Here is a 56,821-nt window from a genome sequence, read left to right as displayed (position 1 = left end):
AGGCGGCCTGTTCTCTGCAACAAGATGGTTCATTGAGAGACAGGGGCGTTCGCCGGAAGGCGGACTGAGAAGTACCCTTGGAACCTGAACCAGATAATGCTGGCGGAGGGAGTCGCTCGGGACTTTTCCGCAATCTTGCGTTTTGTCCCTGCGTCTTGCCCCGCGTGAAAGGGCAATATGCAAGATATGACCTCGCCGGGTGCGGCTCTCATTGCGATGCGCAAACAGACGCCGCTCGTGCAATGCATTACCAATTTTGTCGCGATGAACATTGCCGCCAATGTGCTGCTGGCTGCCGGCGCCTCCCCTGCCATGGTGCATGCCGAGGAAGAGGCCGGCGAATTTGCCCGCATTGCCGGGGCGCTGACGATCAACATTGGCACCATTTCGTCGGCTTGGATGAAGGGAATGCGCGCTGCTGCGGAAGCGGCCAACGAGAGCGGCGCGCCCTGGGTTCTCGATCCGGTTGCCCACTACGCGACCGGCTTCCGGCGGAAGGCGGTTGCGGCGCTCCTCGAACTGCGTCCCACGATCATTCGCGGAAACGCCTCCGAAATCATTGCCCTTTCTGGCGGAGCCAGCCGCGGCCAGGGCGTTGACAGTCGGGACGCTGTCGAGCAAGCGGAAACCTCTGCCCGCTACCTTGCGAGCACGCATGAGACGGTTGTTGCCGTCACGGGGGTGACTGACTTCGTCACCGATGGTGAAAGAGCCGTTCGAATCGAAGGCGGGTCGCCGCTGATGCCGCAGATAACGGCGCTCGGATGCTCACTCACCTGCCTTGTCGGCGCCTTCGCCGCGACGAATGCTCCTTTCGATGCAACTGTTGCAGCGCTTGCCACCTTCGCCGTTGCCGGCGAAGAAGCGGCTCGAAAGGCGGATGGTCCCGGTTCGTTTTCATGGCGATTCCTCGATTGCCTTGCAGCGGTCGACGGCGCTTTCCTGGATCGTCATTCAAGGATCCTTGCAGCATGACGCACCTCGATCTGTCGCTCTATCTCGTCCTTGACCCGGATCTCTGCGCCGACGTCGGCATGATCAAGACCGCTCGCGCGGCCGTTGCCGGCGGTGCGACCGTGGTGCAGCTGCGCGACAAGCATGCGGACACGGGGCGGATGATAGAGACGGGCAAGGCTCTGAAGGCAGCGCTTGCGGGCACGGGCGCGCTTGTCATCATCAACGATGACGTGGAGGCGGCCATCGCCATCGGCGCCGACGGGCTCCACATTGGCCAGGACGATACGGACGCATATGCTGCAAGGCAACGGATCGGGCCAAAGATGATCCTTGGTCTCTCTGTCGAGACGCAGAGGCTGGCGGCGGCAGTCGATCCGGCGCTCGTCAACTATGCAGGCATCGGGCCGGTATTCTCGACCCCGACCAAGCTCGACCACAAGCAGCCGATCGGCTTTGCCGGTCTGGCGCGCCTCATCGAGGCCTGCCCCGTGCCGGCCGTCGCGATCGGCGGTCTCAAAAACACGCATGTCCGGGACGTTTTCGCAGCCGGGGCCGACGGGCTGGCTGTCGTTTCGGCTATCTGCGGCACGCCCGATCCGGAAGTTGCGGCACGCAGCTTCGTCAACGCCATCCGAAAGGCAGCAAGATGATCCGCAATGTCCTCGCGATCGCAGGATCCGACCCATCTGGAGGTGCCGGCATCCAGGCCGACCTCAAGACATTCTCGGCCGGGGGCGTCTACGGCATGGCAGTGCTGACGGCACTGACGGCGCAGAACACGCAGGGTGTTTCAGGCGTGCATCTCGTTCCCGCTGCCTTCGTCGCCGACCAGATCCGAGCGGTCTTTGCCGATGTGCGTGTCGATGCCGTCAAGATCGGCATGATTGCCAACGCCGAGATCGCCAATGCGGTGGCGGACGCACTCCAGCAGCACAGCGGCGTTCCGGTCGTGCTCGATCCCGTCATGGTCGCCAAGGGCGGCGCCAACCTCCTGGATCCCGCAGCCGTCGACATCCTGACCCGCCGGCTTTTGCCATTGGCAACGGTGTTGACGCCGAACCTGCCGGAAGCCGCGGCACTTCTTCATGGGACCGCAGCGGAAAGCCGCGAAGAGATGGCGGATCACGCGCAGCGTCTGCGCGCACTTGGGCCGGCGGCTGTCCTCGTTAAGGGCGGCCACCTCGCCGGTGACGAGAGCCCCGATGTGCTCGCAACATCCGCTGGGTTGAGTTGGTTCGAGGCTGCGCGGATTAAGACCGCGAACACCCACGGGACGGGCTGCACGCTGTCGAGCGCGCTGGCTGCCGAACTGGCAAGAGGCGCAACTCTGTTTCAAGCGGTTGCCGCCGCAAAATCCTATCTCGCCGGTGCCGTCGCACAGGCCGACACGCTCGAGGTAGGTTCCGGGCACGGTCCCGTCCAGCATTTCCATGAGCTTTGGCAGACGAATGAAGGATACGCGAAATGACAACGACGCTCAGCCAACAGACGGTTATCGTCACCGGTGCCGCCCGCGGCCTGGGAGCGGCCATCGCCACCGCATTTGCCCGCGAAGGGGCGAAGGTCGCGATCAATTATCGGGCGAGCAGCCAAGAGGCCGAGGCGCTCGCTGCCGCACTTGGTGACCGCACGGGAGCGTTCAAGGCGGATGTCCGTGACGCGGAGGCCGTTAGGAAGATGGTCGCAGAGGTGACGCACATCTTCGGTGCGCCGACCACCGTCGTTCACAACGCGCTCGCCGATTTCAGCTTCAACGGCGATGCCCGTCCAAAACTCGACCGGCTGACCTGGGAGGAGATGGCCTCGCAACTCGACACTGCGGTCAAAGGCGCGCTGAACCTCATCCAGGCCGTTCGCCCGGCCATGGCATCGGTGGGCTTCGGACGGATCGTGACCATCGGTACCAATCTGTTTCAGAATCCGGTCGTGCCGTATCACGACTATACGGCGGCCAAGGGTGCCCTGCTGTCCTTGACTCGCACGGCAGCGGCTGAACTCGGCCCTCTCGGGATTACCGTGAACATGGTTTCGGGCGGTCTGCTGCGAACCACGCAGGCCAGCAGCGCTACCCCGGAAGCCGTGTTCGATCTGATAGCGGCAAGCACGCCGCTTCGCCGGGTAACGACACCGGAGGAAGCGGCCGACGCGGTTCTCTTCTTCGCGAGCCCGTGGGCGCGCGCCGTCACCGGCCAGAACCTCATCGTCGATGGCGGCCTTGTCTTCGGCTGAGCTTCGGACCGGCATCGATCACGACTTGACCGCGCCTGCGGTCAAACCGGCGATGATATGCTTTTGCGCCAGGAAGAACACGATGATCGTCGGAAGGATGGTGAGGGTAATGAAGGCCAGCACCAGCTGCCAGGCGGTGCCGAATTCGCCGCGATAGACCATGACGCCGAGCGGCCAGGGATACATCGCCTCCGAGTTCAGCATGATCAGCGGCAGGATGTAGCTGTTCCAGCTGCCCACGAACGAGATGATGCTGACGGTGGCGATGATCGGACGTGAGAGCGGCAGCGAGATATGCCAGAAGAAGCGCATATAGCCGCAGCCATCGACGATTGCCGCCTGGAACAATTCTTCCGGAAGGTTGCGAAAATAATTCCTGAACAGCAGGATACTCATCCCAAGGCCGAAAGCGACCTGTGGCAACACCACGCCCCAGTAGGAATTCAACAATCCCAGATCACGGATGCGGATGAACAGCGGCAGAATTGCCGTGGCGGCTGGGAACATCAGGCCGATCAGGAAATAGTTGAGCAGGAAGCCCGAGCCGAAGAATTTGACATGGGCGAACGTAAAGGCTGCCATCGCCGACACCGAAACCGTCAGGAAGACCGTGAGGACGGCGATGATCAGCGAATTCATCATCTGTCGCCAATAGCGGTCACCGAACAGGATGTCGGTGTAGTTCTCGAAATGCCACTCGATCGGCAGGCCGAAGGGATTGGTGCGCAGATCGCCGAGTTCCTTGAAGCCGCCCAAGGCTGTCGTCAACAGCGGTATCAGGACGATGGCGGCGATGATCGTCAGCGACGCGTAGAGATAGATTTTCGTGCCGGCGGGCAGCCGGGCGGGTGAAACCACATCAGTCATGGCGCATGAATATCCGTTTGTAGCCGAAGGCGAGCGTGATGCAGATCACGAAGAGGACAACGCCGACTGCGCTGCCGAGGCCGACCTGCATGCGGGTGACCCCGAAGTTGAACAGGAAGGTGACCATCGTCTGCGTCGCGTTGAACGGCCCGCCGCCTGTGAGCGGCATGATCAGGTCGAACAGCTGCAGCGAGCCGACAACGGCAAAGAACACCGAAAGCCGCACGGTCGAACCCAGCAGCGGAAGGGTGATATACCGGAAGCGCTGCCAGCCGCTGGCGCCGTCGATCTCGGCGGCCTCCAGCACGCTCTTGTCAAGCGACTGCAGGCCCGCGATGAACAGCATCATGTGGAAGCCGAAGTATTTCCACACGATCACCGCCAGCACCGCGTACATGGCCAGATCCTTGTCAGCCAGCACATAGGGGGTCTCGACGCCGACGAGATGCGCTATCGACGCAAACAGGCCGTAGTCGCCATCATAGACGAAGCGCCAGATGAGGCCTGCTGCCACCTCGGCCAGGACGTAGGGCAGAAAAAAGATCAGACGAAACAGCACGACGCCCGCGATGCGATGGGCCAGCATCATCGACAGCCAGATCGCCAGCGGTATCTGGATCGCGATAGAGACGACGATGATGAGCCCGTTGTTCTTCAGGGCTGTAAGAAAGGCGCTGTTCTTGAACAGAACCTCGAAATTCCTCATACCGACGAATTGCGTAGGCAGGCCGTATCCATCCCATTTGTAGAGACTGTACCAGGCGGCTTCCCCCATGGGCAGAATGACGAAGATCGTGAAGAGCAGCAGCGCCGGCGGGAGGAACAAAACCAACAGGGGCAGTCGTCCGGAGACAGCCGGATCCTTGTGCCGAACCGATCGCGCGGTCGTCGTACGCGGGCGAACAGGGGTCGCTACGCTGATATGGGTCATGGCATGCCAGCCTCGCTGGAAATGAAAATAGCGGCGCGGGCCGGGCCCGCGCCGCGATGATCTTCGTTAAAGCTGGTCCTGCTCGAAAGCATCCTGGATCTGTTGTGCGCCGTCCGCAGGGCTCATCTGCCCGGACACAACAGCAACAGACACGTCGTTGACGACGCGACCGACGGATGGTCCCAGATCCTGGTCGAAGAAATTCTGGTGCCACGTGGATTGCGCCAGCTGTTCCGCGGACTCGTGCAGCAGCGGGTTCGTTACACCATCCAGCGCTTTGACCGCGACAGGTATGATCATGCCGGCTTTCGCCATCTCGCGCTCGTTTTCCGCGTTGGTCAGATAGGCGAGGAAGTCGAGCGTTTCGGGCGGCGCCTTCTTCGTCACCGCCCAGCCGTTCAATCCGCCGAGCGTGTCGGTCGCCGCACCTGCGCCCCCGGTCACGGCCGGGAAGGCAAAGCGGCCAATATTGTCGGGATCCAGCCCTTTGCCGTCGCCGGCATTGGTGCGCTGGTTGGCCGCGGTGTTTTCGAACGCCAGGATCATCGCAGCCTTGCCGTCGCCGAAGACGCCGAGCGTTTGCGGCCAGGTCGCGCCGAGATAGCCCGGCTGGAACGGCTCCAACTTGCCGAGCTCGGCCAGCTGTTCTCCGGCCTTAATGATCGCCGGGTCGTTGAAACCTTCCCCTTCGCCGGTCTTGGCTGCATCGAAGACCTTCTGGCCGCCGTTGCGCATCACCAGGTAGCTCCAGTAGAAATGGATCGGCCACTTCTCGCCACCACCCCCGGCAATCGGTACGATGCCGGCACCCTTGAGTTTCTTCACGGCCCCGAGATAATCGTCCCAGGACTTGATGCTGGCGGCGTCGACGCCGGCCTTGGCGAACAGCGCCTTGTTGTAGAAGAAGGAGACGGTGCCCATCTTGAACGGAACGGCGCCAACCTTTCCGTCATAGGAAAGCCCCTTGATCGCGGCCGGGTTATAGGTCTTGACCCAGGCGCCGTCCTTGGCATTCATCGCTTCGGTCAGGTCCATGAGCGTGCCGGTCGCAAGCTGCTGCTTCAGCACGCCGCCGCCCCAGCTGTAGAAAAAGTCCGGCGCGTCGCTCGACTGGAGCAACGTCGGAAGCTTCGCCTTGAACGCCTCGTTTTCCAGGAACTGCATCTCGACCTTCACGCCGGGATGTTCGGCCTGGTATTTGTCGGCAATCTTGCGCCAAATCGCCACATAGTTGGGATCGAGCTCAAGATGCAGCCACTTGATGGTGGTGTCGGCAGCGGCGCCGCCTGCCGCGATCAGAAGTGCCAGTCCGGTGGCCGCGGAACGGGCGATGAAACGTCTGCGAAGCTGGGCTTTCGCCCTCAGATGATCAAACATGGATTCTCCTCCTCAAGGGAAAAAGCGTCCTCTTCAATTTTTCCCTTATGCGGATTAAATCATCGGGAGGTTTGGCGGAAAGTCAACTCCCCTCATTGAAAATGGTAGATTTGCCTTGACAGCGCACCGCTGACTCGCGCTATTTAATTCGCATACCGATGAAATTAATTGCCTGTTTCGGCAGACGCAGGACGAGCACGGTCAGACCATATGAAGACTGCAGATCCGGAATTGATGCGTGCGATCAATCGCTTGAACGTGCTGGACACGATCCGTCGCCATGGGCCGATAGCGCGTGTTGAGATAAGCGAGCGCACCCAGCTATCGACGACCACAGTGTCGGCCATTACCGCCTCGCTGCTCGACGACGGGCTGATCCTGCCGCGCCATGAGGGCGATATTCGCAACGAGGCCGCCCGCGGCCGACCGCGGGTCATGCTGGAACTCAATCCGGACGCGGCGCGTGTCGTCGGTGCCAAGATCGCGGCCAACCGGCTGGTATTCGTGGTCACCGATTTTCGCGGCGACGTGCTGTCGAAGCTGGCACTGCCGATCCGCATCGATCGCCAGCCTATCGGCGTCATTGCCGATCTTGTCGAGGACGGCGTGCGACGCTGCGTCGTTGACGCGGGTCTCTCACTTGAGGACGTCGACACCGTCTGCCTCGGCCTTCCGGGCGTCATCGAACATCGCACGGGTCACGTCCGCAGTAGCCCCATCTTTCGTGACACCAATGTTAATTTCGCAGGCGAGATGACGGCCCGGCTCCACACGCCGACCATCGTGGAAAGCGATGCGCATGCCATCACGCTCGCGCACCACTGGTTCGGCAAGGCGCGGGACCTCGAGGACATGGTGCTGATTTCACTGGAGCAGACGCTGGGTCTGGGTGTCCTCCACGGCAATGAGCTTTTCCGTGGTGCAGGCGGTCTGAGCCACAATCTCGGTGACCTCGTTCTCGGCATGGGGCCTCGCGGCATCGTGAGGCTGTCCAGCCAGGCCGGCGAAAGCGAGATCCTCGGTGACCAGCCGGCCGGCGGCCGTTTCGCCGAGGCAATTCGTCTCGGCCGCGGCATGACGCACGCTCAAGCGCTCATCAAGGCAGAAGACAATATGCTGATCGCCGCCGCCATCCGCGCAGGCGAAGCGGTTGGCGTCGCGGTTGCCAACATCGTTACTATTTTCGCACCGCCCCGCGTCATTCTGGTCGGCTCCAGCCTCGCGCTTGGCGAGCCCTTCCTGGAAAGCCTGCGCAACGCATACGCGCTCGCCGTTCCACCATCGCTGAAAGGCGTCGCCGAACTAGTCTTCGACGATTCGACGGACGATTTCTGGGCCCAGGGCGCCGCCGCCGTCGCCCTCTACGAACTCTACGAGTCGCCCTGGAACACCACCGGACCGGCGCTCTGACACTAGCATCACAAAATACATCGGGAGGAAATCATGGAGAAAGTCGGCATAGGCATCATCGGGTGCGGTAATATTTCCGGTGCCTATCTGAAGGCGATGGCCTCTTTCCCCATTCTCGACGTCAGGGGCGTGGCAGATCTCAATCAGGCGCTCGCGGATGCGAAGGCCGCCGAATTCAATGTGCCTGCCAAGACCATCGATCAGCTCCTTTCCGATCCGGCGATCGAGATCATCGTCAATCTGACGGTGCCAAAGGCACATGTGACTGTGGGCCTGCAGGCGCTCGCTGCGGGAAAGCATACCTATTCGGAAAAGCCGCTCGGCATCAATTTTTCGGAAGGCAAGACGCTTGCGGATGCCGCCAAGGCGAAGGGCTTGCGCATCGGGGCAGCGCCCGACACGTTCCTCGGCGGTGGCCACCAGACGGCGCGCACGCTCATAGACCAGGGCATCATAGGCCAGGCGGTCGGTGGCACAGCGACCTTCATGTGCCCTGGCCACGAGCGGTGGCATCCCAATCCTGCATTCTACTATGAGGTCGGCGGTGGTCCGATGCTCGACATGGGGCCTTACTACATCACCGACCTTGTCAACCTGTTCGGCCCCGTTTCGCAGGTCGCAGGTTTCGCGATCACGCCGCGCACCGAGCGTGTCATCACAAGCGAGCCCCGAAACGGCGAGCGCATCCCGGTTCATGTACCAACGCATGTTTCGGGCCTCATGGCCTTTGCCAACGGAGCCGTCGTGCAGATCGGAATGAGCTTCGACGTCGCCGGCCACAAACATGTACCGCTGGAGATCTACGGAACCGAAGGCACGCTCATCGTGCCGGATCCAAATCATTTCGGCGGCGAGGTGGAGCTCTTGAAGAAGGGTGGCGCGTTCGAACCGCAACCGCTGACAGCGCCTTATGCGGACGGAAACTACCGCTCGATCGGCGTAGCGGATCTCGCGCACGCCATCCGCTCCAACCGGAAGCACCGGGCAAACGGCAGCCTCGCACTGCACGTCCTCGAAGTCATGGAGGCGTTCCACACCGCATCCGAAACAGGCCGGACGGTTGCCATCACCACTCAGACGGAACGGCCGGCGCCGCTCTCGGATTCCCTCGTCGACGGACGGTTGGGCAAGTAATTATCAGGAGGAATGAATATGCGTGAAGCACTGATCGTCTGGGGCGGATGGAGCGGCCACGAACCGCAGGAATGCGCGGCAATCGTCAAGGACATTCTCGAAGAGGATGGCTTCAAGGTCTATGTCGAGCATACGACGGAAGCGTTTGCCGATCCGTCCGTGCATGATCTGTCGCTTGTGGTGCCGATCGTGACGATGTCGAAGATCGAAAAGGAAGAAATCAAGAACCTCGCCGAGGCGATCGAAGGCGGGGTCGGGCTCGCTGGATATCATGGCGGCGCGGGGGACAGTTTTCGCGAATGCGTCGAATACCAGTTCATCGTCGGCGGCCAATGGGTCGCTCATCCCGGCAACATCATAGACTACAAGGTCAACATCACCCGGCCGGACGATCCCATCATGGAGGGAATTGCCGATTTCCCCTATACGTCCGAGCAATACTACATGCACGTCGATCCTTCGAACGAAGTGCTGGCAACGACGACCTTCACGGGCGACCATGCCGACTGGATCGATGGCGTCGTCATGCCGGTTGCCTGGAAACGCAAATACGGCAAGGGCCGCGTTTTCTATTCTTCCCTCGGACACCAGGCAAATGAATTTTCCGTGCCTGAAATGAAGACCATCTTCCGTCGTGGCGCCAACTGGGCGGCGCGTTGAAATCTACCAAATAGGTACCGCGCACGTCTGGAACAAACCGGGCGAGCGCGCTATCTTCTCAGGTGTTCCAACACGGAAGGAATTTCGATCATGTACAGGCTTATCGCAATGACCTCCATCGTTATCCTCGGCTTTGCAGGAAGTGTGTTTGCACAGGCCAGCATGGGCATGGACAGCAGCGGCCGCTTCGATGGTTCGGCCCCGCTTGGAACGGGCCGTTCTGACCAGGCGCCGAGCGGCGGTTTTTCCATCCCGTTTGATTCGTTCGAGACCAGCAGTACCACCTCCGGATCCATCCAGTGGAAGTGCCCGCCGAATCAGCGCCTCTCGGCCCGCACGACGAACCCGGTGTGTGTGGACAACTAACAAACGGCGCAGGCGGCCGAACGAACCCGCGATCCTCGTTTCAGGTTCGCGGGCGCGGTCTTTTGTGCTACGAGGCCCGCTCAACGTGAGGCCCGGTTTACAATGCTCCCTTGGATCCAGCTCGATTCCGCTCCCATCCCCGGTGAAGCCGGCGAACTGCGCCTGAAGCAGCGCGGGAGCGAGTTTTCGATCATGCTGGGATCCAACGAACTGATGAACAGTCGCTTGAGTGGTTCCGAAGAGGCGCTCGCGACGCTATCCTACGAGAAGATCAAGGGTCGCCCCCGGCCTGCTATCCTGATCGGTGGGCTCGGCATGGGCTTTACCCTGCGCGCTGCCCTTGCCGCTGTCCCTAAGGATGCCCGGGTGGTCGTCGCGGAACTGGTGCCCGCTGTCGTCAACTGGGCGAAAGGGCCGATGGCGGAGGTGTTCAAGGGATGCCTCGACGATCCGCGCGTGGCTGTTCACCAGTGCGACGTCGGCGAACTCATCGGCGTGAGCAGGGCCGCGTATGACGCAATCCTGCTCGACGTCGACAACGGCCCCGATGGCCTGACCCGCCAGTCAAACGACGGTCTCTACGATCTCAAGGGTTTGCGCGCGGCCCGCGATGCGCTGCGGCCGGGCGGCGTATTGGCGGTCTGGTCGTCCGGCCCGGATACGAGCTTCACCCGGCGCGTGCGCGACAGCGGTTTTTCGGTCGAGGCAATCAACATGCGGGCAAATGGCAAACGTGGCGGCGCGCGCCACGTCATCTGGCTCGCCGTGAGATAGGTTCAGCCGGCCTGCACCTTGCGGGCCGCGGCAATGGCGCTCGCAGCACCGAGACGCAGCTGTTGCGTATCTGCCCCCGCGATCACGAAATCGAAGCCCATTTTCAGGAGCTCTCCTGCCCGCTCTCCATTGCTGCCGAAGACGCAGGCAAACTTGCCATGCGCGCGGCAACGGGCAACGAGGTGCTTCAGAACGCCATCGATCTCGGGAGTATCGGGAGCAAGCCTTGCGCCATTCGAAAGCGCGATCGAGAGGTCGGCAGGCCCGACGAAAATGCCGTCGATGCCTGCGACGCGCAGGATTTCATCGGCAGCGTCCAGTGCTGCACGCGTCTCGATCATGGCGATGGCAACCGTCTGCTCGTTGGCTGTCGCAAGATAGTCGCCGGCCGACTGCCCTCTGTGGTTGATCGCAAGCGTCGGTCCCCAGCTGCGTTCGCCGAGCGGCGGATATTTTGTCGCCCTGGCAAAAGCCTCGGCGTCGGCGGCGGAATTGATCATCGGGGCGATAACCCCCGAGGCGCCGGCATCGAGCAAACGGGACGCGAGGGCGAAATCGCCAACCGGAATGCGCGCTACCACCGGCTTGCCGGCCAGTCTCCCCTGGCCGATGCCGTTGGCTGCCGATGCCATGTCCCAGACGCCATGCTGCATATCGAGCACGACCGCGTCGAACGCTTCCTGGGCCAGATGGTTGACGAACAGCGGATCGGGAATTCCGATCCATGCCGAAATGATCCCGCCGCCCTCGCCGCTTCTGATGCGCTTTGCAAAGCCATCGATCGTGGTTGAACCGCTCATGCCAGTCTCCTCTTGCAGCTCAGCCCGCGGCGCGCTGCTTTTCCTGATAAAATTCCTCGATGAAAGCCTTCTGCAGCAGGATGCCGTCCCACTCGTCGGCAAAGAAGTGCGAATCGTAGATCAGCGTATAGGGTCCGCCGTAGCCTGCCTGCCGACACGCCTCGAGCGACTTGCGATAGTCGTCGGCGTCGATACCGGATGCCGTGTAGTTTGCCTTGGCGTGGCAAATCTCGGCGCGGCTCATGATATCAGCCAGACCGGCATATTTCTCGGGCGCCGCCCAATTGCCGAGATCGCCGTTAAGACCGATTTTTCCGTCCATCCGGTCGAGCAGCCAGTTCGTCTCCTTCGGCGACGGCAGCAGATCGAACCAGTTTTCGGTGACGACGCGCACGCCGCTTCCTTCAGCCCGATCCGCCAGCCAAGAAAGATGTCCGGCCGAGCGTGCCAGGTTTTCCTCGGTCGGCTGCTGCTTTCCTGCGATGACGCGCATGTTTCTGGCGCCGAGTGCCGCGGCAATCTCCACCCAGCCGGCGATCCAGTGGGTGTCGCGCTCGGCGTTCGGCTGATGGCTCGGATCGCCGTCCTCGACAAGCAGCGTCTGGAGCATGATGCCTGCAGTGTCGAGCGCCAAACGCAGCTCCGCGAGGTATCCGCGATCGAGCTCAGGCAGGTGGAACGAGCAGATTTCGAGGCGGCCGATACCGCGATCGCAGAGCTGCGCCGGAACCTCGAGAAGTGCGGCGCTGCCCTTGCCGTAGGGCTCCTTGCGCTCGGCGCTTTTGTCGGGATCGGGACTATAGGGATAGGTCGCGCCCAGAAGCCGGTGCAACGACCACGTCGAGACAGCGAACCGTCCGTTTTCCAAAATCTCAGTCATGCCAGACTCCTCCTCGCGGCGCAGCTATCTAGGCAACAACGCCTTGGAACTTCAAACGAAATCTCCCCGAATGGTGGCCTCTGTCGAAAGCGCCGCACTGAGCAGCGCTTCGTCGCGCCCCCGCGAGGCCGAAAGCAGGAAGCCGACCGGCATATCCGCGTCACCCGTACCGCAAGGGATCGACACCCCGCACCAATCGAGAAAATTGCCGAGCATCGTATTGCGCAGCGTCTTGCCGTTGGTCGCGAAGAAGAGCTCGTCGTCAGCCTCAAGCGGCGCGATCGGCGGCGCCACATGGGCAACCGACGGAAAGGCGACGAAACTGTCTCCGACAATGCGCTCGACGTCTGCGGTCAGTCGCTCGCGCGCGTCGAGAATTGCGAGGTAGTCGGACAGGGTGATCTTTTCGCCGAGCCGTGTCCGGACCACGACCCGACGGTCCATTTCTGCAGCCTCGGGTCCCGCCAGCCGTTCGCGATGCAGGGCGAAGGCCTCTGCGGTCACCAGTGAGCCGTGCTTCGCCATCAATGCGAGAATCTCGTCGAAGGCGGGCATGGTGACGCGGCTCACGGAGACGCCTTCGGCGATCAGCCATTCGACCGCCGTCTCGAAGGCCGCAACGACGCCGGCCTCCGCACCGTCGAATACGACGTTGTCAGGGATCACAACGTCGAGCCCACTGATGGTGCCACGCGCAATGCTCGGAGCCGTCAATCCGCGCATCGCGGCATCGATCCAGACGGCATCCTGAACTGTCCGGCAGAGCGGACCGAGCGAATCGAGGCTTTTTGCGAGCGGATAGACACCTCCCATGGGGTAACGTCCACGCGTCGCCTTGTAGCCGATGATACCGTTGAAGGCGGCAGGAATGCGCACGGAACCGCCGGTATCCGTCCCCATGGCCACCGGCACCAGGCCCGCTGCGACAGCGGCGCCTGCGCCGGAGGACGAGCCGCCGGGAATGCGAGGCGCGTCCGTGCCGTGCGGATTATGCGGCGTGCCGTAGTGTGGGTTTATCCCGAGACCTGAAAAGGCGAATTCGCTCATGCTGGTGCAGCCGATGGAGACCATCCCGGCCTGCTGCAGGGCAGCGACGACATCCGCATCCGCCTTTGCCGGCGGGTCTTTGACGAGCACTGTGGAGCCGGCCGTCGTGGCGCGCCCTTCGATATCGAAAAGGTCCTTCCAGGCGATCGGAATACCGTCCAGCATGCCGCGTGAACGGCCCGCTTTCAGCCGGGCGGAGGATGCTTTCGCCTCTTCGATCGCCCGCTCCTTGAAGAGTGCGGTGAAGACGGTCTGGTCGGCATAGGCTTCGATCCCGCCGAGAACGTCTTCGACCACATCAACAGGATCGACGGCTGCAGTCTGGATGAGGACGGAAAGTTGCGCGACGGACATCACGCCGAATGATTTTTTCATGGGGTAACCGCGATCTGGATGGTGTTCGACCTAAGCCGAATTTTATCGAAGAGCCAAGCCCTTAAAGTCACATCAAACCGATTGGTTCGATTTTATGAACACTGCGTTTGCGCATCCGGCCTTCAACTTGAGCGAACGCAAACACACATGCTGCTGGCGTGCAGGAGCCGCCGGTGCAAAGATTTGCCTTCGCCGCGCGCACGCAGCTTGCAGGAGTAGGACAATGACACATGACGACACTTGGAGCGTTGCCCGCGGCGACACGGTGCAGCATCACGCGACGGACGAAGAATTGAACGGCATGGGCGAACGCGAATACGCCGAACATGTCAGCGCGCACCGACCATCCGTCTCCGAGCGGTTCCTGGTCGTCGGCGCTTTGCTCCTCCTGGGCATTGCAGGTTTGACCGCCCATATCGGTGGCTCGATGCCAACGGGGGTGGACACCGAAACGGTGAGTTCGATCTCGCAATCGCTTCCCGCGCTTGACTATTGCCGGGAACATAGTCCCTACGCCGACAAATCCTGCTGAGTGTGCACTCCGCCAATCGGGGGCATGGACAAATTCCTTTGCCGATATAGTTGACGCAGCGGAGGTACAGCCATGTCTGCTGACATCGACTATGAACTTGATCGTTTCATTGATGCCCAGAACGTCATCTATGACAAGGCCCTCGCAGAATTGGCGGCTGGCCGCAAACGGTCCCACTGGATGTGGTTCATCTTTCCCCAGATCGCCGGCCTCGGTTCGTCCGTTATGGCAGAAAAATATGCCATTCGCTCGGTGGAAGAGGCCTCGCGCTACCTTGCCGACCCCATTCTCGGCAGTCGCCTTCGGCGATGCGTCGACGCGGTGCTGGCCGTCAGGGATCGATCTGCGAACGAGATTTTCGGTTCACCCGACGACCTCAAGCTGCGATCGTCGATGACGCTCTTTTCGGCGATCAGCGACTACGGATCACCCTTTCACAAGGTGATCGATCAGTTCTACGAAGGACAGTTCGACGCCCGCACGATTCAGTTGCTCGACGCTTCCAACTAGCTGGCAGAAGAATGCTCGAGCACTTCGATCTCCGCCGAAATCTCGTTGATCCGCTCGCGAATCTCACGGTCGGTGCCGTCGTTGACATCTTCGTCGCCGAAGCAATCGCGTGCATCGTAAAGTTCGAGCTTTGCTTCGAGTTCAGCGCGCTTGGCATATAGCCGGTGGAGATAGACGTAGTTCATGTCAGTGCTTCAATCTTGCGTCCACATGATGGGCAAACGAGTCCGAAGCGGTAAGGTTCCCCGCGGGGAGGGGGTGGCCTCAGGCAAAAGCCGTGATTGCGGCGCTGCAGGCCTTGGAAAAATGGTTGCAGCAGTTGTCATTGCCCATTGCCTGCCGCGTCACGCGTGCTCCTTCCAGGAGCAGTGTCAAAGTATCGGCAAGGAGCTGGGGTTCGCGCGCACCGGCCGCGAGACAGAGAGCCTCCAGCTTGTCGCGTTGCTCGGCCTTGTGGTGCTCGATGACACTGTAGGCCGGATGCCCCTCGCCCTTGAGCTCGATGGCAGCGTTTGCGAGGTCGCAGCCGACATGCTGGCCGCAAAGGCTTTGCGTACGGGCGTCCACCCAGGCTATCAACTGCGCGCGCGGCTCGCCCGGATGGGCGGTCTCCAGGTCACGCCAGATCGCCTCGGCTTTTTCCGAGGCCCGGCGCAACGTCTCGCACACGAGTTCGTCCTTGGAACCGAAGTGACGGTAAAGCGTCATCTTGTTGGTCAGCGCCGCATCCGCAATGGCGTCAACGCCAATCCCGCGAATGCCGTGCTCGCGAAACAGCTCCGCAGCGGTCGAGACAATTCGCTCCCGCGGGGGAATCTTTTCGTCTGTATTCGCAGGGAGGAGCGCGTTCGAAGTTTCTGATTTTTTTGAGGACAATGTCCTTGACATCCATGTGACCGATCGGTAACAAATGCATTGTTACTTACCGGTAACACCACTCCTTGCGAAAGTCAATGCCGAGAGAGCAGTGCAGCGGGAGCGGAACACGGGCTTCTGCCCACGAAAGGAGGAAAGAGCCATGAGCAAGACCAGAGACGACCTGACGATATCCGAAGCGCTTCGCGACCCCCTGATCGCCATGGTGATGCGCGCCGACGGCGTGAAGCTTGACGATTTCAAGCGACTCCTCGAGACGGCTGCGGTCAAACGCGAACAGCGTATTTCGCCCGTGGGCAAGTTCATAAACGCAGTTACCGGCAATCCAGGTGCGACCTGCAGCTTCTGCTGAGCTTTTAGGCATTTCCCTGCCCCTGTAAGAGCCGCCGCTGACATAAGCGGCGGCTCTTCCTGTATCAGCCACCGCAACATCGATCGGATCAACCCTCAAGCAGTGCGAAGGTCATCCCGCCCAGGTGTTCAGGATCGGCGACGGCATCGATGGCGGAAATCCGGTTGCCATCGAATGCAAGCAGCAGGACAACCCGCAGTTTCCCGTGGAGGGAGACGACGAGGCCCAATTCGCCGTCCACCAGGGCCGGCCGGGCGCCCTGCGCCCTCCCCTTGAAAGTCTCGGCCACAGCAGGCGCGCCGCGAAGCGCCCCGGTTGCCCCCAGGCCCATGGCGGTTGCGTCCGGGGTGAAGACGACCTGCGGATCGAGCACGGCAAGCAGCGCCTGGAGATCGCCGGTGCGCGAGGCGGCCAGGAAGGCGCTCACGACCTTGCGCTTCTGGGCGAGCTCGGCTTCCGGCATCTCGCTTTTACCCTGTACTCTTCTACGCGCCCGGCTGGCGAGCTGCCGGGTTGCGGCGGATGACCGGCGAATGATCGGCGCGATTTCATCGAAAGGCAGATCGAACATGTCGTGCAGCACGAAGGCGACCCGCTCGGCGGGCGCCAGCGTCTGAAGCACGACGAGCAGTGCCACGCCGACCGAGTCGGCGAGGGTTAGCTCGCGCTCCGGATCCATGCTCCTTGCGGTGTCGGCGATCCTGCCATGAACAGGCAGATCGAGCGGCTCCTCGCGCCGGCTCTTCCTGGACCGCAGCATGTCCAGGCAGATACGTGCAACGACGGTCGTCAGCCAGCCGCCGATATTGTCGATCTCAGCAATGTCCGAGCGGCCGAGCCGCAGCCACGCCTCCTGCACGGCGTCATCTGCCTCGGCGCGCGATCCCAGCATGCGGTAGGCGACCGCCGCGAGGTGCTGCCTCTTTGTCTCGAATTCGAGGGCAAGCCAATCTTTCTCGTTCATCCCGTCACATTCCTCCAATCTGATCCGTCAACTGGATGACGAACGAAAGCCAGCCGATGTGACAAAGCACCGCCGGTGGCGTCATTTTGGAAAAAACCTCAAGGAGACACACGATGCAAGCAAGAATGGGCAATCCGGCCGTCGTCATTCCAGAAGCGATGCAGGCGCTGATGGCGTTGGGTAGCGTACCTGCCAAGACTGGTCTCTCGCCGCTCCTTCTGGAGCTGGTCAATTTGCGCGCCAGCCAGATCAACGGCTGCAGCGTCTGCATCGACGGGCACCCGCGCATTGCCAGGAAGGCAGGCGAGACGGACGAGCGGCTGTTTGCCGTCAGCGCCTGGCGCGACACGCCCTACTTCACCGAGGCAGAGCGGGCGGCATTGGCGCTGACGGAGGCGGTGACACGCGTCAACGATCGGGCCGATCCGGTACCGGACGACGTCTGGGACGAGGCAACGCGGCATTTCGACGGCAAGAGCCTCGCTGCCCTGGTCATCGCCATCGCCAACATCAATGTCTGGAACAGGCTGAACATCGCAACGCGGCAGATCGCCGGCGAATGGAGGCCGTAGGAACGCAAAGGGCCGCTGCGTGTCAGCAGCGGCCCTGCGGAATGTGCCTTGGGAGGCTCAGATGATGCCGCCGCTCCCTGCGACCGATGCCGGACGCTCCGCCGACACCTTTGCGCGGTAGCCGCTTGCTCGGTACGTCGCAACCGGATCGATCGCGCCCCCGGCCCTGCGACGGGCTTCGGCGAGGATCGGCTCGACGTCGGTGCGGTAGGCACGCTTCAACGTCTCGGTCGCCATCAGCGCGTCGTTTCCGTCCTGGTGGCCCGCGAGCGTCTTTCGATCGACGATCAACGCCTGCGCGTAGGCGCGGCGGATTTCGTTGGCGCTGTTGATCAGGCTTTCGATTGGGTCGGTCACGTTGTGCGACTGGTCTATCATGTGGGCCGGATTGAAGTCGTTGACACCGCGCTGTTCGGCGTCGACCAGCTCGTTGAATACCAGGAACAGCCGGTAGGGATCGATGGATCCGGCATCGAGGTCGTCGTCGCCATACTTCGAATCGTTGAAGTGGAAGCCGCCGAGCTTGCCGAACTGGATCAGCCGGGCGACGATCATTTCGATGTTGGTGTTGGGAGCATGATGGCCGAGGTCGACAAGGCAGTGCGCCTTGGGTCCAAGCGTCTGGGCGATCAGGTAGTTCGTGCCCCAGTCCTGAACGACGGTCGAATAAAATGCCGGCTCGTACATCTTGTGCTCGGAAAACAGCTTCCAGTCATCCGGGAGCGCTTTGTAGATGTCGCCCATTGCCGCGAGATAACGTTCGAAGGACCTCGTGAAGTTGGTCTGGCCGGGGAAGTTCGAGCCATCGCCGACCCAGACGGTCAGCGCCTTCGAGCCGATCGCCTTGCCGATCTCGATGCATTCGATGTTGTGTTCGACAGCCTGAGCCCGCGTCGCCGCGTCGGTGTGGCTGAGCGAGCCGTACTTGTAGGAGTGCGCTTGGCCCGGTGCGTCCGAGAAGGTGTTGGAGTTCATAGCGTCAAAGCCGAGGCCGAGTGCATCGCCCTTCGCCTTGAGCTCCCGGGGGTCCATCTTGTCCCACGGAATATGCAGCGAGACATTCGGGGTCGCACGCGTCAGCTCGTTGATGACGGAGCAGTCGTCCAGCTTGTCGAAAATACCGCGCGGCTCGCCGCTGGCGGGGAAGCGAGCAAAACGCGTCCCACCCGTTCCGACGCCCCATGAGGGTACAGCGACGAAGAATTCCGAGACCCTGCGCGTGATCGCCTCGATATCGACACCGCGGCGCGACAGATTTGCGCCGAGCGCTTCGTAGTCGGATTTCTGGGCAGATGCGCGCTTGTCGTTTTCCTGCGCAATCAGGTCCTGCGCGATTTTGAATTCGGTCATTTGTTCCTCCCGTATAAACGTTCGCCCGCGGCTCCAGAGCCTGCTTGGCTATGTCGTTACCTCATCCCTGTGACAAGCACAGGAATGAGGTCTCCAATCGTTGCTGGGCGCGCCCGCGCTTCAGCCGGAAAAGCCGTGCATTACCGGGGGAAACTTTGCGCGTTGCCGGCATCGACATTGATGATGTTGCCGGTGGACTTTGCCGACAGGTCCGATGCCAGGAAGTAGATCGCTTCGGCGATGTCCTCGGGGAAGACATTGAGCTTCAGCATCGAACGCTTCCGGTAATGCTCCTCCAGCTCGTCGATCTCGATCTTGGACGATGCCGCACGCTGTTCGCGCCACTCGCCGCTCCAGATCTTCGAGCCGCGAAGAACCGCATCCGGATTGACGGTGTTGACGCGAATGCCTGCTTCGGCACCCTCGAGTGCCAGGCAACGGGCCAGATGGATTTCGGCAGCCTTGGCCGTGCAATAGGCTGCGGCGTTCGGCGAGGAGGCGAGACCGTTCTTGGAGGCGACGAAAACGACGTTGCCGCCGAGATTCTGCTTTCGAAACAGGCGGAACGCTTCGCGCGACACGAGGAAGTAGCCGGTTGCCAGAATGTCCATGTTCTTGTTCCACATGGAAAGCTCGGTGCTTTCGATCGGAGCCGAGGAGGCAATGCCGGCGTTCGACACGAGGATATCGACACCCCCGAATTCGACGCAGGCTTCCGCGAAGGACGAAATCACCGCGTCTTCCTTGGTGACGTCGAGCTTGACACTGCGAACGGCGTCGGCGCCGAACTGCTTGGCGAAGTCCTGTTGCGTGGCGTTCAGTGCATCCTGGTCGATATCGGCCAGGACCACGCATGCACCCTCGCCGATCAGTCGGGCCGCCGTTGCGCGACCGATGCCGCCGGCACCGCCGGTGACCAAGGCGACCTTGCCCGCAAGGCTCTTCGGCCTGGGCATGCGCTGCAGCTTTGCTTCTTCGAGCAGCCAATACTCGATGTCGAAGGCTTCCTGCTCAGGCAGGCCCTGATATTCGGAAACCGTCGAGGCACCGCGCATGACGTTGATGGCGTTGACATAGAACTCGCTGGCGATGCGGGCGGTGGCCTTGTCGCGGGCGAACGACAGCATGCCGACGCCCGGAACAAGGAAGATGACCGGGTTCGCGTCTCGCATGGCAGGTGAGTTTGCATGCTTGCAGTCGTTGTAGTAGCGAGCGTAGTCGGCGCGATAATCCTCGAGCGCCTTGTCGAGACCGGCGACGATTGCATCGACATCCGGCTTCGCCGGGTCGAAATCGACGATCAGCGGGCGAATCTTGGTGCGCAGGAAGTGGTCCGGGCAGCTGGTGCCGAGCGCACCCAGCGGCTGCAGGTCCCTGGAATTGACGAATTCGAGAACGGCGTCCTGGTCGTCGAAGTGGCCGAGCTTGCGCTCCGCCTTGCCGATGCGGCCGCGGATCTCAGGCATCAGGCGGGCAGCGATTGCACGACGTTCGGAAGCGGCCAGGCTCTGTTTGATGGCGCCGCCGAAGATTGTCTTGCCTTCGGTCTTCTCCGCAAACCAGATGATCGCCTTGTTGATGATGTCGAGCGTCAGCTCGTAGCAGGCCTTGGCATCGTTCGCCCAGGTGAAGAGACCGTGGCTTTCGAGCACGACGCCCTTTGCGGCAGGATTTGCCTTGACGAACGCTTCGAGATCGAGACCGAGCTGGAAGCCGGGACGCCGCCACGGCAGCCAGCCGATATCGTCTCCGAAGATCTGCTGGGTCAATTCCTTCGAATTTCTCGAGGCGGCAATCGCGATGATTGCATCCGGATGCATATGGTCGACATGTGTGAAGGGCACGAAGCCATGCAGCGGCGTGTCGATCGATGCGGCGCGGCCGTTGAGATTATATGTGCAATGCGGGAGGAAACCGACCATGCGGTCCTCGTCTTCGACGCCCTTGTAGATGCCCTTCAGAGAATCGAGCTTGTCCTGGTAGAGCGTCGCAAACCCGTCGAGCTTGATCGTGCCGACATCGCCGCCCGAACCCTTAACCCAGAGGACCTTGACCTTTTCGCCGTTCAGCGGATCGATCTCCATGACCTTTGCGGAGGTGTTGCCGCCGCCATAGTTGGTGATGCGCTTGTCCGCGCCCAGCAGATTCGAGCGATAGAGCAGCTTGCCAGGCTCATCGAGGCCTGCCGCGTATGAATCGTCCCAACGATTTTCCAGAAGCCGGACGGTTGCCGCCATGTCATCCTCCCATGTAGATTTCTTGGAAGCGCGAACGGATTGCGCCCCTTTGTGATGACGGTATCGCTCATCAAAACGAACATTGTCAATCGAAAACGATCAAAATCAATAATTGTGCAGCGCAATATGAGGTTTCTTGATCGTTTTTGATTGACACATTGTAGCAACTGCGAAATAAGCAAATTAGGAGGAACCCCATGCACGAACGTGAACGCCATCGCATCATATTGAGCGCCGTTCAGGAAAAGTCTGTCGTCACGATTCAGGATATTTCCGAACTGACAGAGGCTTCCGAGGCGACGATCCGGCGTGACATCGCGGCCCTCCATGTGCAGGGAAAGATCCGGCGCGTCCGCGGCGGGGCGGAAGCCGTGCATCCGCCGCAGCTCGGCAATCTTGCAGGTCGCCCGTTCCGGGTTTCAGAATCCGTCAACATCGACAAGAAACGATCAATCGCGCGAGCAGCCGTCGATCTTTGCGATCCGGGCGATGCGATCATCATCAACGGTGGAACCACCACCTTCCAGATGGTACATTTCATGGCCGCGCACCGGATGCAGGTGATGACAAACTCGTTTGCCATCGCCGAGCATCTCGTCAAGCATTCCAAGAATACGGTGACGGTTCCAGGCGGTGTGATCTATCGCGAGCAGAGCCTGATCCTGTCGCCTTTCGACAATGACGCGATCCGCAATTTCTACGCCCGCCGCTTCTTCATCGGCGCGCAGGGCGTCGGTCCGCTCGGCATCATGGAAGCCGACGCGCAGATCATTCAAAGCGAACAGAAGCTGATGCATCAGGCCGACGAACTGGTCGTCATGGTCGATTCCAGCAAGTTTCGCCGGCGGTCGAGCCTCATTCTGTGTCCGCTCGACCGCGTTTCTGCAATCATCACAGACGACGGAATTCCCGAGGATTCCGTCCGGATGATCGAAGATGCGGGCATCAAGCTCGTGATTGCGAGCACGGTCTCGCAAGCGAAGGAGGATTCCTCGTCGGTCGCCTGAGTGGCGTCGGCAGGATGTAGTCAAGTCTTATCAACGTGGGAGGATGATACAATGAAACTCGCAAAGACACTGGCAGTAGGCGTCGCGTTTGCCGTCGCCTTGATGGCGGGCGCTGCAAGCGCCAAGGACATCAAGATCGGCCTGGTCGTGAAGTCTCTCGGCAACGGCTTCTTTGAAGCCGCCAACAAGGGCGCACAGGAAGCTGCCAAAGAACTCGGCGGCGTCGAAGTGATCTACACGGGTCCGACCTCGACGACGGCCGAGGGCCAGATCGAAGTCATCAACTCGCTGATCGCCCAGGGCGTTGACGCCATTGCCATCTCTGCCAACGACCCGGACGCCGTCATTCCGGCTCTGAAGAAGGCCAAGCAGCGCGGCATCAAGGTCATCTCCTGGGATTCTGGCGTCAACAAGGACGGCCGCATCCTGCAGCTGAACCCGTCGTCCAACGAACTGATCGGCAAGATGTGCCTGACGCTCGCCAAGGATCATCTCGAAGGCGGCAAGGGCGACTTCGCCATCCTGTCGGCAACGACGACCTCGACGAACCAGAACATCTGGATCGACCAGATGAAGAAGCAGCTCACGGATTTCCCGGGTCTGAACCTCGTCACGACAGTGTACGGCGACGACCTATCGGACAAGTCCTATCGCGAAGCTGAAGGCCTCCTGAAGTCGAACCCCAATGTCAAGGTCATCGTCGCTCCGACGACGGTGGGCGTTCTGGCAGCGTCCAAGGTCGTCGAGGACAAGGGCCTCGTCGGCAAGGTCTACGTGACGGGTCTCGGCCTGCCGTCTGAAATGGCCGGTGCGATCAAGTCCGGCGCGACGAAGGAATTCGCCATCTGGAACCCGATCGATCTCGGCTACTCCGCAACGCAGATCGCCTACCATCTCGTAACGGGTGACGCGACCGGCGAACCCGGCACCGAAATCGAAGCCGGCCGCATGGGCAAGATCAAGATCGACGACAAGGGCGAAGCCGCCATGTCCGACCCCTTCGTCTACAACGCTTCGAACATCGACCAGTTCTCGAAGGTGTTCTGAGCCTGGCTCATCCAAGCAAAACCCGGCGGTTCAGGCCGCCGGGGATTTCCAATGAACGCTGGTAAACGCTGATGAACACTGCCCTTCAACAACCCGTCGCGGGCACTCATACCGACGATGCGCCCGCCATTCTGGAAATGCGTGGCATTTCACAGATCTTCCCCGGTGTGAAGGCGCTCGACAACGTCAGCATCGCTCTCTATCCGGGCAAAGTCACCGCGCTGATCGGCGAAAACGGCGCGGGCAAATCGACGCTTGTTAAGATCCTGACCGGTATCTACCGCCCAAACGAGGGCGAGATCATCGTTGATGGCAAGCCGACGACGTTCTCCAGCGCGCAAGCGGCAATCGACGCGGGCGTGACGGCGATACACCAGGAGACGGTCCTCTTCGACGAGCTGACGGTCGCCGAGAATATTTTCCTCGGTCATGCGCCACGCACCAAATTCCGCACCATCGACTGGGCGCTGATGAACAGCCGTGCCAAGTCACTCCTGACATCGCTTGAAAGCAATATCGACCCGACGATCCGCCTGAAGGACCTCTCGATAGCGCAGCGCCACCTCGTGGCGATTTCCCGCGCCCTTTCGATCGAGGCCCGCATCGTCATCATGGATGAGCCGACCGCAGCCCTTTCTCGGAAGGAAATCGACGATCTCTTCCGCATCGTCGAAGGGTTGAAGGCCCAGGGAAAGGCGATCCTGTTCATCAGCCATAAGTTCGACGAGCTCTACGAGATTGCTGACAATTTCGCAGTCTTCCGCGACGGCCGCGCCGTAGGTCACGGTAACCTCAAGTCGACACCGCAGGACGAAATCGTCCGCATGATGGTCGGTCGCGACGTCGAGAACGCCTTCCCGAAAGTCGACGTTGCCATCGGTGCGCCGGTGCTTCAGGTCGAGAAATACTGTCACCAGACCGAATTCCGTGACATCTCCCTGACGCTGCGCAAGGGTGAGATCCTCGGCATTTACGGCCTCATCGGCGCCGGCCGATCCGAGCTCTGCCAGTCCCTCTTCGGCATCACCAAGCCGCTTTCGGGCAAACTGACGCTGGACGGGAAGCACATCGCCATCAACTCGCCGCTCGACGCGATCCGGGCCGGCATCGTTTATGTGCCTGAAGAGCGCGGCCGCCACGGGCTGGCGCTTCCGATGCCGATCTACCAGAACATGACGCTGCCATCGCTCGGGCGTACGTCGCGCAAGGGTTTCCTGAAGGCGGCCAACGAATTCGCGCTCGCCCGCAAATATGCCGAGCGCCTCGACCTGCGCGCGGCAGCCCTCTCGGTTCCGGTCGGTACGCTTTCGGGCGGCAACCAGCAGAAGGTCGTCATCGGAAAGTGGCTGGCGACGATGCCCAAGGTCATCATTCTCGACGAACCGACCAAGGGCATAGACATCGGTTCCAAGGCCGCCGTCCACGGCTTCATCAGCGAACTTGCCGCCGAGGGCCTCTCGATCATCATGATCTCCTCCGAACTGCCCGAGATCATCGGCATGTCGGATCGGGTGCTGGTGATGAAGGAGGGACTTTCCGCCGGTCTTTTCGAGCGCGAGACACTGACGCCGGAAACGCTAGTTCGCGCCGCAACCGGCAATGCTTGAGGTATCCCCGATGTCCAGACTCCTGAAAAAACGCGAAACGCTGCTCTTCATCATCATCGCGGTGATGATCGCGGTCTTTTCGACGCGCGCCCAGGGCTTTGCAACGCCCGGAAATCTCGCCGGCATCTTCAACGATACCTCGATCCTGATCATCCTGGCGCTGGCGCAGATGACCGTCATCCTGACGAAATCGATCGACCTTTCGGTGGCGGCAAACCTTGCATTTACCGGCATGGCGATTGCCATGATGAACGCGCACTATCCAGACCTTCCGCTCGTCGTTTTGATCCTCGCAGCCGTTTTGATCGGCGCCTTTCTCGGCGCGATCAACGGCTTCCTCGTCTGGGCGCTGGAAATCCCGCCTATCGTCGTCACGCTCGGAACGCTCACCATCTACCGCGGCATGGCCTTCGTGCTGTCGGGCGGCGAATGGGTCAATGCACACCAGATGACGCCGATCTTCCTCAACGTGCCGCGCACTGTCGTCCTTGGCATGCCGGTGCTCAGCTGGGCCGCGATCATCATCGTCGCACTGATCTACGTGCTGTTGAAGTATACCCAGTTCGGCCGCTCGACCTATGCGGCGGGCGGTAACCCGACGGCTGCCGTCTATGCCGGCATCGATGTCGGCTGGACGAAGTTTCTCGCTTTCGTCCTGTCGGGCGCACTCGCCGGGCTTGCGAGCTATCTCTGGGTCTCGCGCTATGCCGTCGCCTATGTCGATATTGCCAATGGCTTCGAACTCGACAGCGTCGCGGCGTGCGTGATCGGCGGAATTTCGATTGCCGGCGGCGTCGGCTCGGTGATCGGCACCGTTCTCGGGGCGCTGTTCCTCGGCGTGATCAAGAATGCTCTTCCGGTGATCGGTATCTCGCCGTTCACCCAGATGGCAATCTCGGGCACTGTCATCATTCTGGCCGTCGTCTTCAATGCCAGGCGCGAGCGCAACCGCGGCCGCATCATCCTGCGCGACAAGGCCGCCACAGAGACCCAAGCAGAGGTGGCCGCATGAGTCCCATCGTTTCCACACTGAGCGAAAAGCGCGTCATACCGGATCGCCTTGGCACGCCGTTCAAGCGCATCATGGCGAGCTGGGAAGTCCTGCTGTTCGGCGTCGCCGTCGTTATCTTCATCTTCAACTCCTTCGCATCTCCGTACTTTCTCGATGCCTGGAACCTTTCGGACGCGACCTTCAACTTCACCGAAAAGGCGATGATCGCCTTTGCCATGGCGCTGCTCGTCATTGCAGGTGAAATCGACCTTTCGGTCGCAGCCATCATCGCACTTGCCTCCACGGCGATGGGTGCGGCGGCTCAGGTCGGCGTCGGGGCTCCGGGCCTCGTCGCCATCGGGATCGGCGTCGGACTTCTCTGCGGCATGTTCAACGGTTTCCTCGTATCCGTGCTGAAGCTTCCGTCGATCGTCGTCACGATCGGTACGATGAGCCTTTTCCGGGGCATCTCCTACATCGTGCTCGGCGATCAGGCCTATGGCGGCTATCCCGAAGACTTCGCGTTCTTCGGCCAGGGCTATGTCGTCTGGGTCTTCTCGTTCGAGTTCGTCCTTTTCATCGTGCTGGCGATCCTTTTTGCGATCCTGCTGCACGCTACCAATTTCGGCCGCCAGGTCTATACGATCGGCAACAATGACTTTGCCGCACGGTTCTCTGGCATCCCTGTCGAGCGCGTTAAGTTCATTCTCTTCATGCTGACCGGGGTGATGAGCGGTATCGCCGCGGTCTGCCTGACATCGCGTCTCGGGTCCACGCGTCCCTCGATCGCCCAGGGGTGGGAACTCGAGGTCGTCACCATGGTGGTTCTCGGCGGGGTCTCGATCCTCGGCGGGTCCGGCAAGATCGGCGGGGTGGTCATCGCAGCCTTCGTGATGGGCCTCGTCACCTTCGGGCTCGGTCTCTTGAACGTCCCGGGCATCGTGATGTCGATCTTCATCGGCTTGCTTCTGATCGTTACCATTGCGATCCCGATCATCGCCCGCCGTATCAAAGCCATGAGCGCAAAATGACAGTCGAAAAACACGCCTTCAAGATGAGGCTCAATCCCGGCATGGAGGCCGAGTACAGGAAGCGGCACGACGAGATCTGGCCGGAACTGGTCGACCTCCTGCACCAGGCCGGCGCCAGCGACTACTCGATCCATCTGGACCGCGAAACCAACACCTTGTTCGGTGTGTTGACGCGCACGACCGACAACACGATGGCCAGCCTGCCGGAGCATCCCGTCATGAAGAAATGGTGGGCCCATATGGCCGACATCATGGTGACCAACCCGGATCAATCTCCTGTGCAGAGCGATCTCGTTACCGTCTTTCACATGCCATGACCTCGCAGCATCGCCGCATCGCCGTTCTCGACATCGGCAAGACAAACGCCAAGGTGGTCGTGCTTGATGGTGCGACCGGAGCGGAAATCGCCGTCGTCAAGACGCCGAACACTGTCGTCGCGGCACAGCCCTACCCTCACTACGACATCGATGCGCTATGGGCGTTTGCGCTCGACGCATTCAAGCGCTTTGCTGCATTGCCAGGCTTCGATGCCATCTCGATTACCACGCACGGCGCCTCTGCGGCATTGCTTGACGCGAGCGGCGCGTTGGCGATGCCGGTCCTGGACTACGAGCATGAGTACCCGCAGTCGATCGTCGACGCCTACACTGATCTGCGTCCGCCGTTTGAGGAGACCTACTCGCCGCGCCAGTCGATGGGACTGAATATCGGCGCCCAGCTGCACTACCAGCAGACAGTATTCCCGGAACAGTTCGCCAAGGTCGCGACCATCGTCACCTATCCACAATACTGGGCGGCGCGGCTGACCGGCGTTCCGGCCAACGAGCTGACGTCGCTCGGCTGCCATACCGATCTCTGGAACCCTCGGGCGTCGACATATTCGAGCCTTGTCGACAGGCTCGACATTCGCGGGCTGATGGCACCGATACGCTCGGCCTTCGACGCTCTCGGTCCGCTCCTGCCCACGATCGCCACGGAGATCGGCCTTGCAGCGCCGGTACCGGTCTATTGCGGCATCCACGATTCCAACGCGTCTCTGTTGCCGCACCTCGTCAATCGGGAGGCGCCCTTCGCCGTTGTCTCGACCGGTACCTGGGTGATCAATTTCGGCGTCGGCGGCGATCTCGATCATCTCGATCCAAAGCGTGATACGCTGGCGAACGTCGACGCCTACGGCCGCGCGGTGCCCTCGTCACGCTTTATGGGGGGGCGCGAATTTGAAATTCTGTCCGCCGAGATCGGGCCCGTGCCGAAGGATGAAGCGACTGCAACGATCGCGCCGGCGATCGAAAAAGGCATCATGCTGCTGCCGAACGTCGCCCCAGGCTCCGGTCCGTTCCCTGGCAGGGAGCGGCGTTGGATCAACGCTGACGCAGCGACGTCGCAAGAGCGATATGGAGCCGCCTGCCTCTATCTCGCACTGATGACCGAAGCGTGTCTTGACCTGATCGGGGCCAAGGGGCCGATCATCGTCGAAGGCCCTTTTTCCCTCAACGAGACCTACCTCACCAGCCTCGCTTCCCTCACGAGCCGTGACGTGATTGCCGTTCCGGGCTCGACAGGCACCAGCGCCGGTGCGGCACTTCTGGCCGGCGTCAGGCCTGTACCCGGTGCCGAGAAGTACTTCGCCCCTTCCGACATAGCCGGCCTCCGGCTCTACCGGGATCGGTGGTATGTGGGGATGGCATAGCAGTCTTTCCCGATCTAGACTTTGCCCGATCTACGAATGCCGATAGTGTGGTGTTTTAAGTTCAGGTGAGGAAAATACGACATGGGAGTTTCTTCGGCCAAGGATTTCGATCCGCGGGCTCTGGCAGCACGCCTTCATAGTCTCCAGAAGGCCGACAAGACGGCACCCACGGCGGACTTTGCGTTGCCACCGACGTTGCAGGACGCGATGGACGCACAAAACTTTCTGGTGGCGGAAGAGCGGATCTCCGTGCCTGCCTGGAAAGTGACGGCGTCGCCCGACGGCCAGCCGGTGACCGCGCCGCTCAATCCATATGTTGAGGCCTCGTCCGGAGCAACCATCGCCTGGAGGCCGGGCATGAAGTTCGAGGCGGAAATAGCAGTGCGCCTCGGCAAGGACCTGCCGGTGCGCGTTGACGGAAATTATACGCGCGCCGACATTACGGAGGCGATCTCCGAGGCGTATCTCGGCGCCGAGCTCCTGGCGAGCAGCGTCGCAGAAAGCGGCAAGCTCTCCTTCCTGCTCTTTCTTGCAGACCGCCTCGGCAACAGGGGTTACGTCCTCGGTCCGGTTTTGCCGAAGAGAGTTATTGAGACCATCACGAACACGCCGCTCAGCGTCACGTTCAACGGTCAATCGATCTATGATGGCCCGGCGCAGCATCCGAAGGGCGATGTGATGGAATGGCTGCTGGACTACGCCAATGACAGGCTCCGCCCTCACACGTCGCTGAAGAGCGGTGCCCTGATCACCACCGGTACGCTTTGCGGAGCCATCGAACTGGCTTCACCGGGCACCATCGAAATTGTCCTCGACGGAAAATCTCGTCTCGACCTCACCGTCGCCTGACGAAACAGTGCCGGCTCAGTTCACCTCCGGGAACTTTATGCTGTGTTATGCATTCTTGCCAGATGCGCCATCTGGAGGATGTCATGAAGAGCTTATGCGTGACTGCGCTCGCGGCATTCCTCGCTGGCGTGACCAATGCGGGTGCAAACGAGGCGCCTTTTCTGAAATCGCTTGCCGGCCAGTGGGCCGGCGGCGGCATGATGAAGCGGACCACCAGCTCGTCCCCCATTAATCTCGACTGCAGTTTTCAGTCGAAATCGAACGGCGAAGCACTGTCGATGACCGGCATATGCCGTGGAATGATCGTTCTGTCGCGGGAGGTCTCGGCACAGCTGACGGCGGCTGGCAACCAGTATGCCGGGCGCTACATTGGTCCGTCAGGCGGCGTTTCGGCTCTTAGCGGAGGGCGTAGCGGCGACGCGATCAATCTTGCCGTGCGGTGGTCCAAGCTCATCAATGGCGATCGCACCGCGAACATGACGATCCAGCGCGTCGGCGACAATTCCATCCGTATCAGGACCGTGGACAGGGATCCCGAATCCGGCCGGCAGGTCGTGACGAGCGAGATCAATCTGCGCAGGCAATAGCGAATGGCCACAAAGCCTGTAGTCAGTAGCCATACTTCTCCGCGCTGTACTGGCATCTGTTCAGAACAACACCAAGGACATTGGTCTTTTCCGCCAGGCTTTGCTCACACACATCCACTTCGCTGAGGGTGCTGTGTTCGGCTGCGGCAACCAGGACCACGCAGTCCACATTCGGCAGGAATGCCAATACATCGTCCGTTGAAAGCATTGGTGGAAGATCGAAAAGGATGATGTCCGGGCTCATTCTCTGCCGCATTTCCAGCAGCGCCTCGGCGGTCGTCGTACTTTGCAGGAGTTCCGCCGAATACTGGGCAGGCTGCCTGTTTGGCGCAATGGCCAGGTTATCCCCGTAGCGCATAAAGACGTCATCGCACTCGATCTCCCTGCGCAGGAAACTCTCCATCGATCCTGCGTTCTTGATACCGAGCGTTTTGCCGACCTGCGGTCGCCTCAAATCGAGATCGAGCAACAATGTTCGGCAATCCGGTTGGTTGGCGAGACTGAATGCGAGGTTCACGGCCGTGAACGTCTTCCCGCAGGCAGGCGTCGGTGACGTGATGGCAACGGATTTCCAGTTGTTCTGTCTCAGACTCTGCAATAGTTTCGTTCGCATCATGTCGAATGCAACGTGAGCTATGTCCGAACGGTTCGCGGTAACGATGCGGTTTCGAGCTATGGCATCGGGATCGATCTTGAGCGGCGGCAGTTCCGTCCAGGTTATCTGGTTCTCCTCCTCCCTTGACCGCATGGCTTGCGTCCGATCTCTATCCCGCGGCGTATCCAGACTCCGAGCCGGTAAGGGAAAGTGTTCCACTGTTCACGCCTCCACTGTTGTCCCAAGAAAGTTCCTATTCATCATAGCACACCGCCTCAACTAGCCGCTCCTCGTGAAGCCCGACAGCAGCTTTTGGAATGCCGTACCCAATGGCATGTAGAAATAATGGACGACGAGCAACGAGGCGGGAATGGCCGTTGCCGATAACGCTGCCGCAAGCCCTCGCTTGACCGGAGCCGCCCGTGCTTCGAAGGGCGCAACAACGTAAGGGATCACGGCCAGAGGCTGGCGCTGCAGGAGTTGAGTCAGCTCCGAAGGCCGGCGAATGGTCTTGTTCAGCATTTCCAAAAGAGCAATGAACGCGAGGCCAAGGGCAATTCCCCCCACCGCGCCCACACCGACGATCAAGCGACGGCGCGAACGCAGTGCGTTCTCCGGCGGTGTGGCAGGTTCCAGCAGCGAAAATCGCCCGCCATCCGAGCGTACTTCGATCTGGTTTCCGAGCGAGGCTTCAGCGCGTCTGGCAATGGCAGTGTTATATTGCGTCTGGATGTTTGCGAGGGTTCGCTCGATCGCATTCAATTGAATGTCGGTCGCTGGCGTTTCGCTGACGGATTTGGTGAGGTCGGCGATGCTCTGCATCAGTGACGTCCTCTCGCGGCCGATGATCTCAAGGCGCTCATTGATGTCGGCCAGCTGCATGTCGAACCCGGTGGAAATGGACTTTTCAGCGGAGCGATCGCTCTTCATCGATCCGTCTTTCGCGCGCAACGCCGCAATTCGAGCCCGAAGAGCAACAATGTTCGGGCTCGTTTCCGAGAATATTGCAAGTTGCTCGGCCAGTGCTTTGTTCAAGTCCTGCAGCATTTGCTGTTCGGCACTGATCGGAGCATTCGCATACTGACCGGTTGCTCGATAGCTCTCGATGAGCATGCTGCGCCTGGCGCGAAGATCTGCTTCTTCACGCTCCAGCGATATCAGCCGCTCTTGTTGGCTGCTCTGTTGTTGACGCCGAAATCCAAGGCTTTCCGGCAGGCTGTCTCTGTTTTCGTTCTTGAACTTGAGAAGGCCTGCCTCCGTCCGATTCAACTCGGAATCAAGCCTCTTCACTTCGTCGTTGAAAAACTGCAGCGTATCGCCTGATCGGTCCGTTCGCTGACGCTGGTTGCGCGAGAGGATCAACGAGGCGAGCTCATTGGCAGCTTTCGCGGCCAGCGCAGGCGTGCCGGCGTCGAACGAGACGCTGAAAACCGTTGCACCGTCGCCGGTGCCCAACGGCAATTCGGTGAACGTGATACGGGACTGCATATCCCTGACGATCGCATCTCCCGACGGCTGTGATTTGTCGTCGGCATATATGTTGAGTTTCGCAGCCAGCGCCAGCAGGTTCTCCCGCGTCGTTATCTGCTGCTGAATGATCTGTAGCTGCTGCAATGAGCTTGTGGACACCGTCGATCTGACCAACTCGGCGGGGATTTGCGGGGCCTCGACCAGGATCTTGGCAGTAGACTGATACTCGCGCGGCAGCAACAACGCGACGACGATCGCAACTGTCGTCGACAGGCAGACGATCGCCACAAAATATGGAAGCCTCCGAAGAAATAGTGACAGGTAGAAGCTGACATCCATGGCGCCCATTACGCGATCACCGAAATTAAGACCCTGAGGGTGTGTTTCTAAGCTGCCATCTATATTGAGTTCGCGCGAGGAGGGTAGTTCATCGATAGTGGATGTGAAGCAGGGATTGCTAGTACATTTGGCTAAGTACATCGTGCGTTGCCTGCGCGCTTTGCTTTGAGACTATCGCCGAATATCGCGCAGCGGTTGCCGGCGGCGGCGTCAAGCCTCCGGCGGCTCCCGCAACCGCCCGAGATCCTCGGAAAACCCCTTATGAACGTGCTTCAGATCGCTACGAAGCGAATCTGCCGCAAATTGCCGGCGCATTCCACGCGCCTCATCAATTTTGCTAGGGTCAGTGTACTTGCCTTTGCACCATACAATATTCGATAATTGGTCATCGATGATGTAATATATGACGATCTTTCCGCAGTTGATACTAGTGTAGTCTGGTTGTAGTTTTGTTTTTATTACGGGTCTCATTATGACGCTAGCGATCGGCAAGTAAATCGGCGTGCTGGAGACATATATGCGCGTATCACTCGGTGTCCGTCGGCGTACCTTGCATCCAGGGTGGCTGGGATTGATTGCACTTGGAGCCACGGTGGTACCGGGGACCGCCGATAGTGCCCCCCTCCCTCCGCACACCAAAATCAAGCTGACAGTTGTGCAGTGGATGCCCACGAAGGGCCTCTACGAGCAGTGGGGATCCCTCGGCGGCGAATTTACAGTGTCCGACGCCGGTACGCTGTCCATGCCGGTTCTGGGAAGTGTTCCGGTCGGCGACCTTGACAACACCGGACTTGCCGCCGAAATCGCCAAGCGCCTCAAGGACAAGATAGGCTTGGTCGATGCGCCGATGGCCGCGGTTGAAATTCTCGAGTATTCGCCGGTGTACGTCGTGGGTGAGGTCACCCGGCCCGGGGAATACAAATTCAGCACCGGGCTAACCGTCCTGCAGGCCTTCGCAATGAGCGGCGGCGAGCTTCGGCCGACCGTCGCGTTCGAGAATTCGGCAGATGTTACAAAGCTGCTGGGTGAACTGAAGGAACTGGACGATTCCATTATACGGAGCAGCACCAAGATCGAGCGGCTGCAGGCAGAGATGTCCGGGGCCAAAGCACTCGAATTTGTGAAGCAGCCGGCCAGCACCGACCAGTTTACCGCCGCCATCTACAGCCAGGAGCAGGTGATCTTTGCGGCGCGGGCGAACTTGCTGGAGCGAAAGTCCAAGTCGCTGATGGAACTTCGCGATCTTCTGGGCGAAGAAATCCATGTCCTCGATGAGAAGACAAAGAGCATGGACGCGAACATAAAATCCATACAGCAGCAGGTCGACAGCACCGCCATGCTGGTTGCCAAGGGTGCGGTTGTCGCAACGCGACAAGGCGAGGTCGAGCGCTCTCTGCGAAGCTATCAGGATGACAAGCTGGATATAACGACGGCCATCATGCGGGCCCGGCAAAGCATCAGCCAGACGACACGAGACCTCCAGGCCCTCTACGACGAACGTCAAACCCAGGTCGCATCCGAGCTGCAATCCGAACGGGCCCTGCTTGTGCAATTGAAGGTAAAACGGGAGACCAGCCAGAAACTGATGCTGGACAACCTGTCCGCTCTCGCAGGTTCGCAGCGCCAGGGTGAAAAGCCCGCCCTCACCTTTACCATAGTGCGGCGAGACGGCGGAAACATGGAGGAGATCGGCGCTTCCGAGACCACCGCTTTGCTGCCGGGCGATGTCATCAAGGTATCACGGAAGGCGACACAAGACGCCACGCCCATCGGCCAGGCTGCGCCCCCAGGCGCCACGCATACGGATCAGGCCAGCCAATGATAGGTCGAGATTGCCGTTGTACCACGAGGCCAGCGACAGACGAGGCGTTGATCCTGGCTGCAGAACAGATCCGCAGATCTCACCAGCCTCCAGTTTAGCAGGAACCGATGGTCTCACAGCCAAACCCAGCGAGCAGACAGAGTTATACTCAGATCCTCAAGTCAACGATGGTGATCGGCGGATCGTCGATCGTGAACGTCGGGTTTGCTATCGTCCGCAGCAAGGCGATGGCAGTTCTTTTGGGGCCCGAAGGCGTCGGACTGATGGGGCTGTACAGCGCGACTGCCGATATCGGCCATACCATTGCCGGCATGGGGTTGAATGCCAGTGGCGTGCGCCAGGTCGCCGAAGCCGCGGGTACGAAAGATGCCGGCGCGATAGCGCGTACGGCTACGGCGCTGCGGCGACTGTCGGTGCTCCTCGGCATACTGGGCACGGTTTTGATGGCGTGCCTGGCCGCGCCGATCGCGAGACTGACGTTTGGCGACGATCAGCATACCGGTGCCATCGTGTTGCTGTCGGCAATGATCTTTTTTCAGGTCATGTCCGGGGGGCAAGCGGCCCTCCTGCAAGGTATGCGGGACATTGCCAGCCTTGCTCGCATCAACGTCATCGGCGCGTTCGTCAGCACGGCAATCGGCATCCCGATCATCTACGTCTATGGCGAAAAAGGCATCGTCCCCTCCCTTGTCTGCGTGGCGGCGACGACGCTCCTGACCTCATGGTGGTACAGCCGCAAGATCATGATTGAGCCATGCCGGATATCGCTCCGGCAACTCGGCACGGAAGCCCGGGGGCTGTTCAGGCTCGGCTTCACATTCATGGCAAGCGCATTTCTGACGTTCGGCAGCGCCTACGCCATACGCATCATCGTATTGGATGCGGAAGGCATCGCGGCCGCCGGTCTATATCAAGCCGCCTGGTCGCTCGGAGGGCTGTATGCAGGCTTCATTCTCCAGGCAATGGGCACAGATTTCTATCCGCGCCTGACCGGCATAATCAGCGACAACGTCGAATGCAACCGGCTCGTCAACGAGCAAACGCAGGTCAGTGTCTTGCTCGCTGGCCCCGGTTTGCTTGCCACGCTCACGCTTGCTCCGGTGGTGATGCACGTCTTTTATTCGTCCGAGTTCTACGCCGCCGTCGACCTTTTGCGCTGGATCTGCCTTGGAATGATGCTCCGGATCATTGCGTGGCCGATCGGTTTCATCGTGTTGGCAAAGGGCGCGCAGAAGATCTTCTTCTGGACGGAAGTGGCAGCGAGCTTAGTGCATGTGGGGCTAGCTTGGCTGTTCGTAAAGACATTCGGGTCCGTCGGCGCCGGCGCTGCGTTTTTCGGGCTCTATGTATGGCATGGTCTTCTGATCTATTGGATTGCCCGACGTTATACGGGTTTCCGTTGGTCCACGACCAATCGAGTCCTCATACTGATCTACCTTCCCGTCTCGGCGTTGGTCTTCCTGGCCTTCCAGTGTCTACAGCTGTGGCAGGCAGTTGCGATCGGTTCGCTGGCGACCGCGGCAACTGGGCTCTATTCCCTCAAGATGCTGATTGAGCTGTTGCCGCGGGAAGTTTTTCCGGCATTCGTCCGAGTGTGGCTGTTTCGATCCGCGCAGGCCGACGCTGGATCGTGACACGCGAGCCCATTGCGCAACACGAACACGAACACGAAAGCACCGCGCACCAGAGCGACCTGGGCGCGGCGATGAGGTTCCAAACGAGGAAAAGTAATTCAATCCTCCTTTCACAAGAAGGATTGAGTTGTCAGGCTACTGCGGCCGATCGGGTTCCGTACCCTAGATCTCAGCCATTTCTCCAATGCGAGCCGCAATTCGGTTGGTGACATCCTTGAAGGGATCTCGTGCTGGAATGATCCGTGAGACACTGAGCAACAACAGGGCTTTCAGGTGCTGCCGGCCGCTTTCTTCGCCCACAACCGGTGCGAACGGTGCCATGCGGGGTTTGGCAGCGGGGTAGAGGCGCTCAAGCTCGACAAAGTTTTCAAACTTCTCGTAGTCGTCGCCACGAAGTTGGAATGTCTCCACTGGCGTAGCCTCAGCTATAACGACATCATGGCTGTCGAGCAGAATATTGTAATATTCGATTGTTTCCCTGCCTGCCGGCAGCGCACGCTCGATCGACCTGCCATTCACGAGGTCGTTGGCACGGATCAGGACGCCGTCGAGATAAAGGGAGTGGCCAGGCGAAACATACAGATCCCTGCTCGGCATGCCGTCGTCCAGAGCGTTCCGCGAAATGCGGATCGACATGACGCTATCGGACCACGAAGCACGGCTCGTCCTGAAGGTTTGGCGGCCGATCCAGCGGATCGGTTTGGGTCCACCGGACACGGTGTCAACAAGGTCGCCAATGCGAAGGTTTTCGATCGACATCTCACCCGTCGGGGTCATAATCAACGTCCCGCCGAGGAGGCAGTTCGCGCCTCCGCCGCTGTCATAGCCACCGCCACCGCCGCCTCCGCTGTGGCCACCGCCACCACCACCGCCGCCACTACTTCCACCACCGCCACCGCCACGGCCGCCGCGCCGGCCCCAGTTGTGTCCCAAGGCGTGCGCGGGCGAAGAGGCAACGGCCATCGTTACAGCCGCAATACCTGCACATCGCGCGCCAGCGGCAGCCGCCGCGCCAAGGAAATGCCGCCGTGCACGGTTAAGGGGTATTTCTTGCCGATCCATCGATGACATGTCGCTCTCCGTCGTTTGGGTTATGTCTAACCACTTCCAATCGCTGTTAACCATCCTACAGCAAGTTGCACCCCAATAAACTCGCCCTAATAGTTCGGTGCCTACTCAAAAAGCGGTAGGCACGAGAAGCCTCATTTTTTTGGGGAATACTGAGTCCAGGTTGCATGATTTGAGAAAACCAAAATTCCATTTGGTGAAGCCTCGGCTCGCCGACGAGCCGATGTTGACCGCGTTTCGGCTGTGAGACCGTCAAAATCGGAAGATTCCGTGCCAATACCTGTATGTTTTGGATGCAATCGATGCGTTTCTCCGGGACCAGCGCAGGCGCCGGGCAGGGTTCGAGCCGACTGCGCATGGGTCAGTCATCCCACCGCGGCCGTCGCGAGATCAGCAAAGCCGGGCCCCTCCTGGATGGCCTCGACGATCTGCAAGATCTCGACATCGGTCATCTGCATGAAAAGGGGAAGGATGACAGTCTCATTCTGAGCCCTGACGCTGTTCACAAGGCCGCTCGCGATCCGGTGCGAGGTTGTTCCAGTGTAGGCTTTCTCGAGGTGGCTGTTCATGATGCCCCGTCGGGTCGAAACGCCACGATCCAGCATCGCCTGCATGAATGCCGGCTGTTCCCATCGATCAGGCAACCCGATGCAATAGCTCTGCCAATTGCTGCGTGCCCAGTGTGGCTCCACGGGCGACCTCATGCCCGCGATCGCGGAGAGATGTCTGCCATACTGCTCGGCAATCTCGCGCCTGCGTGCAACGATCTCCGGCAGACGCTTCAACTGCTCTCGGCCCACCGCGGCCTGCATGTCGGTCAGGCGGTAGTTGTAGCCGAGTTCGGGGTAGCTTTCGAAAATCACCTGCTTCGAGCCATGCCGAACCGTATCGTTGACGCTCATGCTATGCTGCCGCCACAGCCGAAACTTTCGATCGTAATCCGGATTCGCCGTTGTCAGCATACCGCCGTCACCGGTTGTTACGACCTTGCGCGGATGGAAGGAGAAGCAGGCGATGTCGCCATGCGGCTTGCCTATTTTTTCCCACCGGCCCTTCCAGAGTATCTCGCTGCCGGTGGCGCAGGCCGCATCCTCGATAACCGGTATCGAGCGACGGCTGCCTATCTCGACGATGCGGGACAGATCGCAAGGCATGCCGAGCTGATGCACGCACAGGATTGCCTTCGTCCTCGGCGTGATCGCCGCCTCGATCAGATCGGGATCGATGTTGAAGCCGTCCCGTTCGATATCGACGAACACCGGGATCGCGCCGCAATAGCGGATCGCATTTGCCGTTGCGATGAACGAGTGACTGACGGTGATCACTTCGTCGCCGGCGGAGACGCCCACGGCCATCAAGGCAAGGTGAAGCGCGGTCGTGCAGTTGGAAACAGCACAGGCGTGTGCCGCACCGACAAAATCGGCAAACTCTTCTTCGAAGGCTGCGACTTCCGGGCCTTGCGTGACCCAGCCGGACAGGATCACGCGGCGGACCGCTTCGACCTCCCGTTCGTCAAGAACGGGCCTGGCGACGGGAATCTGGCTCATGCCGCCTCTCCCGCGTTCAGAACCTTCTCCTGTCGCCACCACGCGACGAGATCGCGAAGCCCCTCTTCCATGGTGATCTCAGACTTGAAACCGAGAAGCGCCTCTGCCTTGGCCGTTGACGCCAGACGACGTGGCACGGCATTCACCTTCCGTGCGGGGCCGAATTGGGGTTCCAAGGATGCGCCCATGACATGGGTCAGCAACTCTGCCAGCTGGCGCAGGCTTGTTTCCTCGCCGCTTGCGACATTGAAAACTTCGTCAGTGGCATCCGACTTTGCCGCGAGCAGGTTGGCGCGGGCGATGTCGCGGACGTGAACGAAATCCATGGTCTGGGTACCGTCGCCGAGGATGATGGGCGGCAAGCCGCTGGCAATGCGCTCCATCCAGCGGATCAGGACCTCTGTGTAGGCCCCGTGTACGTCCATACGCGGTCCGTAGACATTGAAGTAGCGGAGCGCGACGTAACGCAGGCCGTACATCTCGGCAAAACTGCGCAGCAGACCTTCGTTGAAAGCCTTGGCGGCGCCGTAGATCGTGCGGTTGTTGTAGGGATGATGGTCCTCGGTCGTCGGGAACGTTTCAGCAAGACCCAGCACGGAGGCAGACGAGGCCGCCACGATCTTTGAAACGCCCGCCTGCACGGAAGCCTCGAGCACATCGAAGGTACCGCCCGCCAGAACGTCGAAGGCGAGGCGCGGTTCTTCGGCACATTGTGTGATTCTGATGGCTGCCTGATGAAAGACGACATCGATGCCCTGGACCACGTCCTTGAGAAGCGGTCTGTCGCGGATGTCCCCTTCGACGATCGTCACCGGCGCCGACTGGATGGCCTGAGCCAGGTTTTCGCGTCGGCCACGCACGAAGTTGTCAAGAACCACGATTTCGCGTGGTCCTTCCTGTGCAACGAGATCGGCTATGTGTGAGCCGATCAGGCCGGCGCCACCGGTGATCAGAATACGCTTGTCTTTCATGGCTTTTCAGGCCTCTCCGCTGTTGACGGGTCGCAATCTTCGCGCCACCGGATGAATCTGGCCGGCACGCCGGCGACGACGGAAAAAGGTTCGACGTCAGACGTGACCACGGCTCCGGCGCCGACGATCGCACCCTTGCCGATCGTAACGCCCGGCAGGATCGTGGCGTTTGTGCCGATGTCTGCCCACGCGCCGACGCGAACCGGCTTGATCTCCAGATCCGTGCGGATGATCGGCACATCGACCGGCAGGGCGGTGTGGCTTGATCCAAGGATCTTTGCCCCGGGTCCCCAGCCGACGCATTCCTCCAGGATCAGGTTGCGGGCGTCGAAATAGGCCTGCGGACCGATCCAGACATTGTCGCCGATCCTGCACGTCCCATCGTATCTGCCTTGAATGTATGCTTGGGCGCCGATGAAGACACCGCTGCCGATCTCAAAGGTTTCGGGATGCTTGAACCCAACGCCACTCCCGACCTGCAGCCCGGAGCCGCATGCGCGCGCCAGACTTTTCCAGATGACTTTACGCATGAATGCGTCGACAAAGCCGTCGCCGGTGGTGAAACGGGCGTAGAGCTCGATGAGGCCGGCAGGCCCATAGGACTGTTTGAGCTCGTTGGCCAACGCGAGCTGATAGTCCGGATCGGATGGAAGGTCCTGGCGACCGTGCATGGCTTTGACAAGCCGGGCGGCAGACGTGACATCAATTGACATAGGCATCCTGCTCCACGGCGGCGACGACCTGTTCGACCTGCCGCATCGTCAGCTCCGGATAGATCGGAAGCGATAGCACCTCGAGCGCGGCGGCTTCGGAGACCGGGAAATCGCCAATCTTGTAGCCGAGATCCGCATGAGCCTCCTGAAGATGAACCGGGACGGGGTAGTGCAACCCGGTGTGAATGCCATCGGCGCGGAGCGATTGCTGAAGTTGGTCGCGGTCTCGACTTCTCACCGCATACACATGGTACACGTGACGGCGATCGTTCGCGGCCGTCGGCGCCCGCACGCTTCTGGAGCCGGCCAACAAAGCAGAATAGCGCGCCGCGCGAACGCGCCGAGCCTCCGTCCAGTCCTCCAGATGCCGGAGCTTGATCCGAAGGATTGCGCCCTGGATCTCATCCATCCGGTAGTTGAAGCCTTTCATGACGTGGTGATAGCGCTGTTGCTGGCCCCAATCGCGCAGCATGCGCATGGTTTTCGCCTGCTCGTCATCGTTCGTCACAATGATGCCGCCTTCGCCGCAAGCGCCCAGGTTCTTGCCTGGGTAGAAGCTGAAGCTGCCGGACAGCCCGATGCTTCCCGCCCGTCGTCCCTTATATTCGGCGCCGTGGGCCTGGCACGCATCCTCGATGATCGGAAGACTGTACTTGTCTGCAATCGCCTTGATTGCATCCATATCGGCCATCTGACCGTAGAGATGCACGGGTACGATAGCCTTGGTCTTGCGCGTTATCGCAGCTTCGAGCTTGGCCGGATCCATGGTGAGCGTCGTTGGCTCCACGTCCACGAAAACGGGTCGTGCACCGGTGTAGCAGATCGCCGCTGTGGTTGCGACGAAGGTGAGCGAAACAGTGACGACTTCGTCGCCCGCGCCGACGCCTGCAGCAAGCAGGGAAAGATGCAAGGCGCTCGTGCCGGTGTTGACGGCGATCGCGTGTTTGGTCCCGCAGTACGCAGCGAACTCCTCCTCGAACCGAGCGACTTCCTCGCCGAGAACATAGTGGCCTGAAGCGAGCACGCGAAGAACGGCGGCGTCCACATCGTCCTTGATCGACGCATATTGGGCCTTCAAGTCGAGCAGCGGAATCATGCAATCAACCTCGCCTGTTCCAGTTCGACCACGCGGCCGCGCTGGGCCAGCGATTGCGTCGCTGCCTCAAGAATTCGCACGACCCGCAGCCCGGCATGGCCGTCCGCGAGCGGCTGCGTGTTCGTGGCGACGCAATCGATGAACTGCTTCAATTCGCGACCGAGCGCTTCGGTCATATCGAGCTGTGGAGCGTACATGTCTCCGGTGCGGTAGCCGACGCGCATCTCGAACACCTTTTCGCCGTTCTGTTCGGCGTCGCCGGTCAAGGTTATGCCCTTGTCGTAGACCTTGATCTTTTCGCTCGGCTCGAGATCGTCATAAACGATCATCTTGTTGCTTCCGCCGACGAGGGTTCGGCGGACCTTCACGGGCGCCAGCCAGTTCACGTGGATATGCGCGATCAACTTGCTTTCGAAGAAGAGCGTAAGATAGGCGATGTTCTCGGGTTCGCCGACCACGTGGCCCATGCCGGTTGCCGAGACGGCCACCGGCTTTTCCGGCAGGACATAATCCATGATGGACAGGTCATGCACTGCGAGGTCCCAGACGACACTGACGTCATGCTGGAAGAGGCCGAGGTTCACGCGCACCGAGTCGTAGTAGTAGACGTCGCCAAGACCGTTTTCGATGATCTCGCGCATCTTGCGCACGGCACCGGTGTGGATGAAGGTGTGGTCCACCGCCAGGATGAGGCCCCTGCGCGCGGCTTCCTCCACCATTCGGCGGGCTTCTTCCGAAGTCGAGGCCATCGGTTTTTCAACGAAGACATGTTTGCCGGCCATCATCGCCTTCATCGCAAGCCTGTAATGTGCCGAGACGGGCGTCGCGATCGCGATCGCATGGACGCGCGGATCGCGCAGGACTTCGTCGAAGTCGTCCGTGATCTGGACTGTGGGATAGCGCAACTGGACGGCACCAAGCCGATCCTTTTTGAGATCGCAGACCCAGACCAGCTGAGAGCCGGGCGTTTCTGCAAAATTGCGGACCAGGTTCGGCCCCCAATAACCATAGCCAACGACGGCAACTCCAATCATCGTGCTCTCCCAGATGATAAAACTTCGACCGGCGCATCCTTGGCGCGCCCGATAACCACTGCCGGCACGCCAACGACGATTGCGTAGGCAGGAACGTCCTTGGTGACCACCGCCCCGGCGCCGACTTGCGCGCCCTCACCGATCGTCACACCCGCGACGATCGTGGCGTTGCTGCCGATGGAGGCGAAGCGCTTGACGAGCGTCGGCACGACAGCCCAATCGCCATCGGCTTGCAGGGATCCGTCCGGAGTGACCGCGCGGGGATTGAGATCATTGGTAAACATGACGCCATGGCCGACAAAGACACCGTCCTCAATCGTCACGCCTTCGCAAACGAACGAGTGGCTGGAAATCTTGCAGTTTTGCCCTATCGTCGCGTTCTTCTGTATTTCGACGAAAGTGCCGACGCGCGTTCCAGCGCCGATCGAGCAGCCATAGAGATTTACAAGATCCGGATGGTGGATTACGACGCCGTCGCCCAATGTAACGCTTTGCGCGATCATACTGTAACGCCCCTGTTCCTAGTCGACGCACTGTCGGTTAGACTTGGTGAGCTAAAACACGGCTCCCAAACTTTCTTTCGAGTTCAAAAGAAAGCTTTTTGGTGTGAGAGTAAAGGAATCAAAATGCGGTAGACAATCAATCGAAAGGCGTATTCGTCTTTGTAGATTTGCGGCTTCCTACTGCATTGCTAAAGTATTTTATGAAGTTATATTTGTCGAAAGGTAAGAGTTTCTCTTGTGGTGGTCGCAGCGCGACGGCTTACTGTGGCAGGAGAAGGAACTCATGCCGCCGGTGTGGACCAGCGACAAACGCTGAGCCTCCGACATGAAGGGGATGGATCTGTTGCCGATCAAGACCATGGCTGCTGCGGCGCCCGATAAACGTGCGAGGCAGCCAATGCGGGTAGCAATGACCCTGGGGCGAGTTTACATCCAGCTCGATCGCCGCGCTCGACAGCTCAGGCACATTCTGTTGCGGGACGGGTCCGGCGTCTTTGCGACGCGGGTGAGATCAAAATTGTCCGACTGGATAAAGCCGAAAGGCTTTACCTGGCATGTCTTCCCGGAGGACGTGCTGCGGGCGGATTTTACGCAGCCGGCAATGACCAATATTCCGGCGCTCGCAGAGGGCTCACCCATTTCAATCAACTGGATAGTGGGGCCCGCAGGCCCCGGATCGGGCGGCCACACGACCATATTCCGGATGATTCAGTACCTTCAGCAGATAGGCTACGATAACCGGGTGTATTTCTACGATCCGTATGGCGGCGATCACCAGTATTATGAAAAGGTTGCCCGGCTCCATTATGGTATCACCTGCAAGATCGGAAAGGTCGGACCCGAGATCGAAGACGCGCACGCCGTGGTCGCGACCCACTGGCCGTCGGCCTATGCGGTGTTCAATATGCGCTCAGCCGGAAAGCGTTTCTATTTTGTCCAGGATTACGAACCGTCTTTTTATCCGGTCGGCACCAACAGCGTGCTGGCCGAAAATACGTATCGAATGGGCTTTCACGGGATCACGGCAGGTCGTTGGCTGACCGAGAAGCTCGCCTGTGAGTTCGGCATGACATCGGATTGGTTTCCGTTTGGATGCGATACCAGCCGATACCGCTTTGACGCATCTTCCAAGCGAAAGGGTGTGGCGTTTTATGCGCGTGCGGGAACACCGCGCCGGGCGGTCGAGCTCGGTCTGCTCGCTCTTGAGCTTTTCGCCAAGCGTTGCCCGCATATCGAACTTCATCTCTTCGGGGAGGAACTTGGCGCCCTTCCCTTCAAGTTCACGAACCATGGGTTGGTCTCCCCGGAGAAGCTGGCGGATATCTACAATCAGTGCTTTGCGGGTTTGACTCTGTCTCTTACCAACGTGTCGCTGGTTCCACACGAAATGCTTGCATGCGGTTGCATACCGGTCGTCAATGACGCCGATCACAACCGCCTGGTGTTGGACAACCCACACGTGCGATACGCTCCCCTGCTTCCCCATGCGCTTGCCGATGCATTGGAGGCTGTTGTGACCATGCCGGACTTCGAAACGGAATCCAGGCAAGCAGCCGAAAGCGTTGCCTCCACCTCCTGGGACGTCGCGGGGGCAGCAATCGACTCGGCGCTGCGTCGCGCCCTGAAGACGCAACAGCAAACCTAGCTTGGACAGGCATGTGTTCCACCGACCAACTCCCGAGGAAACCGTGACAACAACCGTCGATGTAGCAATTCCATGTTATCGGTACGGGAACTTCCTGAGAGAGTGCGTCGAAAGCGTTCTTTCGCAGGAGAACGTGGATGTCCGCGTCTTGATTCTGGACGATTGTTCACCCGACAACACGGCTGAAGTTGGAAAACAACTCGCGGCACAGGATGAGAGGATTGAATTCCGGCGGCATGCAGCCAACCAGGGACATATCACGACCTATAACGAAGGGATCGAATGGGCATCCGGAGATCTCTTCCTGCTGTTGTCCGCCGACGACTATCTGGCCCCCGGAGCTTTGGCGCGCGCCTCGCAGCTCTTCAAGACGAATCCAGAGATGAGCTTCGTCTTTGGAAATGCCGTCTTGCTCTCCGACGATAACGTGCGGCAGGCGCTCGAGCCTTTCGGCAGCAGCTTTTCGGCAGAGACTGCCGTTCTGCCATGTCTGGATTTTGTAAAGGCGATGAGGGGCCAGAACATTGTTCCCACGCCGACAGCAGTGGTCCGGACGAGCGCCCAGAAGCAAGTTGGGGGATATTGTCACGCCCTGCCCCATGCCGGCGACATGGCGATGTGGCTGCGCCTGGCGGCGGAAGGTCCCGCTGGCTTCGTAAATGCCACGCAGGCGGTCTATCGGATGCATTCGCAGAATATGTCACGATCCTATTCGTCCGCGCGTCTCCCGGATGTGCAGCAAAGACGCGCCGCCATCGAGCATTTTCTCGAGCATAGCGCGGCAAAGCTGCCAAACGCCGCTCCCTTCCAGCAAATCCTGTTTCAATCCCTCGGACGCAACGCGGCCTATCAGGCGAGTGAAGCGTTTAACGAAGGGGATATGGAGACCTCCCGTCGATTGGCGGAACTCGCAAAGGAACTCTACCCTGGCGTTTGGCACACCAGTTCCTGGGTCAGGCTTCTGCTCAACAGAACGATAGGACCGCGCGCGTGGCGCCTTCTGCGGTCCGCGCTGGGCGCTGCCAGAGTGATCTGAGCATCCCGAACCCCGATATCCAGAGGGCCGGCGCGCGTGGCGTATCGGAAAACATACTCTGCGTCCCGGTGTTGAAACGCCGACCCCATTTGAGGGTGATCGGAAGCCGGCGGCTCGGCTCGAACGGGATGCAAGCCGTCAGCTTTCGAAATGCTCACGGAGCCGAATTCGCGGGCGTTCACAAAGCCGGCTGGCTACGGTTCCCGGATTGCCGTGTCCAGGCCCTTCAGCAGCGGATAAAGGAAATAGGACATCACCGTCCGGCGTCCGACCATGATCTCGGCCGAGACTGCCATCCCCGGAAGCAGTCGAACCGGGTCGCTTGCCGTGCCGAGCCGCGTGTCAGAGAGCAGGATTCGGGCCTTGAAGTACGGGGAACTGGATTGGTTCGCCGCTGCATCCTGTTGCGACGGGGTGAACGTATCGCGGCTGACGGTCCGGACCGTGCCCGAAGCGGTGCCATACTTCTGGAAGGGATAGGCGTCGAACTTGACCCGCGCCTCCTTGTCGTTCGCAATTCGCCCGATGTCGCGTGAATTGATCGAGACCTCCGCTTCCAGCGGAACGTTGAGGGGCACAAGGGTTACGATCGGTTCCGCTTCCTTTACGACCGATCCAACAGAGCGTTGGGCAAGGTCGAGGACAACAGCATCGGCCGGCGCAGTAAGAGCAACCATGTTGCGCCGAAGTTCCATTTTCTTCAGTTCTTCCCCGGCTGTATCGCGCTGGCTGCGAAGATCCACGAGCTGCTCCATCAGGGCGCGGCGAAAGTCCTCGATAAACGCCTGGCGGTCGGCCTGCAGCTTTGCGTGGGCGTGCTCGGCCTCGTCCGCCCGGCCCTTTACCGCCGTCAGCGCCGCTTCGACGTCGAGACGCGCATCGCGAGACCCGAGCAGGGTGATCAGAGATCCGCTCTCGCGATTGTAGAGGCGCTCGCGCGCGCTCTCAATTCGCGACAGGTTTTCCCGGCGGTCGACCAGCACTGCCTCCTGGCTCTTGCTGGCCGCAAGCGACGCCGCCTGGCCGGCGATCTGCTGCTCGAAATTCTGCAGCTGTGCCATGTAGAACGCGCGGCGTTGCGCGAACAACTGCACCTGCAGTATCTCGTTCGAGGTGGCGCCTGCCATTGTTGAATAGTCGGAGCCAGCGAGCTCCGCTTCGATGCGCTTCACCTGTGCGTCGAGAGCTGCGAATTTCGCAGCCAGCTGGTCGACGTCCGCCTGGCTGAACGTCGCGTCAAGGGTCGCAAGCGTCTGGCCGGCGCGAACCACTTCACCTGCGGTTACGTCGATCGTTCGAATGATCGATGTCTCGAGAGGCTGAACGACAATCGTGGGCTGGGTGGTGACCAGTTTGCCCGGCGCGATCACAACCTCATCGATGGACGATACTGAAGCCCATACGACCGCCGAAACGATCAAAGCCGTGACACAGTATAGGGTCATGCGCGCTATTCTGGGCGGTGCACGCTCTTCGAGTTCGACCGCATCCGATTGGAACTCGGCGATCACGGGCGAGAACGAGCGTCTGGCCGTGAGGTCGGTTCGCTGCCGCGTGGCCGGGACCGGCAGGTTTTCCCTTGGTTTTTCGGCGCGCGCGGTCATGCTACCTGCCTCATCTGCTGCGACCAGAGGTGTCGATACGTCATGCAGCGCGACACGAGCTGGTCATGGCGACCGATATCAGCGATTTTCCCACGTTCCACGACGAGGATCGCGTCGGAATCGACGAGTGTCGACAGGCGATGCGAAACGATGACAACCGTCCGGCCCGCCGCGATCTGGCTGAGATTTTGCCGTATGATCGCTTCGCTATCCGGATCGAGTGCGCTTGTAGCCTCGTCAAAGATTAGAAGCTTGGGGTCGGTTATGAGCGCACGTGCGATTGCCAGGCGCTGTTTCTGACCGCCGGAGAGGTTGGACGCGTTCTCTTCCAGCATGGTTTCGAAGCCGCGCGGAAGACGCTCGATGAACTCTTCGGCGCCGGCGATGCGTGCGGCTTCGACGATCTCCTCGATACTGGCATCCGGCTTTGCCGCCGCTATGTTTTCGCGCACCGTGCCGCGGAAGAGAAAGCTGTCCTGGAGCACGACGCCGATGCTGCTCCGGAGATGAACGAGGTCGATCTCGCGGCTGTCGTATCCGTCGATCCGCACCAGCCCCTGCTGGCTTTGGTAGAGCCCCTGGATAAGCCTGGTGATCGTCGTCTTGCCCGAACCGCTCTTGCCGACGATCCCGAAGACCGATCCTGCTGGAACTGCGAAGGAGACGTCGTCGAGAGCCGGCGGGCCGTCGGGACCGTAGCGGAAGCTCACTTTGTCGAACTCGATGCGCCCTTTGAGCTGTGGCCGGATGCCTCTGCCGCGACCAAATTGTTCCGGGCGCTGGTTCATGATTTCGCCCAGCATGCGAACGGAAAGCGCCACCTCCTGATATTCGTGGACCATGGTGACGATCTGGACCAGCGGCCCGGATACCCGGCCGGCCAACATGTTGAAGGCAACGAGGGCACCGACCGTCATGGCGCCGCTAAAGACGTCAAGGGCGCCCAGGCCGATGATTGCAACGCTCATCAGCTTCTCGAGGAGCCCGGTCAGTGATTGTGCGACGGTCGAGATCTTTTCAACACGGAAACGCACGGAAATTGCCTGGGCGGAACAATCGTCCCACACCTTGCGCTGGCGCGGCTCCAGGGCGAGCGACTTGACGGTGCGCATGCCGTGAACGGTTTCCACGAGCAGCGCCTGCTTGTCTCCCTCAGCCAGGTAGAGCGCCTGCAAGCGCCGCTGGAAAGGGCCAACGAGCATCATGACCACGAGCCCGACAAGGGCGGCGAAGCCGAGCACGACGAGCGTAAGTTTGACACTGTAGAGCAGCAGGATCGGAATGAAGACCAGAAGTGACAGACCGTCGAGAAGCGTCAGGAACAGGCGACCCGTCAAGAACTCGCGAATGCGGCCGGTTTGCTGCATATGCTTGACGATAACCCCTGCCGACGCCTGCTCGAACAGCGAGATCGGCAGGTTCAGGAGATGCCCGAATGTCCGCGTGGCTATTCTGATGTCGATCCTGTTTGTTGCGTAGAGCAGGAGATAGCGGCGCAGAAAGCTGAAGGTGGCGTCAAAGATCAGGGCAATGGCAATGCCGATCGTCAGAACCGTCAGTGTCGCGTAGCTCTGGTGCACCAGAACCTTGTCGATCACGAGCTGGAAAAACATCGGCGTCGTCAGGCCGAGCCCGTAGAGAACGAAGGCGGCCAGTGCGACGTCGCGGAAGAAGCTGCGCTGCCGGATGACTTCGGGAATGAACCAGCGAAAGCCAAAGGGCTGGTCGTCGTCCTTCATCTTGTAGTTGCGCTTCATGAGGATCACGGAGCCGCGCCATGATCTGGAGAATTGCTCTTCGTCCAAGAAGATGAAATCCGGGCGCTGGGCCAGCGGATCGAGCACACGGACCCGCTCGCCGTCATCGCCGGCAGCTGTGCCGGCAATGACGATCCAGTTGCCGTTTTCGAGTTCGGCCAGCACTGGGTAGGCATTGCCCAGTTCAAACAGGGATCGCCACGTCAGGTCGACGTGCCTGGCGCGCAGGCCGGCGTCCTTGGCCATCCGCAGAAGCTGGCGCACGGCAACCGGCTCGTCCGAAACGGCATAATCATGCTGGAGCCGCTCGGGTGAGAGATCGACACCGTGATGACGGGCGACGAGAGCAAGGCAGTGTAGATTGGTGTGCAAAAACATACGCGTGGCCCACCCTTGCGATAACGTGTGGCTAGTTGAAATTCGGCGATGCGTTGGCAGGCGCATTGGCCGGTTGAGCTGCATCATTGATCGGCGGCTGAATATCGCCGATGCGGCGTACGGCTCCCGCTTCGACCAACCCGACAAGAGCCTTCTGCATCAGGTCGACCGCATTGGCGAAAGCGTCCACCGGCATGATTATGCGTTGGCGAAACACCGGGACGGGATTGTTGCCCGCATCGCGTTCGGTGGCGGAGAGCGACATCATATCGATCCTGACGATTGTGCCGGTTACCGTGATTTCGCCGATGCCGTCTGCGTAGAGTTCATTGCTCATAATAGGCCCCTCTGCTTTCTGGGTTCAAAGTCAGTCATGCCGTGTGCGCGTGTTGCCACGCCGGAAACGGATCGTGCAGGCCTTGCGCCAGCTGCCGATCGAAGCGCGCCTCTTCGCCGATGAGGCAATCGTCCAGAGCCGCACAGATCGCCTGCTCATCGAGCCCGGCGCCGATGAATACGAGTTCCTGCCGGCGATCGCCCCAGACCTCGTGCCAGTGCCGATCAAGCTGCTGCCGGAACTGCGGATATCGGGGCCACTGTGCCTTGGGAACGGTCGCCCACCAGAATCCCTTGGTTCCGAGGGTGCGTTGGACGCCCGCAATCGACAACAGGCCTATTTCGTCCGGTCGGGTTGCGAGCCAGAAGTGGCCCTTGGCGCGAATGAGACCGGGCCAATCCAGCGAAAGTACCATCTCGAGCTTCCAAGGGTCGAACGGCCGCCGGGCGCGGTAGACGAAGCTGGCAATGCCGTACTCCTCCGTCTCGGGGACATGGTCCCCCCAACCGTACAGTTCCTTGTGCCACAACGGATGCCTGGCGGCCTTTGCCTCGCTGAACAGGTGCGTGTCGAGAATGGAGGCGAGCGGCAGATGGCCGAAATCAGTCTCGACGACGCGGGCATCGGGATTGAGTGCGGCAACGATCCGACGGACGGCGGATCGCATATCGGCGTTTACGTCCGAGATCTTGTTGATGACGACGACATCGGCGAACTCGATCTGCTCGACGAGGAGGTCGACCAGGGTACGCCGGTCATCGGCGTCTCGCGTCTCGCCCCGATCTCTGAGAAAATCCGCGCTGGAGAAGTCGGACAGCAGATTTGCGGCATCGACGACGGAAACCATCGTATCCAGTCGGGCGATGTCGCAGAGCGCTGCGCCCCTCTCGTCGCGGAACGAAAAGGTCGCCGCGATCGGCAGCGGTTCGGCGATCCCCGTTCCCTCGATGAGCAGGTAGTCGAAGCGTCCCTCGGCAGAGAGCCGTCGGACTTCGCCGAGAAGATCGTCGCGAAGCGTACAACAGATGCAGCCGTTGGTGAACTCTACCAGCGTCTCGTCTGTCCGCGACAGATTGGCGCCGCCGTCCCGGACAAGGTCTGCATCGATGTTGATCTCACTCATGTCGTTGACGATCACCGCGACGCGACGTCCCTCGCGATTGCGCAGCACGTGGTTGAGGATCGTCGTCTTGCCGGCGCCGAGAAAACCCGCCAAGACGGTTACCGGAAGCCTTCCATCGCCCATCGTCCGTTCCATGCTCAATCCATTAGGCTGCGAGTTGCGGCTTGAAGGCCACGTCTACGTAGTAGTTCGTGTTGTTGTAGGTGCTGGTCGGGAAGAGCCCGCTCGAGCCATAGGCATAGACACCGTTGCCGCCGCTCAGGGCTGACGACAGAGCCTGCAAATTGCCGTTGGATGTTTCGGCATCGAAGTAGCCAGCCGTCGCCGAGTAGTTGCCGTTGGTGCTATAGGAGACGACATACGTCGTGTCGGCATCGATCTCGACCTGCGTAGACAGATTGACCGACTGCCAGCCGCTCGTCGTTTCGTTCGAGAAGGTGGCGCTTGCAAGCAGTGTCCCGGTCGATGTCCAGAGGTATCCGGTATGCGAACCTGTGTTGGTATCGCCCTTGTAGAAGCGAATGCCGGTGATCCAGCCTGCCGTGTCGGCCTCAAATTTCATCCCGAGATTGACAGGCGAGTTGTCGTTGACCGAGACGATCGTCGGGGTCGAGCCGGCAGCAAAGACGTTCTGCTCGCCGCCCTGGTTGTTGACCGCCACGGAAACCTGGGCCGAGGCCGTCGCTCCCGCCGCATCGGCGATTGTATAGGAGAAGCTCGCAGCGCCGGAATAGCCAGCCGTCGGCGTGAACGTGATCGTGTTCGACTGGCTGTCAAAGGTTGCAGTGCCGTTGACACCGCCGCTGACGCCGGTGATCGAGATGGTGTCACCATCGGGATCGCTGTCATTGGCAAGCAATGCCGAAGCCTGAATGGATATCGGCGTTCCAATGGCGGTGGAATAGCCTGGATCGTTGGCCGCAACCGGTGCAGTGTTTTGCGAGCCGCCCTGGTAGAGCACGTCGACCCAGTAGTTGGTCGAATTGTAGCTCGCGCTTGGAAACAGGCTTCCGGCTCCATACGCGTAGACACCGTTCGCCCCACTCGGCGCGGTCAATGCCCCGCTCGAATGATCGCTGGTGAAGTAGTTCGGCGTTGCGGCGTAGAAGCCGTTGGAATGATAGCTCGCGACATAGGTCGCTCCCGCCGTGATCGTGATTGGCTGTGAGAAGGTCACTGTCTGCCAACCGCTGGCCGTCTCGTTCGAAAATGTCGCGGATGTTAGCAGCTGCCCCGTGCTGCTCCATAGAGAACCGACATGTGCGCCCGTATCCAGCGCGCTCTTGTAGTATCGAAGCCCTGTGATGGCACCGCCGGCAGAGGCCAAGAACTTCACGCCGAGCTCGACCGAACTGGAATCGCTCCCGGATGGTACGCTGGGCGCGTCGGAGGACGAAAACAGGCCCGCGCCGCTTGCCTGCGAGCCGACGGTCAGGCTCACGGAAGCTGACGACGTGCCGCCACGGCCATCCGAAACGCTATAGGAAAAATTGGCGACGCCGGTATAGCCGTTCGTCGGCGTGAAGATGACCGTATTGGTCTGGCTGTCGAACGTCACCGTGCCGTGCGTTGCGCCGCTGGCCCCTGTAATGGAAAGAACATCGCCGTCCGCATCTGTATCGTTTGCAAGGAGGGCAGAGGCAGCGATCGACAGAGCGGTGTTGGAATATGCAACAAACCCGTTGTCATTGGCCGCGACCGGAACCGCGTTGACGGTCGACTGATTGAAGACGACGTCCACCCAGTAGTTCGCTGCCTGATAGTTGGATGTCGGGAACGTTGTATTGGACCCATAGGAAAACACGCCGTTGCCGCCACTGGAGGCGGCAGAGAGGGCAGTCAGCGGACCGTTTGCATGCGCGGTCGTGAAGTAGTTTGCCGTCGCGACGTAGGAACCAGTCGTATGATAGGAAGCGACGTAGGTTACGCCGGCCGTGAGCTGGATGGGGCTGGTGAACGTCGCAGTCTGCCATCCATTGAGGGATTCGCTTGAAAATGCGACCGTGCCCAGCAGGGAGCCATCGGACGTCCAGATGGAGCCGGTGTGCGCACCGGTGTCGCCTGCGGCCTTGTAGAAACGGATGCCGGTGACCGCGCCGCTGGCGGACGAAACGAACTTCATGCCAAGTTCCAGCGGAGCATTCTCGTTGAAGCCGGCATTGGCTGGCCCGTCGTCCGGCTGAAACAGGCTTACACCTGAGGGGCCCTCTTCTACCGACAGGCTGACATTGCCCTGAGCGGTGCCGCCGCGACCGTCGGAGAGCGTATAGCTGAAATTCGCCGGGCCGGCATAACTTGCATCCGGAGTGAAGATGACAGCCCCGGTCTGCGCATTCAACGTTACCGAACCGTGCAGCGCGTTTCCGACGGCAGTAATCGTCAGGGCGTCGCCATTGGCATCTGTATCGTTGGCGACAAGCGCCGCAACCGATATCGTAAACGTCCCGTTGCGGGCGACCGTGTAGCCGCTGTCATCTGTTGCAACCGGCGCATTGTTCACCCCGGCGTCGAAAACGACGTCGACCCAGTAATTGGCGCCCGCGGGGCTGTTGCCCGGGAACGTGCCGGCGTTGGCGCTGTAGATATACGCGCCGCCGCCGTCGACAGCCTTAAGGGGGCCGTTGCTGTAGGTGGCGCCGAAGTAGTTGTCGGTCACCGAGTAGAAGCCGTTGCTGTGATAGGAAGCGACATAGGTCGTTCCGGCGGTAATTGCGATCGGGCTGGAGAACATGACGGTCTGCCAGCCTGAAAGGGACTCGCCGGTGGAAATGCCGGTCGCGAGCAGCGTTCCGTCCGCCTTCCAAAGACTGACGACGTGCTCCCCGATATTGTAGAATCCCTTGTAGAAGCGAATTCCCTGAACAGAGCCGCCGGTTGTGGACTGAAAGCGAACGCCGAGTTCCACGCCATCGCGATCGATCGCGGTCTCAGTGGCGGGCGTCGCAGCGAGCGTCCAAAGGCTGGCCGTTGTGGGCAGGTTGACGGTAACCTGCTTGCCTGTGGATGGCGTTTCCATGTTGACGCTGTCGTCGACGGCGCGCGACATGATCGTGTAGGTACCGCTTGCCTGAACGACCCAGTTGTAGCTCCAGGTCTCCTTGCCTGTTGCCTTGTACCAGCGTTGACCACCGTCGGTCGAGATTTCGACGCCCGCGATAATGCCGCCACCGAAATCCTGGGCCGTGCCGGTTATCGTGACGTGCTGCCCTTCGAGAAAGCTGCCGCCGACCGTGGGTGATGTAATGCTCGACGTCGGCTTGAGCGTGTCCGTCGATTGGGCGGCAAGGGCAAGACTGGCAACCAGCGTGGTCGGCTGGATGCCCATGTCGGCGAACATGTTGACCATGGCTTGCTGAACGTTCGGGTCCGTGGGCGTTTCGGCTCCTTCGTGGTTCGAACTCAATCCCCATGACCAGAATACGGTTCCGGCGCCGAAAACAAGCGCGCCGCTTTCTGCACGGTACATGGTCAGACTATGTGTCGCGGTGTTGCTTCCAACTGTGGTGCCGTAGTCGAACAGATAGCTGTCGACCGCTATTGTCGAGAGCGACAGATTGATAAGCCCGGCAGGCCTGAAGCCGTTCTCGACGTCGGAATCCCATTCGTAGCCGAGGAGGTTCTTCACCAGATTGTAGGATTCGCCGGGCTGCAGGTTTGCGACGTCGGTATTCCGCCAGAACCGAAGGTTGGAATAGTCGTAGGGAATGGAAATGCTGTCGGCACGATAGCTGTCCACCGTAAACATCGTTCCGGTCAGCGCGTTCTCGGGCTGCTGTCCCGGATCCGCGTAGCGGGGGTCACGCCATGTGCCCGTGCCGATTGCGCTCGGATCACTGCTGGTGCCCCAGGTTTCCTTGTAGCAAACCATGGTGCGATAGGGCGTACCGTTGCCGTCGATGCTGGTTTCCCAGCGAACCTTCCAATAGACTTCGTTGCCGCTCCAGAACGCAAGGTTGACGCCGCTGTCGCGCGCTGCTTCGACGTTGCTTCTTTGCTCGGCGGACCAGTACTCGTCATGTCCCACCGAAAGGTAGGCTTGATGGTTGAGCAACAGATTCCCGCTCCGGGTCGCATCGACGCCGGATATATAGGAAACGTCATACCCATTCTGCTCAAGCCACTCGATTGCAGGCTGTTCCGCGCCGAAAATGAAATCGTGCGTCCCTCCGATGGGGCTTGTGTTGGTGATGATCGGGCGGTTGTAGCTGACGGCGGAGGCGCGTCCGATCGCCGTCAATCCACAACTGCAGTTGGGCGGCAGGTAACCGATCATGTCGGCGGGGTCTACAGGGACCTCACCATAGTAGAGGCTGGCTCCGCCCCAGGCATTGTAGGCCTGCCAGGTCGTATCCGACGTCTGGAAGACGATATCGCTCGTCGAAGCATCGTCACGCACGACAAACGGGATGATACTGGCTCCCTCCGTGCCGTCCTCGCGAACGAGCTTGGCAAAGTAGACGCCTGAAACCGCATCCCCCGGAATTTCCCAGCTCGCGGACACCGACCAGTTGCCGCAGTCGATCAGCCCGAGCGACATATCGACGATTGGATGTGGCTGGATCTGCGCTGTTGTCAACGACTTGTCGATCGAGGCGACCTTGCGCGCACCGTCGCCGCCGTAGTAACCCATACGGTATATGTCTATGCGATAATGTGTCGAATCCGTCGCAATCTTGAAATCGACGGTCTGGCCAATGTTGGTGCTGATTTCGGTTGCAAAGCCCTGAATGCTGCCGTCGCCGTCGCCCTCGATAGCCCACTCGCTGCGCGGGTTGCCCTTTTTTTTGTTTTCGTCGGCAATCTTGTTGGGCGTCGCCGCGAGGGCGGCTGCAGGGGCCGTCGCGGGGGCCGCGGCCGTCGTAAACACCGGGGCCTCAGGCTCCGTTACAGTTGCATCCAACGCGGCTTCGGCCGTCCCGGCTGAGGCGAGCCGCATGACCGACGAAACGGTTGGCGCCGGGGCGTCGAGCGACGAACCGACGTTGACGGATTGCACGGCCTCAACCCCGCCGACGGTGCTGCTACCCGTCAACGCGCTCGATTGGACCGGGATCGAGGGCTCCTCCACGGAAAGGACCTTTCGTGCCGGCGTGGGCGCAGGCGTCGTCGCAGTCGCGGCGGACGGAAGCATGGCTGTTGTTGTAAAATCGGCTGCCGCATAGGAGGATTGCGCGTCCTGGCGAAGTATTGTTGCAGGTGTCGTTGGTTCAATACTCCCCGACGCTTGAAATACGGAGTTTGTTGCTTTGAACCCGTCGCCCCCGGGCGTCGAAACGACCGGCACTGCATTGCTACGCCAAGCATCGGAGGTGACATAAACGCTGCTCGCACCACCGAAAACTCCGAGAAACTTGTTATCCTTGACGCGCATCTTAAACATCATCAACACTCATCACCATTCGAGAATATTCATTCTGCCAGCTTTCGCGGCGGAGGGAACGACGGCAAACAGTGGTATGCGCTGGAGTATTTCGTACACCGTTATGATTACTTACTTGCAACACTTGGCGGCGACGCCAGTAATCTTGAATCTTCGGAAGGAGTTTGAAGCAGCCTGGTCATGTCGGGTCGGGTCAAGCCGACAATCCGCCCGCCTGCGGCAGCGCGGCCCGACCTTGGCGCCTCGATGCGGGCTTCGCGGACAGGCGGTCGCGGATCGAACCCGATGGCACTGGATCCTCCTTCCGACCAGCATCGGCGTCCAGCAGCCAGACACCCGAGCCTCCCAGGAAGAAAAACCATGCATAGGTGGCGCCCCAGAAATGCACGGTCGAGCCGACGAACACGAAGGTTGCCATACAAATGAGATAGGCGGTCCGGTAGGAGCGGAGGGTACGATCGAGGCCCTTCCTTCGCGCTACGGCGATCCACAGGGAGAGCCAGGACAGAGACATCAGCAGGAAGGCGGGGAGCCCGTACCGCATGGCGGTGAGCAGCCAGAAATTGTCGACACTGTCACTCGCCATCCAGTTCGGGCGCGCCCAGTCTCCAAGTCCGATTCCAAAGAGCGGATGGTTGGAAACGGACGCGGAACCGTAGTCCCAGATCCAGATACGATACCACCCGGTCTGTTGTTCGAAGGTGAAGTGCGAAACATAAAACTGGACCGGCGTCTGATTGGATCCGAATTCGACGACAAG

General features: G+C 60.4%; 53 protein-coding genes and 1 riboswitch (1 of these 54 only partly in view). Of the genes, 27 read left to right on the top strand and 26 right to left on the bottom strand.

Annotated elements, in window-relative coordinates:
• The first annotated feature begins 31 nt into the window (after positions 1-31).
• Positions 32-128: riboswitch (TPP riboswitch) on the top strand.
• Positions 129-177: 49 nt separating this feature from the next.
• From thiM to ASC97_RS25370, 4 genes are read left to right on the top strand one after another with little or no spacing between them, the layout of a single operon-like run.
• A complete protein-coding gene (thiM, locus tag ASC97_RS25385) occupies positions 178-975 on the top strand; it encodes a hydroxyethylthiazole kinase (RefSeq protein ID WP_057471091.1) in 798 nt (265 codons plus the stop codon).
• A complete protein-coding gene (gene thiE, locus ASC97_RS25380; protein ID WP_057471090.1) occupies positions 972-1,607 on the top strand; it encodes a thiamine phosphate synthase in 636 nt (211 codons plus the stop codon). Before thiM ends, thiE begins: the two co-directional genes overlap by 4 nt.
• Complete coding sequence (thiD, locus tag ASC97_RS25375) at positions 1,604-2,425, top strand: bifunctional hydroxymethylpyrimidine kinase/phosphomethylpyrimidine kinase (protein ID WP_057471089.1); 822 nt, start codon at positions 1,604-1,606, stop codon at positions 2,423-2,425. Before thiE ends, thiD begins: the two co-directional genes overlap by 4 nt.
• A complete protein-coding gene (locus ASC97_RS25370) occupies positions 2,422-3,186 on the top strand; it encodes a 3-oxoacyl-ACP reductase (RefSeq protein ID WP_057471088.1) in 765 nt (254 codons plus the stop codon). The genes thiD and ASC97_RS25370 overlap by 4 nt, the downstream gene beginning before the upstream one ends.
• Before the next feature lie 18 nt (positions 3,187-3,204).
• On the opposite strand, the gene ASC97_RS25365 is transcribed toward ASC97_RS25370, so the two are convergent.
• From ASC97_RS25365 to ASC97_RS25355, 3 genes are all read right to left on the bottom strand, one after another.
• Positions 3,205-4,053, bottom strand: a complete 849-nt coding sequence (locus ASC97_RS25365; RefSeq protein ID WP_057471087.1) for a carbohydrate ABC transporter permease — start codon at positions 4,051-4,053, stop codon at positions 3,205-3,207.
• The gene (locus tag ASC97_RS25360) at positions 4,046-4,984 is read right to left on the bottom strand and encodes a carbohydrate ABC transporter permease (RefSeq protein ID WP_057471086.1); all 939 of its coding nucleotides are present in this window, start codon (positions 4,982-4,984) and stop codon (positions 4,046-4,048) included. Before ASC97_RS25360 ends, ASC97_RS25365 begins: the two co-directional genes overlap by 8 nt.
• Before the next feature lie 66 nt (positions 4,985-5,050).
• The gene (locus ASC97_RS25355) at positions 5,051-6,361 is read right to left on the bottom strand and encodes an ABC transporter substrate-binding protein (protein WP_057471085.1); all 1,311 of its coding nucleotides are present in this window, start codon (positions 6,359-6,361) and stop codon (positions 5,051-5,053) included.
• 210 nt (positions 6,362-6,571) lie between these two features.
• On the opposite strand from ASC97_RS25355, the gene ASC97_RS25350 reads away from it, so the two are divergent.
• From ASC97_RS25350 to ASC97_RS25330, 5 genes are all read left to right on the top strand, one after another.
• Positions 6,572-7,771 carry an ROK family transcriptional regulator gene (locus ASC97_RS25350; protein ID WP_057471084.1) on the top strand — a complete coding sequence of 400 codons (1,200 nt, stop codon included), beginning with the start codon at positions 6,572-6,574 and terminating at the stop codon, positions 7,769-7,771.
• 33 nt (positions 7,772-7,804) lie between these two features.
• On the top strand, positions 7,805-8,905 hold the full coding sequence (locus tag ASC97_RS25345) for a Gfo/Idh/MocA family protein (RefSeq protein WP_057471083.1): 1,101 nt from the start codon (positions 7,805-7,807) through the stop codon (positions 8,903-8,905).
• A gap of 18 nt (positions 8,906-8,923) precedes the next feature.
• Complete coding sequence (locus tag ASC97_RS25340) at positions 8,924-9,565, top strand: ThuA domain-containing protein (protein ID WP_057471082.1); 642 nt, start codon at positions 8,924-8,926, stop codon at positions 9,563-9,565.
• Positions 9,566-9,655: 90 nt separating this feature from the next.
• Complete coding sequence (locus tag ASC97_RS25335; RefSeq protein ID WP_057471081.1) at positions 9,656-9,931, top strand: hypothetical protein; 276 nt, start codon at positions 9,656-9,658, stop codon at positions 9,929-9,931.
• 102 nt (positions 9,932-10,033) lie between these two features.
• Positions 10,034-10,705 carry a spermidine synthase gene (locus ASC97_RS25330; protein ID WP_057471080.1) on the top strand — a complete coding sequence of 224 codons (672 nt, stop codon included), beginning with the start codon at positions 10,034-10,036 and terminating at the stop codon, positions 10,703-10,705.
• A gap of 2 nt (positions 10,706-10,707) precedes the next feature.
• On the opposite strand, the gene ASC97_RS25325 is transcribed toward ASC97_RS25330, so the two are convergent.
• The 3 genes from ASC97_RS25325 to ASC97_RS25315 are packed head-to-tail and all read right to left on the bottom strand — an operon-like array spanning position 10,708 to position 13,807.
• Positions 10,708-11,505, bottom strand: coding sequence for an HpcH/HpaI aldolase family protein (locus ASC97_RS25325; RefSeq protein WP_057471079.1), 798 nt, complete (start codon positions 11,503-11,505; stop codon positions 10,708-10,710).
• Between the two features lie 19 nt (positions 11,506-11,524).
• Complete coding sequence (locus tag ASC97_RS25320; protein WP_057471078.1) at positions 11,525-12,385, bottom strand: sugar phosphate isomerase/epimerase family protein; 861 nt, start codon at positions 12,383-12,385, stop codon at positions 11,525-11,527.
• 51 nt (positions 12,386-12,436) lie between these two features.
• Positions 12,437-13,807 (bottom strand): amidase, encoded by a 1,371-nt coding sequence (locus tag ASC97_RS25315; RefSeq protein ID WP_057471077.1) that lies wholly within the window; start codon positions 13,805-13,807, stop codon positions 12,437-12,439.
• Between the two features lie 223 nt (positions 13,808-14,030).
• Here ASC97_RS25315 and ASC97_RS25310 point away from each other — a divergent pair, with 223 nt between their 5' ends.
• On the top strand, positions 14,031-14,339 hold the full coding sequence (locus tag ASC97_RS25310; RefSeq protein ID WP_057471076.1) for a hypothetical protein: 309 nt from the start codon (positions 14,031-14,033) through the stop codon (positions 14,337-14,339).
• Between the two features lie 72 nt (positions 14,340-14,411).
• On the top strand, positions 14,412-14,849 hold the full coding sequence (locus ASC97_RS25305; protein ID WP_057471075.1) for a DUF1810 domain-containing protein: 438 nt from the start codon (positions 14,412-14,414) through the stop codon (positions 14,847-14,849).
• Here the strand turns inward: ASC97_RS25305 and ASC97_RS25300 are convergent.
• Both ASC97_RS25300 and ASC97_RS25295 read right to left on the bottom strand, forming a co-directional pair.
• Positions 14,846-15,034: a hypothetical protein gene (locus ASC97_RS25300; RefSeq protein WP_057471074.1), complete on the bottom strand. Its 189-nt coding sequence runs from the start codon at positions 15,032-15,034 to the stop codon at positions 14,846-14,848. The genes ASC97_RS25305 and ASC97_RS25300 overlap by 4 nt on opposite strands.
• 79 nt (positions 15,035-15,113) lie before the next feature.
• Positions 15,114-15,737, bottom strand: a complete 624-nt coding sequence (locus ASC97_RS25295) for a TetR/AcrR family transcriptional regulator (protein ID WP_057471073.1) — start codon at positions 15,735-15,737, stop codon at positions 15,114-15,116.
• A 130-nt stretch (positions 15,738-15,867) separates the two neighbouring features.
• Here ASC97_RS25295 and ASC97_RS25290 point away from each other — a divergent pair, with 130 nt between their 5' ends.
• Positions 15,868-16,077 carry a hypothetical protein gene (locus ASC97_RS25290; RefSeq protein ID WP_057471072.1) on the top strand — a complete coding sequence of 70 codons (210 nt, stop codon included), beginning with the start codon at positions 15,868-15,870 and terminating at the stop codon, positions 16,075-16,077.
• Between the two features lie 88 nt (positions 16,078-16,165).
• Here the strand turns inward: ASC97_RS25290 and ASC97_RS25285 are convergent, their stop codons facing one another.
• On the bottom strand, positions 16,166-17,041 hold the full coding sequence (locus ASC97_RS25285) for a sigma-70 family RNA polymerase sigma factor (RefSeq protein WP_057471071.1): 876 nt from the start codon (positions 17,039-17,041) through the stop codon (positions 16,166-16,168).
• Between the two features lie 113 nt (positions 17,042-17,154).
• Between ASC97_RS25285 and ASC97_RS25280 the strand changes: the two genes are divergently transcribed.
• On the top strand, positions 17,155-17,613 hold the full coding sequence (locus ASC97_RS25280) for a carboxymuconolactone decarboxylase family protein (RefSeq protein ID WP_057471070.1): 459 nt from the start codon (positions 17,155-17,157) through the stop codon (positions 17,611-17,613).
• Between the two features lie 57 nt (positions 17,614-17,670).
• Here the strand turns inward: ASC97_RS25280 and rhaI are convergent, their stop codons facing one another.
• Together rhaI and ASC97_RS25270 are read right to left on the bottom strand one after the other, a co-directional pair.
• The gene (rhaI, locus tag ASC97_RS25275; protein ID WP_057471069.1) at positions 17,671-18,963 is read right to left on the bottom strand and encodes an L-rhamnose catabolism isomerase; all 1,293 of its coding nucleotides are present in this window, start codon (positions 18,961-18,963) and stop codon (positions 17,671-17,673) included.
• A gap of 140 nt (positions 18,964-19,103) precedes the next feature.
• Positions 19,104-21,200: a bifunctional rhamnulose-1-phosphate aldolase/short-chain dehydrogenase gene (locus ASC97_RS25270; protein WP_057471068.1), complete on the bottom strand. Its 2,097-nt coding sequence runs from the start codon at positions 21,198-21,200 to the stop codon at positions 19,104-19,106.
• Between the two features lie 197 nt (positions 21,201-21,397).
• Here ASC97_RS25270 and ASC97_RS25265 point away from each other — a divergent pair, with 197 nt between their 5' ends.
• The 9 genes from ASC97_RS25265 (at position 21,398) to ASC97_RS25225 (ending at position 30,009) form a co-directional block, all read left to right on the top strand.
• Positions 21,398-22,207 (top strand): DeoR/GlpR family DNA-binding transcription regulator, encoded by an 810-nt coding sequence (locus ASC97_RS25265; protein WP_057471067.1) that lies wholly within the window; start codon positions 21,398-21,400, stop codon positions 22,205-22,207.
• 51 nt (positions 22,208-22,258) lie between these two features.
• Positions 22,259-23,254, top strand: a complete 996-nt coding sequence (rhaS, locus tag ASC97_RS25260; protein ID WP_057471066.1) for a rhamnose ABC transporter substrate-binding protein — start codon at positions 22,259-22,261, stop codon at positions 23,252-23,254.
• 71 nt (positions 23,255-23,325) lie between these two features.
• Positions 23,326-24,861 (top strand): sugar ABC transporter ATP-binding protein, encoded by a 1,536-nt coding sequence (locus ASC97_RS25255; protein ID WP_057471065.1) that lies wholly within the window; start codon positions 23,326-23,328, stop codon positions 24,859-24,861.
• A 10-nt stretch (positions 24,862-24,871) separates the two neighbouring features.
• The gene (locus tag ASC97_RS25250; RefSeq protein ID WP_057471150.1) at positions 24,872-25,873 is read left to right on the top strand and encodes an ABC transporter permease; all 1,002 of its coding nucleotides are present in this window, start codon (positions 24,872-24,874) and stop codon (positions 25,871-25,873) included.
• On the top strand, positions 25,870-26,883 hold the full coding sequence (locus ASC97_RS25245) for an ABC transporter permease (protein ID WP_057471064.1): 1,014 nt from the start codon (positions 25,870-25,872) through the stop codon (positions 26,881-26,883). Before ASC97_RS25250 ends, ASC97_RS25245 begins: the two co-directional genes overlap by 4 nt.
• Positions 26,880-27,200, top strand: a complete 321-nt coding sequence (gene rhaM, locus ASC97_RS25240; protein ID WP_057471063.1) for an L-rhamnose mutarotase — start codon at positions 26,880-26,882, stop codon at positions 27,198-27,200. The genes ASC97_RS25245 and rhaM overlap by 4 nt, the downstream gene beginning before the upstream one ends.
• Positions 27,197-28,573 (top strand): FGGY-family carbohydrate kinase, encoded by a 1,377-nt coding sequence (locus ASC97_RS25235; RefSeq protein WP_057471062.1) that lies wholly within the window; start codon positions 27,197-27,199, stop codon positions 28,571-28,573. The genes rhaM and ASC97_RS25235 overlap by 4 nt, the downstream gene beginning before the upstream one ends.
• Before the next feature lie 81 nt (positions 28,574-28,654).
• Positions 28,655-29,422: a fumarylacetoacetate hydrolase family protein gene (locus tag ASC97_RS25230; protein ID WP_057471061.1), complete on the top strand. Its 768-nt coding sequence runs from the start codon at positions 28,655-28,657 to the stop codon at positions 29,420-29,422.
• A gap of 83 nt (positions 29,423-29,505) precedes the next feature.
• A complete protein-coding gene (locus tag ASC97_RS25225; protein ID WP_057471149.1) occupies positions 29,506-30,009 on the top strand; it encodes a hypothetical protein in 504 nt (167 codons plus the stop codon).
• Positions 30,010-30,031: 22 nt separating this feature from the next.
• On the opposite strand, the gene ASC97_RS25220 is transcribed toward ASC97_RS25225, so the two are convergent.
• A complete protein-coding gene (locus ASC97_RS25220) occupies positions 30,032-30,823 on the bottom strand; it encodes a CpsD/CapB family tyrosine-protein kinase (RefSeq protein WP_443216776.1) in 792 nt (263 codons plus the stop codon).
• Between the two features lie 60 nt (positions 30,824-30,883).
• Positions 30,884-32,422 carry a GumC family protein gene (locus tag ASC97_RS25215; RefSeq protein WP_057471059.1) on the bottom strand — a complete coding sequence of 513 codons (1,539 nt, stop codon included), beginning with the start codon at positions 32,420-32,422 and terminating at the stop codon, positions 30,884-30,886.
• A 508-nt stretch (positions 32,423-32,930) separates the two neighbouring features.
• On the opposite strand from ASC97_RS25215, the gene ASC97_RS25210 reads away from it, so the two are divergent.
• Together ASC97_RS25210 and ASC97_RS25205 are read left to right on the top strand one after the other, a co-directional pair.
• On the top strand, positions 32,931-34,235 hold the full coding sequence (locus ASC97_RS25210; RefSeq protein WP_057471058.1) for a polysaccharide biosynthesis/export family protein: 1,305 nt from the start codon (positions 32,931-32,933) through the stop codon (positions 34,233-34,235).
• Positions 34,236-34,342: 107 nt separating this feature from the next.
• Positions 34,343-35,869, top strand: coding sequence for an O-antigen translocase (locus ASC97_RS25205; RefSeq protein WP_057471057.1), 1,527 nt, complete (start codon positions 34,343-34,345; stop codon positions 35,867-35,869).
• 162 nt (positions 35,870-36,031) lie between these two features.
• Here the strand turns inward: ASC97_RS25205 and ASC97_RS25200 are convergent, their stop codons facing one another.
• From ASC97_RS25200 to ASC97_RS25170, 7 genes are all read right to left on the bottom strand, one after another.
• Entirely contained in the window at positions 36,032-36,940 is a 909-nt protein-coding gene (locus tag ASC97_RS25200) for a Hint domain-containing protein (RefSeq protein ID WP_057471056.1), read from the bottom strand.
• A 362-nt stretch (positions 36,941-37,302) separates the two neighbouring features.
• Positions 37,303-38,484 (bottom strand): DegT/DnrJ/EryC1/StrS family aminotransferase, encoded by a 1,182-nt coding sequence (locus tag ASC97_RS25195; protein ID WP_057471055.1) that lies wholly within the window; start codon positions 38,482-38,484, stop codon positions 37,303-37,305.
• Entirely contained in the window at positions 38,481-39,455 is a 975-nt protein-coding gene (locus tag ASC97_RS25190; RefSeq protein WP_057471054.1) for an SDR family NAD(P)-dependent oxidoreductase, read from the bottom strand. Before ASC97_RS25190 ends, ASC97_RS25195 begins: the two co-directional genes overlap by 4 nt.
• Positions 39,452-40,168: an acyltransferase gene (locus ASC97_RS25185; protein WP_057471053.1), complete on the bottom strand. Its 717-nt coding sequence runs from the start codon at positions 40,166-40,168 to the stop codon at positions 39,452-39,454. The genes ASC97_RS25190 and ASC97_RS25185 overlap by 4 nt, the downstream gene beginning before the upstream one ends.
• Positions 40,158-41,264 carry a DegT/DnrJ/EryC1/StrS family aminotransferase gene (locus ASC97_RS25180; protein WP_057471052.1) on the bottom strand — a complete coding sequence of 369 codons (1,107 nt, stop codon included), beginning with the start codon at positions 41,262-41,264 and terminating at the stop codon, positions 40,158-40,160. The genes ASC97_RS25185 and ASC97_RS25180 overlap by 11 nt, the downstream gene beginning before the upstream one ends.
• Complete coding sequence (locus tag ASC97_RS25175) at positions 41,261-42,298, bottom strand: Gfo/Idh/MocA family protein (protein ID WP_057471051.1); 1,038 nt, start codon at positions 42,296-42,298, stop codon at positions 41,261-41,263. Before ASC97_RS25175 ends, ASC97_RS25180 begins: the two co-directional genes overlap by 4 nt.
• The gene (locus ASC97_RS25170; RefSeq protein WP_057471050.1) at positions 42,295-42,801 is read right to left on the bottom strand and encodes an acyltransferase; all 507 of its coding nucleotides are present in this window, start codon (positions 42,799-42,801) and stop codon (positions 42,295-42,297) included. Before ASC97_RS25170 ends, ASC97_RS25175 begins: the two co-directional genes overlap by 4 nt.
• A 397-nt stretch (positions 42,802-43,198) precedes the next feature.
• Here ASC97_RS25170 and ASC97_RS25165 point away from each other — a divergent pair, with 397 nt between their 5' ends.
• Together ASC97_RS25165 and ASC97_RS25160 are read left to right on the top strand one after the other, a co-directional pair.
• A complete protein-coding gene (locus ASC97_RS25165) occupies positions 43,199-44,446 on the top strand; it encodes a rhamnosyltransferase WsaF family glycosyltransferase (RefSeq protein ID WP_082530159.1) in 1,248 nt (415 codons plus the stop codon).
• 13 nt (positions 44,447-44,459) lie between these two features.
• Positions 44,460-45,482, top strand: a complete 1,023-nt coding sequence (locus ASC97_RS25160; RefSeq protein WP_338012543.1) for a glycosyltransferase — start codon at positions 44,460-44,462, stop codon at positions 45,480-45,482.
• 194 nt (positions 45,483-45,676) lie between these two features.
• Here the strand turns inward: ASC97_RS25160 and ASC97_RS25155 are convergent, their stop codons facing one another.
• Genes ASC97_RS25155 through ASC97_RS25135 form a run of 5 tightly spaced genes read right to left on the bottom strand, consistent with a single transcriptional unit; the run spans position 45,677 to position 55,617 of the window.
• Complete coding sequence (locus ASC97_RS25155; RefSeq protein ID WP_057471048.1) at positions 45,677-47,086, bottom strand: HlyD family type I secretion periplasmic adaptor subunit; 1,410 nt, start codon at positions 47,084-47,086, stop codon at positions 45,677-45,679.
• Positions 47,083-49,221 (bottom strand): peptidase domain-containing ABC transporter, encoded by a 2,139-nt coding sequence (locus ASC97_RS25150; RefSeq protein ID WP_057471047.1) that lies wholly within the window; start codon positions 49,219-49,221, stop codon positions 47,083-47,085. The genes ASC97_RS25155 and ASC97_RS25150 overlap by 4 nt, the downstream gene beginning before the upstream one ends.
• A gap of 31 nt (positions 49,222-49,252) precedes the next feature.
• Positions 49,253-49,558, bottom strand: a complete 306-nt coding sequence (locus ASC97_RS25145) for a hypothetical protein (protein WP_057471046.1) — start codon at positions 49,556-49,558, stop codon at positions 49,253-49,255.
• A 34-nt stretch (positions 49,559-49,592) separates the two neighbouring features.
• Positions 49,593-50,816, bottom strand: coding sequence for a GTP-binding protein (locus tag ASC97_RS25140; protein WP_057471045.1), 1,224 nt, complete (start codon positions 50,814-50,816; stop codon positions 49,593-49,595).
• Between the two features lie 10 nt (positions 50,817-50,826).
• A complete protein-coding gene (locus ASC97_RS25135; protein WP_244481592.1) occupies positions 50,827-55,617 on the bottom strand; it encodes a DUF4082 domain-containing protein in 4,791 nt (1,596 codons plus the stop codon).
• Between ASC97_RS25135 and ASC97_RS35725 the strand changes: the two genes are divergently transcribed.
• A complete protein-coding gene (locus ASC97_RS35725) occupies positions 55,616-55,843 on the top strand; it encodes a hypothetical protein (protein ID WP_244481594.1) in 228 nt (75 codons plus the stop codon). The genes ASC97_RS25135 and ASC97_RS35725 overlap by 2 nt on opposite strands.
• A 411-nt stretch (positions 55,844-56,254) precedes the next feature.
• Here ASC97_RS35725 and ASC97_RS25130 read toward each other — a convergent pair whose 3' ends face one another.
• Positions 56,255-56,821, bottom strand: partial view of an O-antigen ligase family protein gene (locus tag ASC97_RS25130; RefSeq protein ID WP_057471146.1) — the 3' portion only. Its footprint extends 882 nt past the window's final position; the window shows 567 of its 1,449 coding nt (coding positions 883-1,449); the start codon falls outside the window, past its right edge — the gene reads right to left on this strand; it ends in the stop codon at positions 56,255-56,257.

Origin of the sequence: Rhizobium sp. Root1203 (assembly GCF_001424945.1) — a bacterium.
Taxonomy (GTDB): domain Bacteria; phylum Pseudomonadota; class Alphaproteobacteria; order Rhizobiales; family Rhizobiaceae; genus Rhizobium.
The sequence above is the reverse complement of the archived record's forward strand: the minus strand, read 5'-3'. Positions and strand labels throughout refer to the sequence as shown.

Coding starts and splice junctions, on each gene's coding strand:
- thiM (WP_057471091.1), top strand. CDS start 178: ATGCAAGATATGACCTCGCCGGGTGCGGCTCTCATTGCGATGCGCAAA.
- thiE (WP_057471090.1), top strand. CDS start 972: ATGACGCACCTCGATCTGTCGCTCTATCTCGTCCTTGACCCGGATCTC.
- thiD (WP_057471089.1), top strand. CDS start 1,604: ATGATCCGCAATGTCCTCGCGATCGCAGGATCCGACCCATCTGGAGGT.
- ASC97_RS25370 (WP_057471088.1), top strand. CDS start 2,422: ATGACAACGACGCTCAGCCAACAGACGGTTATCGTCACCGGTGCCGCC.
- ASC97_RS25365 (WP_057471087.1), bottom strand. CDS start 4,053: ATGACTGATGTGGTTTCACCCGCCCGGCTGCCCGCCGGCACGAAAATC.
- ASC97_RS25360 (WP_057471086.1), bottom strand. CDS start 4,984: ATGACCCATATCAGCGTAGCGACCCCTGTTCGCCCGCGTACGACGACC.
- ASC97_RS25355 (WP_057471085.1), bottom strand. CDS start 6,361: ATGTTTGATCATCTGAGGGCGAAAGCCCAGCTTCGCAGACGTTTCATC.
- ASC97_RS25350 (WP_057471084.1), top strand. CDS start 6,572: ATGAAGACTGCAGATCCGGAATTGATGCGTGCGATCAATCGCTTGAAC.
- ASC97_RS25345 (WP_057471083.1), top strand. CDS start 7,805: ATGGAGAAAGTCGGCATAGGCATCATCGGGTGCGGTAATATTTCCGGT.
- ASC97_RS25340 (WP_057471082.1), top strand. CDS start 8,924: ATGCGTGAAGCACTGATCGTCTGGGGCGGATGGAGCGGCCACGAACCG.
- ASC97_RS25335 (WP_057471081.1), top strand. CDS start 9,656: ATGTACAGGCTTATCGCAATGACCTCCATCGTTATCCTCGGCTTTGCA.
- ASC97_RS25330 (WP_057471080.1), top strand. CDS start 10,034: ATGCTCCCTTGGATCCAGCTCGATTCCGCTCCCATCCCCGGTGAAGCC.
- ASC97_RS25325 (WP_057471079.1), bottom strand. CDS start 11,505: ATGAGCGGTTCAACCACGATCGATGGCTTTGCAAAGCGCATCAGAAGC.
- ASC97_RS25320 (WP_057471078.1), bottom strand. CDS start 12,385: ATGACTGAGATTTTGGAAAACGGACGGTTCGCTGTCTCGACGTGGTCG.
- ASC97_RS25315 (WP_057471077.1), bottom strand. CDS start 13,807: ATGAAAAAATCATTCGGCGTGATGTCCGTCGCGCAACTTTCCGTCCTC.
- ASC97_RS25310 (WP_057471076.1), top strand. CDS start 14,031: ATGACACATGACGACACTTGGAGCGTTGCCCGCGGCGACACGGTGCAG.
- ASC97_RS25305 (WP_057471075.1), top strand. CDS start 14,412: ATGTCTGCTGACATCGACTATGAACTTGATCGTTTCATTGATGCCCAG.
- ASC97_RS25300 (WP_057471074.1), bottom strand. CDS start 15,034: ATGAACTACGTCTATCTCCACCGGCTATATGCCAAGCGCGCTGAACTC.
- ASC97_RS25295 (WP_057471073.1), bottom strand. CDS start 15,737: ATGTCAAGGACATTGTCCTCAAAAAAATCAGAAACTTCGAACGCGCTC.
- ASC97_RS25290 (WP_057471072.1), top strand. CDS start 15,868: ATGAGCAAGACCAGAGACGACCTGACGATATCCGAAGCGCTTCGCGAC.
- ASC97_RS25285 (WP_057471071.1), bottom strand. CDS start 17,041: ATGAACGAGAAAGATTGGCTTGCCCTCGAATTCGAGACAAAGAGGCAG.
- ASC97_RS25280 (WP_057471070.1), top strand. CDS start 17,155: ATGCAAGCAAGAATGGGCAATCCGGCCGTCGTCATTCCAGAAGCGATG.
- rhaI (WP_057471069.1), bottom strand. CDS start 18,963: ATGACCGAATTCAAAATCGCGCAGGACCTGATTGCGCAGGAAAACGAC.
- ASC97_RS25270 (WP_057471068.1), bottom strand. CDS start 21,200: ATGGCGGCAACCGTCCGGCTTCTGGAAAATCGTTGGGACGATTCATAC.
- ASC97_RS25265 (WP_057471067.1), top strand. CDS start 21,398: ATGCACGAACGTGAACGCCATCGCATCATATTGAGCGCCGTTCAGGAA.
- rhaS (WP_057471066.1), top strand. CDS start 22,259: ATGAAACTCGCAAAGACACTGGCAGTAGGCGTCGCGTTTGCCGTCGCC.
- ASC97_RS25255 (WP_057471065.1), top strand. CDS start 23,326: ATGAACACTGCCCTTCAACAACCCGTCGCGGGCACTCATACCGACGAT.
- ASC97_RS25250 (WP_057471150.1), top strand. CDS start 24,872: ATGTCCAGACTCCTGAAAAAACGCGAAACGCTGCTCTTCATCATCATC.
- ASC97_RS25245 (WP_057471064.1), top strand. CDS start 25,870: ATGAGTCCCATCGTTTCCACACTGAGCGAAAAGCGCGTCATACCGGAT.
- rhaM (WP_057471063.1), top strand. CDS start 26,880: ATGACAGTCGAAAAACACGCCTTCAAGATGAGGCTCAATCCCGGCATG.
- ASC97_RS25235 (WP_057471062.1), top strand. CDS start 27,197: ATGACCTCGCAGCATCGCCGCATCGCCGTTCTCGACATCGGCAAGACA.
- ASC97_RS25230 (WP_057471061.1), top strand. CDS start 28,655: ATGGGAGTTTCTTCGGCCAAGGATTTCGATCCGCGGGCTCTGGCAGCA.
- ASC97_RS25225 (WP_057471149.1), top strand. CDS start 29,506: ATGAAGAGCTTATGCGTGACTGCGCTCGCGGCATTCCTCGCTGGCGTG.
- ASC97_RS25215 (WP_057471059.1), bottom strand. CDS start 32,422: ATGGGCGCCATGGATGTCAGCTTCTACCTGTCACTATTTCTTCGGAGG.
- ASC97_RS25210 (WP_057471058.1), top strand. CDS start 32,931: ATGCGCGTATCACTCGGTGTCCGTCGGCGTACCTTGCATCCAGGGTGG.
- ASC97_RS25205 (WP_057471057.1), top strand. CDS start 34,343: ATGGTCTCACAGCCAAACCCAGCGAGCAGACAGAGTTATACTCAGATC.
- ASC97_RS25200 (WP_057471056.1), bottom strand. CDS start 36,940: ATGTCATCGATGGATCGGCAAGAAATACCCCTTAACCGTGCACGGCGG.
- ASC97_RS25195 (WP_057471055.1), bottom strand. CDS start 38,484: ATGAGCCAGATTCCCGTCGCCAGGCCCGTTCTTGACGAACGGGAGGTC.
- ASC97_RS25190 (WP_057471054.1), bottom strand. CDS start 39,455: ATGAAAGACAAGCGTATTCTGATCACCGGTGGCGCCGGCCTGATCGGC.
- ASC97_RS25185 (WP_057471053.1), bottom strand. CDS start 40,168: ATGTCAATTGATGTCACGTCTGCCGCCCGGCTTGTCAAAGCCATGCAC.
- ASC97_RS25180 (WP_057471052.1), bottom strand. CDS start 41,264: ATGATTCCGCTGCTCGACTTGAAGGCCCAATATGCGTCGATCAAGGAC.
- ASC97_RS25175 (WP_057471051.1), bottom strand. CDS start 42,298: ATGATTGGAGTTGCCGTCGTTGGCTATGGTTATTGGGGGCCGAACCTG.
- ASC97_RS25170 (WP_057471050.1), bottom strand. CDS start 42,801: ATGATCGCGCAAAGCGTTACATTGGGCGACGGCGTCGTAATCCACCAT.
- ASC97_RS25165 (WP_082530159.1), top strand. CDS start 43,199: ATGCGGGTAGCAATGACCCTGGGGCGAGTTTACATCCAGCTCGATCGC.
- ASC97_RS25155 (WP_057471048.1), bottom strand. CDS start 47,086: ATGACCGCGCGCGCCGAAAAACCAAGGGAAAACCTGCCGGTCCCGGCC.
- ASC97_RS25150 (WP_057471047.1), bottom strand. CDS start 49,221: ATGTTTTTGCACACCAATCTACACTGCCTTGCTCTCGTCGCCCGTCAT.
- ASC97_RS25145 (WP_057471046.1), bottom strand. CDS start 49,558: ATGAGCAATGAACTCTACGCAGACGGCATCGGCGAAATCACGGTAACC.
- ASC97_RS25140 (WP_057471045.1), bottom strand. CDS start 50,816: ATGGAACGGACGATGGGCGATGGAAGGCTTCCGGTAACCGTCTTGGCG.
- ASC97_RS35725 (WP_244481594.1), top strand. CDS start 55,616: ATGACCGACGAAACGGTTGGCGCCGGGGCGTCGAGCGACGAACCGACG.
- ASC97_RS25135 (WP_244481592.1), bottom strand. CDS start 55,617: ATGCGGCTCGCCTCAGCCGGGACGGCCGAAGCCGCGTTGGATGCAACT.